A 57,671-nucleotide genomic window follows, 5' to 3' on the forward strand; every position below is an offset into this window, starting at 1 on the left:
CGTGACCGGCTGTTTCGGAACAGGCGGAAAATCGGTCACGTTGTTAGCGAAATGAGCGGTCACGCGTTAGCGAAATGGTCGGTCACGATGTACCGAAACGGGCGGTCACGATAGGCCGAAATACGCAGTGGAACATGCAATCTTGAGCATCGAGCCAAATACGTCGCCGGCTGTCCTGGACGTTCTTTTCGACGATGCCTTTCTCCCAGCCCGAGGCCACGTTGCAGAAATCCGGATCAAACAAATAGTGCGCGCACATCACGGCAAATCGAGCATTGACCGTGCGGCCCTTACCCTTGTTGACCTTGTCGACAGCGGTCTTCATGTTGTCGTAGATGCCGCGACGAGGCACCCCACCTAACGCTCCAAACGAGCGGGTATGGGCATCGAACAACATCTCGTGGCCTTGGCTGGGATACGCAACCAACCAAAATGCGCGACTGGCGCACAGCTTCATGTGGGAGACCTGGATGCGTCGAAACAGGCCGCCGATCAGCAGGCCTTCTTCGCTCCAGTCGAACTGAAAGGCCTCGCCGAGTGCGAACGTCAACGGTACAAAGGCCCGTAAGGATTTGCCTTGCTCACCGCGCCACGAACGTATGAAGGCGGTGAGTTGGCTGTAGCCGCCGTCGTAACCCTCGGCCTTGATCTGCTCGAAGAGCGCTTTGGCGCTCCTGCGATTGTGCTTTGCCCGAAACGAATCGGCCTTGAGCGCTTGCTCCAGCGTCTGGTGAAACGGACTGAGTTTGTTGGAGGCTGCGCACCGCAGGTACGCCGGTTGAGTGGCTTCGGGTGCTCTGACCCATTTTCGGATGGTGTTTCTCGACAGCCCGGTACGCTTGGCTATCTGATGCAGCGACAGCTTGTCGCGAAAATACATGCGCCGAATTTTGCCCATCATTTCCATGCTGATCACCCTGTGTTCTCCTGCTCAAAAATTGAGCAGAAGCAGTTGAACACCTGGGTCAGTTTTCAGTCGGCAGAACAGCCTTTACTGGGTCAGTTTTCGGTCAGCGGCAACACCATGCGAACAAAGATTGTTTTTTTTACAATTGTTGCGCCTTTTCAAGAGCTTATTGTAGGGGGCATTTTATTAAGCTTCAAAAAGAGGAGTAATTATTCGAGCGTCCTTTTGGGCTGCCCAGATTTCCTTACGACCTACTATCAATAAGACCATTTTTTCGTGGCCGCCAATAAGATGCCGCTGCCATGAGCCTAAATCTGTAGATGAAGGAGAGGGGGAGTCCTCCGGGTGGGTATGCCATTCTCCAAGATATTGAAGCATCCCTGACGAGCTGATGAAGGCTTCATCTACAGCAATCTGATGATGCGGCCCTCTTCTGTCCACAAAGCATCGGCGCCTGATATCACCAGGTCCAGGCTCAGATATCTCATGCACCACCATGTGCGGTCCTCGACGCTCTCCGATGAGTACACCGGCAGCTTCGGTGCTAAAACAACCTAATTGGCGGTAGGCCAGCATTTTCTTTAGAGGAGTGGGCATGATCACAAGCAACCCACCATCTTTATCTGTAAATGTAAGCTCAGTGTCAATCATGGCAAATGGGACAGTTGCGTTGTCGGGGTAAGAGTCGAGCTTGCTTGGAACGACTGCCGTCCAGCATGTGCTCGCTGTAGGTCCAACTAAGGTTTGGCTCCAAAATTGAAAGTACAGCTTCCTGCATCATCGCCGCAGAGATAACGCTGACCGCCGCGTCATAGGGTGTGAAGGTATTCCCGCAACTGACGAAGCGTTCCTTGTCCGCATTGATTTTGCTGAACCGCAGGTCCAAGCCATTTTTGTAAAAGGCTGGATCGGTAACCATGCACCCATAGCAGCAACTACCATCGTCAATCATCACTTTCGATGAGCGACCGTTGCCGTCGTTGAATCCGTGAACAATCTTGGGGCGCTTGTCGTTCGGTATTGTGCGAACTACGTGAGCCAAGCGTTTAGCGACTGGAGGCCGGCCAGTCGCATCAATGACGATGTCGTACTGTTTCAGCAACTCAGGGGTAATTGAAAAGTGAGAGGGTTTTCCCTCTACCTTACAATTCAAATGCGTAGAGGATTTGAGCGTTGCAGCTAAAGCTTTTGCTTTGTTCTGCCCAAAATCCACGGTTGAGAGTGGATGGCGTCCAAAGTTTTGAGGGCCGAATGAGTCGTCGTCGTAGAGATCAAATCGAGCGTTTCCGCAACCTGCGCCAGAGCGAAGCAGCAACCCACATAGATACCCACCTATAGTTCCACAGCCTAGGAGCGCAATGCGTTTAGTACTCAAGTCGCCGGTCGCTGATCGACGGCGGTTGCGGCCCAAAATCGTCTTTCTGTCTGCTCTGGTTACCCCAAGTCGAGAGAATTTATGAACTGAGCGCTTGGCGGAAAGACATGTGATCAGCGTCTTCGATTTGACTACACGCCCTGTGTTCTTCTTCCGGTTGTTTTTCTGGGGATAGGTATTCAATCCCGTAGCAGCGATATCGAGTTCAACAAAGAGCCCTACTAAGTCCTGGTGACGAACATCGAAAAGAAGCACATGGCGTTTCACCGGATTATTCACAAAGTGATCCAGCAGGCGGCTACGAGCACTCAGATCTACCTCGGTAAGCCACTGCAGGAGTTCCCGGAGATTTTCTGGCGGCCATTCCACACCAGCTAGGCGGGAAGGGTTGATTTTGAAATAGCTGGTGAGAATCGTCCTTCCGTCTTGCTTCGTAAGGCGTCTCTGCCGTAGCCACTCATTGAATTCGCTTTCGTCCTCTTTCTCATAGGCAACCCACTCCTCACCTGAGGCCTTTCCTGGGTTTGCTAATCCGCTCTCATTGAGAGTCACATAACATTGCATTTCTAATTTTTCTGATGCATCTGAGAGAAGATATAGCTTCTTCTTGGGCAGCCAATAGGATGAGAACTCGCCCTCCATTTCCCGGTCATCGGGTGAACCTTGATCCGCTGAGGTGACTGCGGCATCTAGCGTTGTTTGGATTTGGCAATCGACCTGCAGATAGAGCTCCTGCAGATTATTCGCATCCCAGTCAGCTTCCATCTCTCGGGCATAGCACAGGTACCACCCAAGATTGACATGTGGCAGCAATCGACTCTTGTACTGGTCAGGCTTTTTGAGAATGTACGCATTAGGTAAAGTGATATAGGGATCTATAGGGAGGCTCAAAGCAATGCTGAATTCGCCCCCCATAGTTCCATAAGATTTGACGTAAAAGCCCTTGGCGGGGTTGAGGAGACGCAGAGGCGTGCCTTCAGGGATGTGCTGGGCCTTGGTGTATTGATACCCGCATCCCAGCAATACCTGATGAAGTTCACTAAGCATCTAGTGTTAGCCGCTCGCCATGGTGGTGCTGATGGTCGTAGCTTGGGCGCCACGTGTAGGCTCATTGGCAAACGCAGGGGCAGACTTTTCACTTACGATAAGGTCGCTTTGGAGTACCCGCTGGCCAAACGCACGATTGATGGATTCGAGAGCGAGCTCTTTAGATGAGCACTGCTGAGCATCAATCAAAATACCGTATAGCTCAGAGAGTCTCGCCATGATTTCCAACTCACGCTCCCCGTGTTCGATTCGCGGCGGAAAGAGCGGTTTTTCGTCAGTGTGGTCTGGGCTTTCCACTCCATTTGAGAACTCGTCAGGGAGGTACTTTGCGAGCATTCGCATCGTTGCCCCAAGATCATTTTTATCGTGTGCAATACGATCGAGAATACTGACGGTAGCGGCCATTAGTGAAATGGACGAAGGACCACCACCCTTTTCCCATTGAACATCTCGCCACGCCTTCATAAAGCGGCAAATACTGCGCAGGTGAGGACCAATACGCCGACAGCTTTCGTTGAACCAGTCTTCAACAATTTTGGGATCGCTCTTCATCCACTTTTGATCACCTTCGCGCAGCGCCAGGTTCACGCAGTCCTCATCAAGCTCATAGTCGGCACTCTCTAATGAAAGCGATCCATTTATCGAGTCAAAGACTGTACTACGACTTTTCGCCAGGGCTGCTTCCTTGAGCAAAAATTGGTCTTTTGGAATTGCATACATAGGGACATCAATGTGTGTGTGCTCTGCGGGAATTTTGATTCGAGCACAGGTTCGCTTGGCCTCAAATTGCCAGCCTTCGTTTTCATGCACCAACGACTTCAGGGATGAGTCCACAAGGAGCAGGAGGAGTTGGTGCCCAATGATGGGGCGATCTTCAAAGATGGCCATTGGGAGATACGTGCCATCATCTATGTCCATTTCCTGAGGCGGAGTGGCGTACGGGTAGTTTAGTGTATCGTACTGAAAACTCCCCTGCGTCCAGAAGCGCGGTGTAAGAGCCAGGAAGGCTTTCCGTGCTTCATCATCCATGTCTCTGAGAAGCTTTGCCGCCTCAGCCTGAGCTTGCGGGCTAAGATATTTCAGCCGAGTGTTCGCAACTCGAGCTGTAATACTTTCAAGAGAGATGTCCGTGCTGAATGTTTTAACGACCTCTTTCGCTTCGTTGAAAACATCTTTTGTGCGGTTTCGGACTAGGTCACGCAACCCTTTAAGCTTCGCGACACGAGGCTCTGCTAATCTCAACTTACCAATGAGCCCGTCAGTGCTGTCGTTGTAGTAGCGGTGGAAATTCCAGCTCATAGCTTTTGCTCCTGCTGAACGGGGCCAGATACAGTAAAGGGCGCTGCCTGTTGTTTGAAGAAAGCTTGCAATAAAGGGTTTTTGGTGAACTCGTTCGTAGCCAGCTGTTTTCCCCGGCTAGCTAGGTTACGCAAGCTACTTTCACTGGCGTTATCCAGAGTGATGTCGGATGCTGCCTCGTTAGGAACGATATCGTCCAGGTAGACGTAATTTTCTGATGCGTTATGGGTTCTGAGCTCCCGCTCCAACATTGCTTTGTGAAGCTGCTGATTCGCGGTCATGGTAGTCAGCACCAACCGCTCACCAATGCCCCACAACCCGAGATAGCCGTTGTTGCGTTTTGACTCCAGCGCGGCTGGACTGACCGTATACTCCTCACCTAGAGTGCCGATATTCAATATCTTGACATCGGCAACTGTGGCATCCGGAAAGTCGCTGGTCATGTCCCGGAAAACTTCATGTAGTCCGATGAAGCTTGGATTGTTTGCAACCAAGCCTCCATCGGCGAAGTACGCATCCAAGTCCACGCAATGATGAGGCGCAAAATAGGTAGGTGCAGCCGATGTAGCCATTGCTGCATCTATCAGCTTGAGGCGACCGTCACGATTGAACGCCGGATTATGAGGAGTTTTGAAAAACTGGGGTTTGCCGGTGGAGAGGTTCACAGCGGGAATCATGACACGACGTGTCAAGTCACCAAATGTGGCTTCGGCTCCAATCATGCTTACGACGGCTTCATAGAGTGGTTCGCTGCTGTATCGTGCACTAAAAGCAGCCTTCAATTTTTTCCGCCAAGAGCTTATGCGCGGAAAGATTAAGGGGGCCTGGACACGGAAGACCGCCTCTAGCTCCCTTGCACTTTTTCCGGATGCGAGCCCTAACGCCAGAATTCCACCAATTGAGGTGCCAGTAATCAGGTCGAAGTACTCTCCTGCTTTTACGTTCGACTGTCCGGTCTGTTGTTCAATGATTCGCTCAATCTCAGCGAGCACATTGATGGTAAACAGACCTCTAGCCCCCCCACCATTTAGGCTGAGAATTTTGATGCTACCGCTATGTGCCGCCATGGAGCGCTCCATCGTAGTGGCCTTATGATGCTGAAATGACGTCGTTTCTGTAGATTTCAAGAGGCCAGCATAAATTTAATTTTTTAAGGTGGCGCTACGAGGCGGCTGGGCAGTGTCTTCTCTCGGTTTGAACAGCTCCCGGTCTCAGTTCCGGGAAGGTGTCAATCTAGTAACGATTTTTTTGCGGCGTTAAGGTCGATCCAGCGCGCATTCCCTGTCAAACCAGTCGCTGCTCGTGTCGGAAAGTGTCAATCCTCCCCCCGAAGTTTGACTGTCACGTGCTGTCAAAGGATTGTTCTCGATAGCCCTTGGTTTCGGGGGAGGAGGACGTGTCAAACCTCATGACGTCAAGGTACTGCTAAGCACTACTGGCCCGACGACCCCTTGGTGGCCGAAGCGACGGCGCGGATCAAACCGCGCAAGTGAAAGTGCGGGGTGTGCCTCTGTGGGAGCAACTGTCTTACCCCTACCACTCGTCACGGCCACTCAGTGCCGCCATCGCGAGCAGGCTCGCTCCCACAGAGGAGAAATGAAAATCCCACCCACACCACAGTTCAACTGTGGGGGCAGGCCTTGCCCGCGATGCGGCCGGCCCAGGCGCTGGACTTGTAGCGACTGGAATGCCGCCCGGCCCGCTCCCACAGGGTGGGAGCACAGTTTTTTTGACTAGAGCGCCGGCAACAAAAACCGCGCAATCACCGGCAAGTGGTCGGAAATGCGCAAGGTATCGTCCTGCCGCACCCGGGCGGCGATGCGTTTGAGGCGGGGGCTGTGGAACAGGTAGTCCACCGTGCGGTCCGGGCCATTGAGGCCGGGGTCGTTGGGGTAGTGGGTCAGCCAACGGGCGCGGTCGATGCCGCTGGCCTGGGCGTTGCCGGGGATCATCGGGTACTTGTCCCACAGCAGGTGCAGGGCGCTGTCGGCGGAGTAGGGCGTGCGCTGTTCGGCGCTCAGGCGCTGGTACTGGCCCAGTGGTAGCAGGTTGAAATCACCGCCCATCAGCCATGGCGTGCCGCGGCTCTCGAACTTATCCACCACTTTGCCGATGGCGCCGACCTGGGCCTGCAATGTCTGCTGCTCGTCAGTGGCGCGTTCCAGGTGGGTGTTGAGCACCGCCAGTTGGCCGCCGTCGCTCAGCGGCAGGTAACTGACCAACAAGGCATTTTTCGGCTGGAACTGACGGCTGATGAGATTGCCCGGCGCTTGCGGCAATTGCAGGCGCTCGGCGTGGGCGATGCGGTAGCGGCTCAGGGTGGCCAGTTGCCGGCCGACGCTGCCGAAAACCTGCGGCAAGGGGATGAACTCAGCCTTCCAGTCGAAGGCACTGGTGCTGCACGGGTAGAGGTCGGCGACCCGTTCTTGCAGCAACTTGAGTTGGCGCTGATAGCCGCTGGCCTTGGCGCCGTCGTCCAGCTCCTGAAGCAGCACTACGTCCGGTTGCTCGTCGCGGATCACCCGCGCCACTTCGTCAAGGCTGAAGGCCATGTCTTCGGCGGTGGGTTGCTCGTCGTCGCCCCGGGCCTGGTCGTTCCAGAACACATAGCGTTTGCCGGCCAGGTACTGCACGTTCCAGGTCATGACCTTGAGCGCCTGCCCCGAGGTGAGCACCGGCGCCTCGGCGCTGCACGCCACGGACAGGGTTTCGCGGGGTTCGGGGCGCCAGGTCAGGCTGTAGACCATGAGCGAGAACAGGCCGGCAATCAGCAGCAGGCCCAACACGGCGTAACGCAGTAGACGGATCATCGGCTCGGCTTATGGCGTGGCGGGACGGAGCCCGAGCATACCCGAGAGCGGCGCCCGCGCCCAAGGCCGGCGCTCAGGCGCCGGGGCTGGTTTTTTCCGGCGATTGGCTGATAAGCATGAACAGGCGGAACAGCACCACGCTGGTGAACAACTGCAAGAAGCTGTGCACGCTGTCGATCAACAACGCCAACGCCGGGTTCTGCGGCTCGGGGTACACCGACACGCTGGCGCCCTTGAGCAACCACAACGGCCCCATCACACACAGAATGCACAGCAGGATGCGCAGGAAATTGCCACGGCTTAAACGGAAACTTTCCTTGATTGCCGCCAGCGGTTGCATACCGCGCAGCACCAGCAGGTACTCGGCGAAAGCCAGGGTCACCATCAGCCACAGGCCCGGCAGGAAATACAGCGACAGGCCAATCAGGATCAGCAGGGTATTGAGCGCCGTCAGCAGGGCGAAGCGCGGCCACAGGGTCACCGACATCGCCAGCAGATCCCGGGTGCGGGGCGATTCGCCACGGCTGCGGGCGTCGAGAAACAGAATCAGCGCGCCGGTGTACAGCGGGTACACCAGCAACCCGACGATCACGCTGTAGCCGGGAAAGCTGCCGGGCCCTTGGGCGCGGTCCACCAGTTGCTGCAACAAGGCTTCGAACACCACCAGTGGCAGGCACAGCAGGGCGATCTGGGCCAGGTTGCCCTTGAAGAAGTACAAAGAGTCGCGGAGCACGTTCAACGGATTCATAGGGGGCGGTATCGCTGGTCAGAACAAGGCGCCACTTTAACCGAAGGGAGCCTGCCCTGAGCAAACCGAACGTTCAGGGTGTGGTGGTGGTGATTATTCCTACGTGTGGTTCGCCATTCGTCCGAGGTGCCGCGGCACCGGCGGCTGATTATTCGCGGAAATTTCCTTCTGGCTGGCATACTGGGCGACTTTTCGGGCCGCGTGCCCAGCCTTGCTTGCGCCATGAGGATCCACGGTGAAGAAAATCGCAGTGTTCGCCGATGTGCAAAACCTCTACTACACCGTGCGCCAGGCCTATGGCTGCCACTTCAACTACGCGGCGCTATGGGCCGACATCAGCCAGCGCGGGCAGATTGTCGAGGCCTACGCCTATGCCATCGACCGGGGCGACAGCAAACAGCAGCAGTTCCAGCAGATCCTGCGCAACCTGGGCTTTACCGTGAAGCTCAAGCCCTACATCCAGCGCGCCGACGGCTCGGCCAAGGGCGATTGGGACGTGGGCATCACCATCGACATCATGGACGCGGCGGATCATGTCGATGAAGTGGTGCTGGCCTCCGGCGACGGTGATTTCGACATGCTGCTCGAACGCATCATCAGTAAGCACCAGGTCGAGGCCGTGGCCTACGGCGTGCCGGGCCTGACCGCAAACTCCCTGATCCGCGCCGCCAGCCGTTATGTGCCGATCGAGGGCGGGTTGTTGCTGAAAAACTGAAGTGGGCGAAACCTGTGTGCGAGCCTGCTCGCGATGGCGGTGCATCTGGAGTATCGCCATCGCGAGCAGGCTCATACCCACAAGGGCATCCGCCATTGTTTGAACATTTATTCAGAGAGTGAACACAGGTTTGGAACGCATCGCAGTCATCGACTTTGAAACCACAGGCATCAGCCCCGGCGCCGGTTGCCGGGCCACGGAAATCGCCGTGGTCATGCTTGAGCAGGGGCGCATCGTCGACCGTTACCAGAGCCTGATGAATGCCGGTGTGCGCGTGCCCGGGTTTATCGAGCAACTGACCGGCATCAGCAACGCCATGCTGCGCACCGCGCCGTCGGCCGAGCAGGTGATGAACGAGGTCAACGAATTCGTCGGCACCACGCCGCTGCTAGCCCACAACGCGGCGTTCGACCAGAAGTTCTGGGACTACGAACTGGGCCGTATCAAGCGCACCCGCTTGCAGAACTTCGCCTGTTCCCTGTTGCTGGCCCGGCGCCTGATGCCCGCGGCGCCCAACCACAAGCTCGGCACCCTCACCACCTTCGCCCAACTGCCCCACACCGGCCAGGCTCACCGGGCCATGGCCGACGCCGAAATGGCCGCCAACCTCACCGCCCACCTGGCCGAAGAACTGCGGCGCAAGCATGGTTTGCGCGAGCTGTCCCATGACTTGCTCTGCGGCTTGCAGAAAGTGCCGGCGGCGAAAATCAACGAGCACCTCAAGCGTTATCGCGGGTTTTGACGGCCTCGAACCCAGCCTGTTGTTTTCTGTAGGCGTGGGAGCAACGGCCTTACCGCTACCCTTCGTCACCGCCACTCAGTACCGCCATTGCGAGCAGGCTCGCTCCCACAGAGGCACACCACAGTTCAACTGTGGGAGCGGGCCTTGCCCGCGATGGCGGTGGGCCAGGCAGTAGCGATGTGGGTGTACCGGCCCCATCGCGGGCGGGCCCGCTCCCACACAGGGGCGCGGCTTTAAATGCAGGTCCAGTTAAACCTTGCGGGCCGTTTGCCAGTCGTAGTTTTTATCCCCGGGTGATTCTTCGCCTACTGTTCCTCATGGGCGCCAGCTTCCGGGCGTTCCGTTGTCATCAGGAGAAGTGTGCAATGACGCGCCCCCGCAAGTTTGTCCTCTGGAGCCTTTCCACCCTGCTACTGCTGCTGGCGGTGCTGGTGCTGGTTATCGCGTTTTTTGACTGGAACCGCATCAAGCCGCCCCTCAACGCCAAGGTGTCCGAAGAGTTGCACCGGGCGTTCGCCATCAACGGCAACCTGGCGGTGGTGTGGCAGCGCGAGCCCGACGAAGGCGGCTGGCGCGCCTGGGTGCCGTGGCCCCACGTGATCGCCGAAGACCTGACCCTGGGCAACCCGGATTGGTCAAAAAACGCACAGATGGTCAGCCTCAAACGGGTGGAGTTGCGCCTCTCACCCCTGGCATTGCTGGCGCAACGGGTGAACATCCCGCGTATCGACCTCACCGAGCCCAACGCCGCCCTCGAACGCCTGGCCGATGGCCGCGCCAACTGGACCTTCACCTTCGACCCGAAAACCCCCGACGCCGAACCCTCCAGCTGGGTGGTGGACATCGGCGCCATCGGGTTCGACAAAGGCCACGTCACCCTCAACGACCAGAGCCTGAACACCCGCCTCGACCTGCTGATCGACCCATTGGGCAAGCCCATCGCCTTCAGCGAGATCGTCGGCGACAAAACCGCGAAAAAGGCCAGCGCCCAGGGCGCCACACCCCAGGATTACGCCTTCGCCTTGAAGGTCAAGGGCACCTACCGCAACCAGCCCTTGAGCGGTGCGGGCAAGGTCGGCGGCCTGCTGGCGCTGCAAGACGCGGCGCGCCCGTTCCCCTTGCAGGCCCAGGTCAAGGTGGCTGACACCCGCATCGAGCTGGCCGGCACCCTGACCGACCCGCTAAACCTGGGGGCGCTGGATTTGCGCCTGAAACTGGCCGGCAACAGCCTGGCCACCCTCTACCCGTTGACCGGCGTGACCCTGCCGGATTCGCCGCCCTACGCCACCGACGGCCACCTCAGCGCCAAGCTGCGCGAGCCGGGCGGTGCGGTGTTCTGCTACCAGGGCTTCAACGGCAAGATCGGCAACAGCGATATCCATGGCGACCTGGCCTACGTCGCCAGCACGCCACGGCCCAAGCTCAGCGGCGCGCTGGTGTCCAACCAGCTGTTGATGGACGACCTCGCGCCGCTGATCGGCGCCGACTCCAACGCCGAACAAAAGGCCCGCGGGGCGGCGAGCAAGCCACCGCCGACCAAGGTGCTGCCGGTGGAAGAATTTCGCACCGAGCGCTGGGCGGTGATGGACGCCGATGTGGAGTTCACCGGCAAACGCATCGTCCACAGCGCCGAGTTGCCCTTTACCGACCTCTATACCCACCTGATCCTCGACGCCGGGCAACTGCGCCTCGAACCCCTGCGCTTTGGCGTGGCGGGCGGCAAGCTCGACGCGCAGATCCGCCTCGACGGCCGCGCCACGCCGCTGCAAGGGCGGGCCAGGCTGACGGCGCGCAATTTCAAACTCAAACAGTTGTTCCCCACCTTCGAGCCGATGAAAACCAGCTTCGGCGAACTCAACGGCGACGCCGATATCGCCGGCACCGGCAACTCGGTCGCGGCCCTGCTGGGCAGCGCCAACGGCGACCTGAAGATGCTTATCAACGATGGCGCCATCAGCCGCGAACTGATGGAACTGGCCGGGCTTAACGTGGGCAACTACGTGGTGGGGAAAATCTTTGGCGACAAGGAGGTGAAGATCAATTGCGCGGCGGCGGATGTCGGCATCAAGACGGGCCTGGCGACCACGCGCCTGTTCGTCTTCGACACCGAGAACGCGATTATCTACATCGACGGCACAGCGAACATGGCCAGCGAGCAACTGGACCTGACCATCAGCCCGGAGTCCAAGGGCCTGCGCCTGTTTTCCCTGCGCTCGCCGCTGTACGTGCGTGGCCCGTTCATCAAGCCTGCGGCGGGGGTCAAGGCTGTGCCGTTGATGCTGCGTGGCGCGGGGATGGTGGCGTTGGGCGTGATCGCCGGCCCGGCCGCGGGCCTGCTGGCCCTGGTCGCCCCCAGCGGCGGCGAACCCAACCAATGCGCGCCGTTGCTGGAACAGATGAAAGCGGGCAAGGCGCCGAAGACGGTGAAAGGCTAATCAAGCCAAGGGGAGCTGGCGCCAAATGTGGGAGCTACTGTCTTACGGTTACCCTTCGTCACCGCCACTCAGTGCTGTCATCGCGAGCAGCCTGCTCGCGATGACAGCACTCCAAGTGCCAGAAGTGCGTCGCCTGTCCCGGCCTCATCGCGGGCAAGGCCCGCTCCCACAGGGGAACTGCGCCCAATTGAGGGTTGAGGGTTTGCCCTCAACGCTCAGGATCTCTCGCGGGGAGAGGGGCATCAGAGGTCTTTGAGGATGTCCGCCATGTCGTCGGCGTGTTCTTCTTCCTGGGCGAGGATGTCTTCCAGGATGCGGCGGGTGGTGGAGTCTTGGTCGCCGATGAACTGGATCATTTCCCGGTAGCTGTCGATGGCGATGCGTTCGGCCACCAGGTCTTCGTAGACCATTTCCTTGAGGGTGTTGCCGGCCACGTACTGGGCGTGGGAGTGCTTGGACAGCAGGTCCGGGTTGAACTCCGGCTCGCCCCCCAGTTGCACGATGCGTTCGGCCAGTGTGTCGGCGTGTTGGGCTTCCTGGGTCGCGTGTTCGAGGAACTCGTCGGCGGCGACGCTGGCCTTCAGGCCGCTGGCCATGAAGTAGTGGCGCTTGTAGCGCAGTACACACACCAGCTCTGTGGCCAGGGCCTCGTTGAGCAGGCGCAGCACTTCTTCGCGGTCGGCGGTGTAGCTGTGCGTCACCGCACCCTCTTCGACATGCTGGCGCGCACGCTGGCGCAGGGTGGCGACGTCGGTTAACTGATGCACATTGCTCATCTCAATCTCCTGGAGGCTAATCCGTGCGCCACGTTCTAGGGCCGTGATCGCAAAAGGGGTTACCTAGGTTGTGAGTCATGGGCGGGGCGAAAAGTTTTATCGGATATGGGCCAAGATCCTGAGCCTGCGTGGGATTTGTCATATACAAACGTGATCCTTGCCCTTGGCCCGGCCCTTGCGTCTAGGATGGGCACTTTGCGTGAACCCAAGGAGGCCGCCCATGCCCAGCCCACTCGCTCCCCGTTATCCGCTGGTCCTGGTCCCCGGGATGCTCGGGTTTGTCCGCTTGCTGCTGTACCCCTACTGGTACGGCATCCTCGGCGCGCTGCGCCGGGGCGGGGCGACGGTGTTTGCGGTGCAGGTGTCGCCGCTCAACAGCAGCGAGGTGCGCGGCGAGCAATTGCTGGCGCAGGTCGAGCGGATCTTGCAGCAAACCGGCGCCGCCAAGGTCAACCTCATCGGCCACAGCCAAGGCGCGCTCACAGCCCGCTATGCGGCGGCCAAGCGCCCGGATTGGGTGGCCTCGGTGACCTCGGTGGCCGGCCCCAACCACGGCTCGGAGCTGGCCGACTACCTGCAACGCCACTACCCGGCCGACAGCGTCAAGGGGCGCTTGCTCAGTGCGCTGCTGCGCGGCATTGGTGCGTTGATGAGCCTGCTGGAAACCGGCTACCGCGGGCCGAAACTGCCGGTGGACGTCCACGCCTCGCACCAATCCTTGACCTGCGAAGGGGTGGCGCTGTTCAACCGCCAGTACCCCCAAGGCCTGCCCGACACCTGGGGCGGGCAGGGCGCCGAGGAGGTCAACGGCGTGCGCTATTACTCCTGGTCCGGCACTCTGCAACCGGGCAAAACCGACCGCGGGCGCAACCTGTTCGACGGCACCAACCGCTCCTGCCGGCTATTTGCCAAGACCTTCGTGCGCGAGGCCGGGCATTGCGACGGCATGGTCGGGCGCTACAGCTCCCACCTGGGCACGGTGATTGGCGACGACTACCCGTTGGATCACTTCGACATCGTCAACCAATCCCTGGGCCTGGTGGGCAAGGGCGCCGAGCCGATCCGCCTGTTCGTCGAGCATGCCCAACGCCTGCACCTGGCCGGCCTTTAGGCCAGGGCGCGGCGCACCCGCAGCTCGGTGGTCCAGCGCTCGGAGACGATCACCCCGCCCAGGGTCAGCAAACCGCCCACCAGGTGGAACAGCGCCAATTGCTCATGCAGCACCACGGCGGCAATCAGCGCGGTAATCAGCGGCAGCAGGTTGAAAAACAGCGTGGTGCGGCTCGGGCCCAGGCGGATCACCGCTTGCATCCAGGCCAGCGGCGCCAGCATCGAGGCCAGCAGGCAGGCGTACAGCACCAGGGGGATATTGCCGGCGTTGAGCCCGGTTTTGTCCCCGGCCCAATACAGCGGGAACAGCACCACCACTGCCACCAGAATCTGCAAATACAGCAGCACCAGCGGTGGCAGGCGCAATTGCCATTTTTTCAGCAGGGTGCTGTAGACCGCGTAGGCCAGGGTGGCCACCAGCATCATCGCGTCGCCCAGGTTGATGCCCTGTTGCAGCAGCACATCGACGCTGCCGCTCGACACCACCACCAACACCCCGGCGAACGACAACAGCGCCCCCGCCAGGGCACCGGCCGTGAGGCGCTGGCCAAGGCTGGCAATGGCCATCGCCAGGGACATCAGCGGCATCAGCGACAAAATGATGCCCATGTTGGTGGCCGTGGTCAGGGCCGCGGCGAAGTACGCCAGGCTCTGGTACACCGCCATGCCCAGCACGCCCAGTACGGCGATCTTGGCCAAGTTGGGGCGGATCGTCGGCCAATGGGCGAAAACCTGCTTGAGCATGAACGGCGTGAACAGCAGGGCGGCGAGCAACCAGCGGTAGAAACCGATCTCGGCGGGAAAAATCGCCCCCACGGCGAGTTTGTTGATGACCGTGTTCCCGGCCCAGATAAAAATTGCCAATAACGGAAAAGCGTATTGCATCGGGTCAACCATAAGCGTGATGAGGGGCGATTATCCGCCTGTCCGGTTGCGCGCCTATACTCGCAACCGGACAACCCGCCCCTGGAACCGGACAGCATGCGTAAAAAGCCCATTGATGTACTCCACCTGCGCGGCCTGCCGTCGCCGGTGTACTTTCGCTACGCCGACTTCGCTGCCCACAGCCATGCCCTGGCGCACCGCCACCCCTGGGGCACCCTGGAATATTCGGCCCACGGCGTGATGCACATGCAGATCGGCGGCCAGCGCTTCATGTCGCCGCCGCACTACGCCTTGTGGGTGCCGCCGCACACCGAACACAGCTTCCACAGCAGCCAGCCCATTGCCTACCGCGCCGTATGCCTGGCCCCGGCGCTGTGCCAGGACCTGCCGGCGCAGGCCTGCACCCTGGCCATCAGCGACATCCTCAAGGCGATCCTCAAAGACTTCGCCGCCCGCGACGTGCAAATCCCCGAACGCCCCGCCGACGTGCGTTTGGCCCAGGTGCTGGTGGACCAATTGCAGCAAGCCCCGGTGCACACCGCTTACCTGCCCTACGCCAGCGGCCCGCTGCTAAGCCAGGTGCTGCGCGCCTTGCTCGCGGACCCGGCGGACAACCGGCCGCTGGCCGAGTGGGCCGCCGGGGTGCACGTCAGCGAACGCACCCTGGCGCGCCAGTGCGTGCGCGAGTTGGGCATGAGCTTTGGCGAGTGGCGCTTGCGGGCACGGTTTCTGGCGGCCCTGGAGGCGCTGGACAGTGCCCGCAGCATCCAGGAAGTGGCGTTCGACATGGGCTACAGCAGCGCTTCGGCGTTTATCGCGATGTTCCAGCGCCAGGCCGGGTGCACGCCCCAGCAGTACCGGTTGCAGAGCCGGTGAAGGTGTAACGGCGTTTGTCTACACTGCCAGGGAGGCCGCGCTCCTTGCTGCGGCGACCAGGAGAAAACGCCATGAAGATGCTGCATGTCCCTTTGTTGATGATGGGTTTGCTGCTGTGCTCCCAGGGGTTTGCCGCCACCGCGCAGCAAAACAAAATGACCACGTGCAACGCCGAGGCCAGCGCCAAGACCCTCAAGGGCGACGAGCGCAAAGCCTTCATGAGCACCTGCCTCAAAGCCGCCCCCGCCGCGGCCGCCACACCTCAGGAACGGATGAAAACCTGCAATGCCACCGCCACCACCCAGGCCCTCAAGGGCGATGCGCGCAAAGCCTTCATGAGCGAGTGCCTGAAGAAAAAATAACCCTAAGGGCAGCCTTGCCCCGGCCTGCATGAACCCTGTGTTTTCTGTGGGAGTGGGCCGGGCAAGCCCACTCCCACAGGGGCGCTGTTTTCCCTCCGTATGGCCACTTCCTCCTCCCTCTCTGGCGCTCAGTAATGGCACGCCATGATGGCACTCGTATTGGCAACTGCCGTTCGTCACCTTTTTGCAACCATTTGTAAATGTAGGAATCTTTACCACTTAAGATGCCCGCCGATTCAGTCGGGCGATTTGCATTTGCATTGCCCCGATACTCACGCCGGCATTCGCCGCAGTTAGCCATTCAAGGGAATGAAGGCATGTCACGTTTTGGCATTACGCACGTATTGGCTTGTTGTGCGGTGTTTACCTCCCTGGCCCAGGCCGCTCCGTTCCAGACGCCCGGTGACCGCGACCTGATTCGCGACCGCCAGCAGCAATTGCTGCAAGAGCAACAAAAGCGCCTCGACGAGCTCCAGCAGTTGCCCGGCAAGACTTTGCCCACCCCCGTGCCGGAAAAAACCGACGACGAGCGCTGCTTCCAGATCAATGCCATCGAGCTGGACGGTGCCCAGCACCTCGACGCCAACGCCCGTGCGCAACTGCTCAAGCCCTACCAGGACCAATGCCTGTCGGTGGGGCAGATCAACGCCTTGCTCAAAGCCGTGACCCACCACTACCTGGAACGGGGTTTTGTCACCACCCGCGCCTACCTGCCGCAGCAAGACCTGGCCGGTGGTGTGCTGAAAATAGTGGTAGTCGAAGGGCGCCTCGAAGGCCTCGACAGTTCCGCCCTGGCCAGCCCCCGCGAGTTGGCCATGACCTTCCCCGGCAAGACCGGCGAACTGCTCAACCTGCGTGAACTGGAACAACTGGTGGACCAGCTCAGCCGCTTGCCCTCGCGCCAGGCGCAGCTAGAGCTGGCCCCGGGCGAGCAGGTCGGTGGCAGCCGCATTGGCCTCAAGGGTGAGCGCAGCAAGCCCTGGCATGCCTCGGCCACGCGCCACAACGACGGCGACCGCAGCACCGGCCAGCAGCAGATGGGCGTGGGGCTGGACTGGGACAGCCCCCTGGGCCTGGCCGACCAATTGAGCCTGCGCGCCGGGCAGGACGCGGTCAGCGACCACTGGCGCCATTCCGATAACCAGAGCCTCTACTACAGCGTTCCCTACGGCTGGTGGACCTTCAATTACGCCTACAGCCAGAGCTACTACCGCACCCGCAGCGAACTGCAGGGCATGGATTTCGGCTTCGACGGCACCAGCAAGAACCACGCCCTGCGCGCCGAACGGGTGCTGCACCGCGATGACGTCAGCAAAACCGCCATGACCTTGGGCCTGAGCAACCTGCGCACGCGCAATTACTTTGAAGATGACTTGATCGGCATCTCCAGCACGCGCATCACCGAAACCCAGCTCAGCTTCAACCACGGCCGGCGTATCGGTACCGCGTTCGTCAACCTCGATGCCGGTTGGCAGCAGGGCATCGGTGCGCTGGACGCCCAGCGCGACAGCAGCCACCACGAACCACAGTCGCGCTACAACAAATACAGCCTGACCCTGAGCTACTTGCAGCCGTTCCAGCTATGGGGCGAGAACTTCAGCTTCGACAGCCTGGCCACCGGCCAGCGCAGTGAAGATGAACTGTTCAGTGCCCAGCGCATCAGCCTGGGCGGGGTCAGCTCGGTGCGCGGCTTCCAGGACCAGACCCTGTCGGGCGACAGCGGCGGCTACTGGCGCAACCAGTTGCGCTGGCGCCGGGCCGTGACCTGGCAGCCGCTGCTGCCGCTGGTCAACGAATACGGCGTGGCGTTTGCCTACGACGTTGGTGTGATCGAGGGGCGCAACCTGTCCCCCGAGGCGCGCGAAGTACATGGCCGCATGAGCGGCAACGCCCTGGAGTTCAACGCCCGGGGCAAGTACCTGGCCACTTCCGTGAGCTTCGCCCGCTCGCTGGAACGGCCCGGCATTATCGAAAAACGTGAGCGTCCGGTGTATTTCCGGGTCGACCTGTTTTTCTGACACCTGAAAGGAAGACCCGCACATGGAAGTCCGCAACCCGCTGTCTCAATGCATTGCCCTGACCCTGGCCTCGGTTGTGTTCCTCAACCCGTTAGTGGTCGTGGCCGCCGGCCTCACCGTGGACGCGGCAGCGGGCGGCAATACCAGCATTGGCCAGGCGGGCAACGGCGTGCCGGTCATCAACATCAACGGCGCCAACGGCAGCGGCTTGTCCCACAACAAGTTCACCGACTACAACGTCGGCGCCAACGGCGTGATCCTCAACAACGCCACCGGCAAGTTGCAGAACACCCAACTGGGCGGAATCATCCTGGGCAACGGCAACCTCAAGGGCCAGGCCGCCAAAGTCATCCTCAACGAAGTCACCGGCGGCGGGCGCAGCCAATTGGGCGGCTACACCGAAGTGGCCGGGCAGGCGGCCCGCGTCATTGTCGCCAACCCCCACGGCATCACGTGCAGCGGTTGCGGCTTTATCAACACCCCGCGCGCCACCCTGACCACCGGTAAACCGGTGATCGAAGGGCAACGCCTGGACCGCTTTGAAGTGGACGACGGCGACATCAGCATCGAAGGCGCCGGCCTGGACGCCAGCGACCTCGACCAGTTCGACCTGATTACCCGCAGCGCCAAGCTCAACGCCAATATCTACGCCAAAAACCTCAACGTGGTCACCGGGCGCAACGACGTCAAGGCCGACGACCTGAGCACCAGCGCCCGCGCCGACGACGCCAGCGCCAAGCCGGAACTGGCCATCGACAGCTCCGCCCTGGGCGGCATGTACGCCGGGGCGATTCGCCTGGTGGGCACGGAAAAAGGCGTGGGCGTGCGCCTGGCCGGGGACATGGCCGCCAGCACCGGCGACATCCAGATCGACGCCAGCGGCAAGGTCAGCATGGCCGGCGCCAGCGCCAACCAGGCCATTGCCGTCAACGCCCAAGGGCTGGACATGCAGGGCAAGGTCTACGCCGGCAGCGAAGTGCGCATCACCAGCCGCGGTGATGTGACGGTGAACAAAAGCCTCGCCGCCCGCGACAAGATCAGCGTGGCCAGCACCGGCCAAGTCACCAACAAAGGCATCGTCGAAGCCGGCGTGAATGCGGACAACAGCCGCAACCTGCTGGGCGACGTCACCCTCGACGCCAAGCACGTGGCCAACAGCGGCCAACTGATCGCCAACCGCACCCTGCAAGTGCAGGCCAGCGAGCTGCTGGACAACCAGAACGGCATCGTCCAGGGCGTCAACGTGGGCCTGACCACGGCACGCCTGGTCAACCAGGGCGCGGACGCCCGGGTGCTCGGCACCTCGACCCTGCTCCTGCTGACCCCGGCCATCGTCAACCTGGGCGGCTTGATCCGCTTCGCCGACGGCCAGGCCACCACCCTCAACCTCGACAGCCTGGACAACAGCGGTGGGCGCCTGGAACTGGCCGGGGCGGACCTGGAGCTCAACGCCAAGCAACTGAACAACCAACGCGGCTCGGTGATTGCCGACCAACTGCACATCACCGCCCAGCGCCTCGACAACCAGGGCGGTTTGATCGCCTCCAGCGTCGGCCAGAACAGCCTCAAGGTCAGCGGCCAACTCAACAACAATGGCGGCGTGCTGCAAGCCCAGAGCCTGGTGGACGCCAACACCGGGGAGCTGCTTAACGTCGGCGGCAAAGTGGTGGCCGACCAGTTGAAACTCACCGCGCAACGCCTGGACAACCGCCAGAACGGCCTGCTCAGTGCGGAGAAAGGCAGCCTGACGCTGACCCTCGCCCACGACCTGAACAACCAGGCCGGGCGCATCCAGGCCAGTGAAAACCTGACCCTGGACGCGGCCAGCATCGCCAACAATGGCGGCACCCTGGTTGGCCGACAACTGACCGTCACCAGCCAAGGCGCGCTGAACAACCAGGGCGGCAAGATCGGCGCCGAGCAATTGGTGCTCAAGGCCCAAGACCTGGACAACCGCCAAGGCGTGCTGCAAGGCACCACCAGCGCCAGCCTCACCGCGCGCGACCTGAACAACCTGCAAGGCAACATCAACGCCGGCACCCTCACCGCCCACCTCGACAGCCTCAGCCAGAACGCCGAGGGTGTGCTCAGTGCCGAAACCGGCACCCTGACGCTGGTGGTGCAAAACGACCTGAACAACGCCAGCGGCCACCTGCAAGCCAAGGCCGGCGACGTGGACCTGCGCAGCGCCGGCCTGAACAACCAGCAAGGCGTGGTGGTGGGCAAGCAACTGCTGCTGACCCACGGCGGCCTGCTGGATAACCGCGGCGGGCGCGTGGTGGGCGATCAACTGAGCCTCGGCGCCGGGCGCATCGACAACAGCGCCAACGGCCAACTGCTGGCCGGCGCGGGCGGCGCCCTGGTCAACACCGGGCAGTTACTCAACAACCTGGGCCGGGTGCAAAGCGACGGCCATTTGCAAGTCAACAACGGCGCCATCGACAACCATGGCGGCGTGCTGCTGGGCAACAGCCTGGGCCTGAACGTCGCCAGCCTGGACAACAGCGCCCAAGGCTCGCTGATCGCCACGGGCGGCGCGATTGAACTGGCGGTGGCCGGGGTGCTCAACAACGCCCTGGGCCTCATCGACGCCGGCGACCACGCCTTGCGCGTCAGCCAAGTCACCTCGCTGGACAACCAGGGCGGCACCCTCGCCGGCAAACGCCTGCAAGTGCAGGGCACGGTTGTGGATAACCGCAAAGGCCAACTGCTCTCGGGCATCGATGGCTTGAACCTCACCGCCAGCGCTGTGGATAACCGCGAAGGCCTGGTGCTGGCCCAGGGCGGCGCGGCCGCGTTGGTGCTCAGCCAGGGCAGCCTCGACAACCGGGGCGGCGCGGTGCAGGGCGACAGCGTCGAGGTGCTCGCCGCCTCGCTGGACAACAGCGCCCTCGCGGGCAAGGCCGGGTTGCTCAACGCCCAGGCCGGGGCCTTGAAACTGGTGGTCGATACGCTCACCAACCAGGCCGGGCGCCTTTACGCCAAAGGCCTGCTCAGCGTCAGCGGGCAACTGCTGGACAACCGCGCCGGCGGCGAAGTCAGCGCCAACAGCCTGAACCTCAACGCCCTCACCACCTACAACCAGAACGGCTTGATCGAATCGGCCGGCAACCTGCTGCTCACCGGCACCCGCCTGGACAACAGCGGCGGGCGCATGCGCGCTTTGGGCGGCGACCTGAGCCAGATCCTGCTCACCGATACCCTGAACAACCAGGGCGGCTCCATCGGCGTTATCAGCCAGGGCCTGACCCTCAAGGCCGGGGCCATGAACAACGTCGCCGGCAGTGTCGAGCACGCCGGCAGCGGCCTGCTCAAGGCCGAACTGGCCAGCCTCGCCGGCACCGGGGGCCGCCTCACGGGCCTGGGCAGCGGTGATTTCGACATCGGCGCCATCGACGGCGCCGGGCAACTGCAAGTCAACGGCGCGCTGGACGTGGCCGTGGGCGGCAACCTCAACCTGCTGGCCGGCGATCGCATCGCCAGCGCCAGCAACCTGACCCTGGGCGCCACCACCCTGAACAACGGCGGCGAAGTGCTCAGCGACGGCGACCTGAACCTGGCCCTGGGCGGCGACCTGAACAACAGCGGCCTGATTTCGGCGGCCAAAGCCGTGAGCATCGCGGCGGGCAACCTGGTGCAGAACGGCGGGCGCATCGCCAGCACCGGCGCCACCACCCTCAACCTGCGCGGCAGCCTGGACAACCTCGGGCGTCTGGTCGCCGGGCAGAACCTGCTGGTGCACGCCACCCAGGTCAACAACCGCGGCACCCTCGGCGCCATGGGCCAACTGGACATCTTCGCCGGCAACGGCATCAGCACCGGCGCCGACACCCTGATCTACAGCGGCGCCGACATGAACCTGCGCGGCGCCAGCCTGAGCAACTTCTACGGCGACATCTACAGCAAGGGCAACCTGAGCTTCGCCGGCCTCGACGGCGGCCAGGCGCAAAGCCTGAGCAACCGTTCGGCGAACATCGAAAGCGAAGGCGACATGACCCTCAACGTCGCCAGCCTGGAAAACCGCAAAGACGTGTTCGAGATGGGCGAATCCCTGGTCAGCCGGCGCATCGACATCAACTGCACCGACTGCTCCGGCAAGCACCACACCGCGACTTTCATCGTCAACAGCACCTACCAGGGCAAAGTCATCAAGGACTCGGCGGGCGCGCGCCTGATCGCCGGGCGTGACCTGTTCATCACCGCCGGTACCGTGGAAAACAAACAAAGCCTGCTGGCCGCCAACCGCGATGCCTTCGTCAAAGCGGCGAATTTCTACAACCGTGGCGCCACCCTCGACCAGCGTGTGGAAAGCACCACCTACTTCCTTCATGGCGTGAAACAGGGCGACTTCCGCTGGGCCGAATCCCAGACCCACCTGTGGAACAGCCGCAACGCCGCCAGCGCCCCCGACCAGCAGGAAGCGCTGCCGGTTGCCGTAACCCAGTACCCGCAGATCGGCCAGAGCAGCGTGGTGCACCCGGGCACGCAAACCGCCTACACCTCCACCCTGCAATCGGGCCGCGTGCTTAACCTGGATGTGAGCGGCAACCTGGAAAACGGCACCCTCAGCACCCAGGCCTTCGCCCAACTCACCGGCCAGGCCCTGACCGACACCGTCGGCCTGGTGGGCGGCCAGACCCTCACCGTCAATGCCCTGGGCAGCGGCGGCGCCAACCAAGTGGCGGCGGATGTACGCCGCGTCGAGCGGGTCAATGCCGACGGCAGCACCGTGGTCAGCTTCGTGCCCGTGGACTTTGCCGGCGTACCCTTTGTCGCTGTAGACCCCACCGCCCTGGCCAACTATCGCCTGCCCCAAGGCGAATACGGCCTCTTCGTACGCAACCAGGACCCGGCCAGCCGCTACCTGATCGAAACCAACCCGAGCCTGACCAACCTGTCCAAGTTCATCAGCTCCGACTACCTGTTCGGCTTGATGGGCTACAACGACGACCGCGCCTGGCGCCGCCTCGGCGATGGCCTCTACGAAACCCGCCTGATCCGCGAAGCGGTGCTGGCACAGACCGGGCAACGCTTCCTCGCGGCCGGCCTGACCAGCGATTTGGAGCAGTACCAATACCTGATGGACAACGCCATCGCCTCCAAGGACCCACTGCAACTGAGCCTGGGCGTGGCCCTGAGTGCCCAGCAGGTCGCGGCGCTGACCCACGACATCGTGTGGATGGAAAACCGCCAGGTGCAGGGCCAGAACGTGTTGGTGCCGGTGCTCTACCTGGCCCAGGCCGAATCGCGCAACCTGCGCGGTGGCAGCCTGATCCAGGCCCGCGACATCAACCTGATGGCCGGCAACGACCTGACCAACGTCGGCACCCTGCGCGCCAGCAACGACCTCACCGCGCAAGCGGGGCGCAACCTCTACCAGGGCGGTTTGGCCCAGGCCGGCGAGCGCGTCAGCCTGTTGGCCCAGGACAGCATCCGCAACGCCTTGGGCGGTGAAGTGCGCGGCAACCGCGTTGACGTCGCCACGGTCAAGGGCGATGTGGTCAACGAACGTGCGGCCATGCAAGTGCTGTACGGTTCCGGCTCGCGCACTAACTTGGACCAGGGCGGCCTTATCAGCGCCCGCGAGCAACTCAACGTCAGCGCCGGGCGCGACCTGAGCAATAGCGCCCAACTGCACAGCGACGGCAACGCCAGCCTCAATGCCGGGCGCGACGTGGAGCTGTTGGCGGTGCAAGACCACACCTTCACCCAGAGCGCCATCCGCCGTGGCCTGATTACCAACGACACGGTGAAAACCCTCGGTTCCAGCGTCACCACCGGGGGCGACCTAGCGGTCAACGCCGGGCGCGACATGGCCATCGTCGCCAGCCAGGTGAAGGCGGGCCACGACATGGCTCTCAACGCCGGCAACGACATCGCCATCGTCTCGGGCCAGGACGAACAAAGCTCGACCTTCTACCAGAAGAAAAAAGGCTCCTGGGGCAAGAGCAAAACCACCCAGAGCGCCGACTCGTCCACCACCAACGTCGCTTCGCAGATCGAGGCCGGGCATGACCTGACGGTCAACGTCACGCAAGACAAGGAAGGGCGCATCAGCCTCAACGGCGGGCGCGATGTCACCGTCGCCGGCAGCCAGCTCAAGGCTGGCAATGACTTGCTGGTGGGCGGCGTGCGCGACGTCAGCCTGGTGTCGGCGCAAGAACAGGCCGACAGCAGCTACAGCATGAAGAAAAAGGGCAGTTTCGGCCTGAGCAAAAGCGGCAACAGCTCAAGCGCCAGCAGCGTTACCCAGGTGGGTAGCGAGCTGAGCGCTGGCAACGATGCGGTGCTGGTGGCCGGCGGTAACGTCAACCTGTCTGCCAGCCGGGTGAGCGCCAAGCGTGACGCCGAACTGCGCGCCGGGATGATCGACAAGAACGGCGACATCAACCTGATGGACGCGGCCAACGAGTCCACTAGCCACAGCGAAAAATACAAAAGCAAAGTGGGTTTCAGCACCTCCGGCAACTTCATCTCCATCGCCTCGGCGAAGAAATCCGGCCAGGAAAACCTGCAAAGCCAAAGCGTTGGCAGCCAGGTCAGCGGGGGGCGCGACACCACCCTGCAAAGTGCCCGCGATGTGAACATGATCGGCAGCACGGCCCAGGCCGGGCGCGACTTGCAGGTCAATGGCGGGCGCGACGTCAACGTGCTGGCCGGCAGCAACAGCCAGGACCAGAGCCACTGGAGTTCCAAGAAACAGACTGGGCTGTCCCTGGAAAGCGACCGCAACGGCTTCACCGCGTTTGCCGGGCGTGAAGCGCTCAAAGAGAAATCCCGCGACGCCCAACAAACGGTCGCGCCGAGCCAACTGCTGGCCGGCCAGGACGTTAATGTGCGCGGCGGCCGCGACGTCACCCTGGAAGGTGCCAACGTGGATGCCGGGCGCGATATCAACCTGCACGCCGCCCGCGATATCCATGTGGATTCGGCCGACGAAACCTTCATCCAGGAACGCAGCAAAACCCGCGACCGCAATGGCCTGACCGTCAACGTCAGCCACAACTACGGCAACACCATGGACGCCATCAAAGGCACCGGCAAAGGCGAGGACAACGTCAGCAAGGCCTCCAGCGTGCTGAGCACCGTGGACGCCATCAACCAGTTCACCTCCGGCCCCACCAGCGCCACGCACTTTGGCTCGGCCAGCCAGGGCACCCGCTCGCGCCAGGAAATCCGCGACAACGTGCCGTCGACATTGGGCGCAGGGCGTGACATCAACGCCGTCGCCGGCAACGACCTGAGCGTGCGCGGCAGCCAGTTCGAGGCCGGGCGCGACATCACCCTGGTGGGCAAGAACGTCACCCTCGACGTGGCCCGTGGCACCGTCAACGAAGAAAGCCAGACCACCCGCAGCCAGGGCGGCATCAACGGCCAAAGCGGCGGCGGCAGTGCCCGCGCGGGTATCGGCGGCAGCAACGGCGTGGCCAGCGAAGAAAGCAGCCAAGGCACCTCCAACCCCACCGTGCTGCTCTCGGGGCGCGACACCAACCTTGAAGCGCTGGACGACCTGACCCTGGTCGGCACCCAAGTCATCGCCGGGCGCGACATCGACCTGCGCGCCGGCAAAGACCTGACCATCCGCGCCGCGCAGAACGATTCGAGCAGCGAATCGACCCGCCGCAGCGGCGGTGGTGAAGTGGGCCTGGCCCTGGGCGGCAAGGACTTCATCGCCGTCTACGCCAGCGTCGACATGGGCAAGGGCAAACTGGAACGCGAAACCGAGAAACAGCAGACCGCCTACCTCTACGCCGGTGACCAGTTGCGTTTTACCAGCGGCAAGGACACCACCATCGCTGGCGCTAACCTGCGCGGCAACGAAGTGCTCGGTCGGGTCGGCGGCGACCTGCTGGTATCGTCGGTGCCCGACACCGGCAAAGTCAGCGGCAAGCAACTGGACGTCAGCGTCACCGTCAGCATCGGCCTGGCCGGTGGCGGCGGGGTCAGCGGTTCGGTGGGCGCGGGCAAGACCACCGGCAAGACCAACTGGGTCGAGCAGCAAACCAGCATCACCGGCAAGAACGGCGTAGACATCCGCACCGAAAACCACACCCAACTCGACGGCGCGCTGATCGCGGCCGACAACGGCAAGCTCAAGCTCGACACCAACACCCTGGGCGTGCGCGACATCAACGGCAGCGACAAAGAGCACAGCTACTACGTCAATGTCGGCGGCGCCTTTGGCTGGGGCGCGGGCGGCGGCGAAGGTGGCGCCCAGGCGACCACCGGCAAGCAAGTGGCCTTCACCAGCGACAAGACCCTCAGCGGCGCGCCGAAGGAAGGCTTCAACGGCTGGAGCGTCAGCGGCTACAACTACCGCAAAGACCGCGAGCAAGATGTGCGCGCCACCGTCGGCGCCGGCAACCTCATCGTGCGCAACGACGCCAAGACCGGCCAGGACTCCACCGTGGGCCTGAACCGCGACGTGACCAAGGCCTACGAAATCACCCGCGACAAGGAAAAACGCACCGAACTGTACGTCAGCGAATCGTCCCTGCAGGCCGTGGCCAACCCCAAGGCCACCCTGGGCAAGTGGAAGCAGGGCCTGCAGGACTACGGCAAGAACAGCTCGGACCTGTTCAAACACTACGGCGACCTGACCAAGGCTGCCGAGCAAGCCCTGGAAGAAAACCCGGCTATCGCACCCTTGGCGTGGATCCCCGGCGTGATGCAAGGGGCCATGGACAAAACCTCCTACGCCACCCTCGGGCTGATGCCCGGTGTGGTCAGCCATGGCGGCGTGGTGACCCAGTTGCCGGTGTTGCTCAGCGGCGACATGAGCTTCTACCGCACCCAGTTGTTCTACCAAATGGACGACAAGGGCCAGGTCAAGGTCGACGCCGACGGCAAGCCGATGCTGGACATGAACAAGACCACCTACGACATGATCCTGCGCCCCGAAGGCTCGGGGCCTATCGCCACCAACGGCATCCAGAACGCCTTTGAGGCGGCGCTGGTCAACGGCGGCATGCAGACCGGCCACGACCAGTTCACCCAGGCCTACAACCCGGAACACGGCATGCTCGGCGACCTGCTGGAGTCGGCATGGGACGTGACCCTGGGCGGCGTCAAGCGCTCGGGCAACGCCCAGCAATTGCACGAGTTCTACCAGGCCGGTATCGACCAGGGCTTCAAGCTCGACCTGGTGGGCCACAGCCAGGGAGCGCTGCTGACCTACCGTGGCATCAGTGGCCTGGACTTCGGCAACAGCGCCGGGGCCATCCAGCTCTCCGGCGCGCCGGTGTACGCCAACAGCTTCTACGACGCGGCCGAGCAAGCGGGCTTCAACATCAACGACAACAACGCGGTGTTCCAGGTCAACCGGCCGGATTCCAAGGTGTTCTTCGGCATGCTGCCGATGACCGACACCGTGTCCGACCTGCTGGGCGGCAACGCCCTCAACTCCAACGACCCGATCAGCCGCTTCCTCGGCGCATTGGTCACCACCTCCAGCCTGCTGGGCAAGGACAGCCCGCACTCCAACTACCTGTGCCAGGTGCGCTCGATGTGCCAGAACGGCGCCAGCCAGTTGCAGCAGGACTTCAAGAACAGCACCACCACCAACAAGGACGGCACCACCAAGAAAACCTACATCGTGCCGACCTTTATCGACCGCAACGGCAACTCCGGCGCCGCCCTTTGAGGCAACGCCTTTGGGCGCTGACGTTGCTGCCCGTGGCCCTGTGGGGCTGCGGGCAACCGCCGCTGGTGCGCGAGAACGACCGCCACCTGAGCCGCATGCTCTGTGAGGTGGGCGAGCAACGGGTGACCCTCAGCCCGCGCTTGGCCTACGACTTGCCCGGGCCCTTGCGCCACACGGCCTGCGGCACGCTCAAAAGCGGCTTCAACTACGACAAGCGCCGGGATGTGCTGTCGGTGAGCACGGCGGCCAGTTTTTCCGAGGGCAGCGCGGACGTGCTCGCGGCGTCGCTGTTTTTGGTGGTGGAAAGCCTGATGGACGGCCAGGAACCGGCGGCGCTGTACCCGCCCGAGGCGTTCTTGCAGGCCAAGTTGGCGGCCATGGACCTGACCCCCAGCAAGGCCCGGCCCGAGGCCATCGAGTGGCGCACGGTAGAAGGGCTGCAATGCCTGCGGTTCTTCGACCAGTGGCACAGCCCCGGCGGCGTTCGCGAGGAAGAACTGCGCTACTGGTGCTGGGAAAACCAAAGCGGCCTCAAACAACCCTTCCTCGTGCGCGCCGGCCAGCGCGTGGCCGAAGGTAAACCGGGGTTGAACCTGGACCGGGACATGCTCCAACCCTGGTTCCACAGCCTCACCCTCAACCGCCTCGCACCCCCGGCCCTGGCCCAGGCCAACGCCAAACTGCGCGTGGCTTGCGCCCAAGCCAAAAGCCGCTACGACCAAGGCCTGCCCTGGGGCGACGACTTTCCCGACAAACGCCTGGCCCGCATGCGTTTGCAGTACTGCGGGTATTGAGTGGGGCGCCTCACTCCAGCGCCGGCCCAGCACTGAGACAACCTGTCACGCGACAAAAGACCACGCCAGTGGCGGGCGCAAATGGGACTACTCTTTCCACGTTAATTGATCCAGATCAATTTCATTGCGAAATGGGTCTGGCGGCCCGCGAGCCGGAATCCCTGCGTTGCGATGCTTTTAATAGAACGAATCCGAATTCGCCGCACTCCATAACCGTGGGGGCAGTGGTTGCAGGCCCCTGGCCAGCAGCCGGTATTACCTGACAGAGGAAAGCTTATGTTCGGTTTGGAGGCGCTTGATCTCGCCCGAATCCAATTCGCGTTCACCATCTCGTTCCACATCCTGTTCCCGGCCATCACCATTGGCCTGGCGAGTTACCTGGCGGTGCTCGAAGGGTTGTGGCTCAAGACCGGCAACAACACCTACCGCGACCTCTACCATTTCTGGTCGAAGATCTTTGCCGTCAACTTCGGCATGGGTGTGGTGTCCGGGTTGGTCATGGCTTACCAGTTCGGCACCAACTGGAGCCGTTTCTCGGATTTTGCCGGCTCCATCACCGGGCCGCTGTTGACCTATGAAGTGCTCACGGCGTTCTTCCTGGAGGCGGGTTTCCTGGGGGTGATGCTGTTTGGCTGGAACAAGGTGGGACGCAAGCTGCACTTTTTTGCCACGGTCATGGTTGCCATCGGCACGCTGATTTCCACCTTCTGGATTCTGGCCTCCAACAGTTGGATGCAGACGCCCCAGGGCTACGAAATCGTCAACGGCCAAGTGATCCCGGTGGATTGGCTGGCGGTGATTTTCAACCCGTCCTTCCCCTATCGCTTGATGCACATGGCCACGGCGGCGTTCGTCGCCACCGCGTTCTTCGTCGGCTCCTCGGCGGCCTGGCATTTGCTGCGCGGGCGCGACACGCCGGCGATCCGCACCATGCTGTCGATGGCCATGTGGATGGCCCTGCTGGTGGCGCCCATCCAAGCGGTGATCGGCGACTTTCACGGCCTCAACACCCTCAAGCACCAACCGGCGAAAATCGCCGCCATCGAGGGCCACTGGGAAAACCACGGCGACGAGCCGACGCCGCTGATCCTGTTCGGCTGGCCCGACATGAAGGCCGAAGAAACCAAGTACGCGGTGAAAATCCCCTACCTGGGCAGCCTGATCCTGACCCACTCGCTGGACAAGCAAGTGCCGGCGCTCAAGGACTTCCCACCCGAGGACCGGGCGAACTCGACCATTGTGTTCTGGTCGTTTCGCATCATGGTCGGCCTGGGCATGCTGATGATTTTCACCGGGTTGTGGAGCCTGTGGCTGCGCAAGCGTGACCGCCTCTATTCTTCGCGGCCGTTCTTGTACCTGACGTTGTGGATGGGCCCGTCCGGGTTGATCGCGATTCTGGCCGGGTGGTTCACCACCGAAATCGGCCGCCAGCCGTGGGTCATTTACGGGGTGATGCTCACCGCTGATGCGTCGTCCGGCCATAGCGTGATGCAGATGAGCATCACCCTGGTGCTGTTTGTGATGGTGTATTTCGCGCTGTTCGGTGCAGGCCTGGGCTACATGATGCGCCTGGTGCGCAAAGGCCCGCTCATCGATGAAGGCGCCGAGCCGGCCCATGGTGGCCCCGGCCAGCAACGCACACCTGCCCGTCCACTGTCCGCCGCCGATGATGGCGAAGACGCCGACAGCTTGAACAAGGGGAATTGAGTCATGGGTATTGATCTTGCGCTGATCTGGGCCGTGATTATCATCTTCGGCATCATGATGTACGTGGTCATGGACGGTTTCGACCTGGGCATTGGCATCCTCTTTCCGTTCATCAAGGGCAAGAGCGACCGCGACGTGATGATGAACACCGTGGCGCCGGTCTGGGACGGCAACGAAACCTGGCTGGTACTCGGCGGCGCGGCGTTGTTCGGGGCCTTTCCGTTGGCCTACTCGGTGGTGCTGGAGGCTTTGTACCTGCCGTTGATCCTGATGCTGGTGGGGCTGATCTTCCGTGGCGTGGCCTTCGAGTTCCGCTTCAAGGCCAAGGACGACAAGCGCCACCTATGGGACAAGGCGTTCATTGGTGGTTCGATCACCGCCACCTTCTTCCAGGGCGTGGCACTGGGGGCGTTCATCGATGGCATGCCGGTGGTCAACCGCCAGTTTGCCGGCGGTTCGCTGGATTGGTTCACGCCGTTCACCCTGTTCTGCGGCCTGGCTCTGGTGGCGGCCTATGCCTTGCTCGGCTGCACTTGGCTGATTATGAAAACCGAAGGCAAGTTGCAGGAGCAGATGCACGACCTGGCCCGGCCCTTGGCGTTCGTGGTGTTGGCGGTGATTGGCGTCGTCAGTATCTGGACGCCCCTGGCCCATCCGGAAATTGCTTCGCGCTGGTTCAGCCTGCCGAACCTGTTCTGGTTCCTGCCGGTGCCGATCCTGGTGCTGGTGACGATGTACGGGTTGGTGCGCGCCGTGGCCCGCAATGCCCACTACACGCCGTTCCTGCTGACCCTGGTGTTGATCTTCCTCGGCTACAGCGGCTTGGGTATCAGCCTGTGGCCCAACATCGTGCCGCCGTCCATCTCCATCTGGGACGCCGCCGCGCCGCCGCAAAGCCAGGGCTTCATGCTGGTGGGTACGCTGTTCATCATCCCGTTCATCCTGGGCTACACCTTCTGGAGCTACTACGTGTTCCGCGGCAAGGTCACCCACGAAGACGGCTATCACTAGAGGACTGGAACCATGGCTGACAAACCGGTTGCCCACAAACTCGCACACGAAGAACCCAAGCCGCTGTTGCAGCGCCTGGGCTGGCTGGCCCTGATCTGGACCGGCAGTGTGCTGGCCCTGTTCATCGTCGCCAGCCTGATGCGCCTGTTCATGAACGCGGCGGGCCTGTCCACCCACTGAGTGGCACGACTTCCCATCCCGTTGCCTTGCGGCACGGTTTTATAACCCTCCGTTGGAGGGTTTTTTTTGGGGCCTGGGGAGGGGGCTGTCGATACCGCGGCCCACCTCTTGGATTGACCGTGTGTGGCTGCTCTGTGGGAGCCTGGTTTGCACAGATGTGCCGGGCATACCGACCTCATTGCGGGCAAGCCCGCTCCCACAGTTGAACGGTGGTGCGGGTGGGATTTTCATTTTCCTTTGTGGGAGCGAGCCTGCTCGCGATGGCCGCACGCAGTGGCGGCGACGAAGGCTAGGAGTAAGACAGTTGCTACCACACAAGCCTGCTTACACAGGGGTATTGATCGCCAGAGGGCTTAGCGCCGCGCCTTGAGGATGACGAACTTAGGCGTGGCGGCCACTTGCTCCACGCCGCGGAACAGGCGCGCCAGTTTGCTGTGATAGCCCAGGTGGCGGTTGCCGACTATATAGAGGGCGCCGCCGGCCACCAGGGCTTCGCGGGCCTGTTGGAACATGCGCCAGGCAAGGAAGTCGCCCACCACTTGCTGCTGGTGGAAGGGTGGGTTGCACAGCACCACGTCCAGGGATTGGGGCGCCTGGCCAGCCAGCCCATCGCCGGGGTGGATGTTCACGTCGCGCTCGCCCAGGGCCGCGTGCCAGTTCTCGGTGGCCGATTGCACGGCCATGAACGACTCGTCCACCAGGGTGTAGTGGGCCTGCGGGTTGTTCAGGGCGCTGGCGATGGCCAGCACGCCGTTGCCGCAGCCCAGGTCGGCGACGCGGGCGGTGCCCAGGTTTTTGGGCAGGTGCGGCAAAAAAGCCCGGGTGCCGATATCCAGGCCCTCGCGGCAGAACACGTTGGCATGGTTGAGCAATTCGATGGCCGGTGCGTCGAGGCGGTAGCGGTTAGGGTAGGGCGAGGCGGCCACGGGTTTGGCTTGGTAGGTGGCCACCAGCAGGCGCGCCTTTTTCACCGCCAGCGAGGCCTGCACCGGGCCGATGTAGCGCTCCAGCAGGTCGCCGGCGGCGCGGGGCAGGTGCTTAATCATTGCCCCGGCAATCACCTCGGCGCCGGGGGCCAGTTGGCCTTGCAGGCGGATCAGTTGTTCTTCCAGCAGGGCCAGGGTCTTGGGCACGCGCACCAGCACGCGGTCGAACGGGCCTTGTACCGTGGCGCTGGCCGGCACCTGGGGCACGGCGTCGAAGGCCAAGCCATTGCGCACGAGGTTTTTTTCCAGGGCCTGTGCGGCGAGGAACGAGTCACCGCTGCTGCTGACCTGCACCCGCCCGGCCAGGCTGGCCGCGATTGCGCCGAAACTGTCGTTGAGCACCAGCACCCGAGTGCCCGCGCCGGGCTGTTGCTGGGCCAGGTGATTGAGCAGGTACTCATCGGCCGCATCGAACGCTTGTAGAGGTTCGTTGGGTTGCTCGGGCTGGCGGATCAGGTCGAGTTGGGCGAAGGGCGTTTCAAGCAGGGGCATGGCGCGGGGACTCTGGGTAATCAACGGGTAGCGGGCCATACAGGCTCTGCGGGACCGCCTGAGTGCACTTCGACGCGGCCGGCGGGCGGCGCGGCATCACTCAGAGGGGCGGCAAATGGTACGTTTTTTTTACTTGGATTACTCACTGGTTTATCGGTTGCCAAGGCCTGCGCGGGTGGGGCGTCTGGGCGATGGGTCAGAAGATGCCTTCCTTGACGGCCTTGACCACCGCCGACATTTTGTTGCTGGCCCCCATTTTTTTCACGGCGCTGCACATATGGAAATTCACCGTGCGCTCGGAAAGGCTCAGGATCGTCGCGATATCCGCTGCGGTTTTGCCGGCGGCGGCCCACTTCAGCACTTCGGCTTCCCGTAGGGAAAGTTTGCTCTCGGGGCGAAATCGACCTTCCATCACCAACTTCTGTGCAATGACTGAGTGCAGGGCATGGCACAGCCAGATCAGTTGGCCGGCCTTTTCATAGAGCTCGCCGGGGGTGATGGGTTGTTGGCTGCGCGCCAGGCTGAGCATGCTGAAAAAACCGCGGAAGTCATGCAGCGATTGCGACCAGCCATGGCACAGGCCAAAGCTCTGGGCTTCGCGCCACAAATGCGGTGAGTCGATGAAGGCCTGGTCGGTCCAGACAATCGGCAACACGGAATGGCTGCAATGCCGGACGATTGGATCGCTGTTTTGATAGTTGCTGGTTTCGTACTTTTTATTCCATTCGTTGGGGTAGTTATTAATCCTCAGGTTGTGTTGGTGATGCTCGGGGGAATGGGGGCTTATCGCAAATGCACAGTATTCGAATCCCATCTCTTGGGTCAGGTTGAGGGCGATATCGAATGTGGTCTGTATGTCGTTGCCTTGAGTCAGTCGGCGTAGTTGAGCTTCCTTCCAGATGACCATTGGTAACTCTCCATGCTTGGATACTCCGTGATGCGCGCCATGGAATCAGAGACGGCAGAAACGAGTGTAGGACAGCTGATATTTGGCTGTAGGAAATTTTTCGGTCTGGAAATTGTTACAGCCTGTCCGGTTTGATTCTTAGTGCATTCGCACTGATTCATCAGTGCAACAGTTGGATTACATGCTGTTCGACATTCAGTGGGGCATGTTTGGGTTTTATATCGGTTTGTGTGGTTAATCGTTTTTGCAGCGCTGGCTAAGTTAGGTAAAACGCGATAGCGGCATGTAGAAACAATCTATGGCGCCAGGGCGTGCTCGCCTTGGGAAGTGGCCCTATACCATTACGGTTTATCGGTGTTCTTGCACCGGGCTTTGCGGGACACTAGGCGCTCCTGCCCAGTGGAGTGCCCCATGACCGCCAGTGCCGAGAAGTTCACCCGCCAGACCCTGCTCGATGTCCAGCCCCTGACCGCCAACCTGTTTACCCTGCGTGCGAGCCGCGATGCGGGGTTTCGCTTTCGCGCCGGGCAGTTTGCGCGCCTGGGGGTGACCAAAGCCGATGGCACGACGGTGTGGCGCGCCTACTCCATGGCGTCCTCGCCCCACGATGAGTTCCTGGAGTTCTTTTCCATCGTAGTGCCGGGCGGTGAGTTCACCAGCGAGCTGAGCCGCTTGCAGGCCGGCGACACCCTGCTGGTAGAGCGCCAGGCCTTCGGTTTCTTGACCCTGGACCGCTTCGCCGATGGCCGCGACCTGTGGCTGCTGGCGACCGGCACCGGGATCGCGCCGTTTATGTCGGTGTTGCAGGACTTCGAGGCTTGGGAGCGCTTCGAGCGCATCATCCTCGTCTACAGCGTGCGCGAGGCGCGGGAGCTGGCGTATCAGGAACTGATCGCGGGGCTGGCCCAGCGCGACTACCTGGCCGAGTACGGCCACAAGTTGCAGTTCATCCCCATCGTCACCCGCGAACAGCACCCCGGCGCCCTCAATGGCCGCATCACCGACCTGATCGCCAACGGCGAGCTGGAGCGCGCGGCGGGTGTGACGCTGACGCCGGAGCATTCGCGGGTGATGTTGTGCGGTAACCCGCAAATGATCGAAGACACCCGCCACCTGCTCAAGCAGCGTGACATGCAACTGAGCCTGAGCCGTCGGCCAGGGCAGGTGGCGGTGGAGAACTATTGGTAGGGCACGTTGTGCTTGTGCGGGAGCGGGCGGGCCCGCTCCCACAATTGAACTGAAGCGTGGGTGGGGTTTTGATTTTTCCTCTGTGGGAGCGAGCCTGCTCGCGAGGGCGGCACTGAGTGGCGGTCGCGAATGGCAGGGGTAAGGCAGTTGCTCCCACAAGGTCGCCTTGAGCCGATGGGCTCAAGGCCGGTTTTGCTGGGCCTTGAGCAAGTCGCGGATTTCACTCAGCAACTCTTCTTCCTTGGTCGGCACCGGGGGCAGGCTCGGTGCCACGGCTTCTTCGCGCTTGAGGCGGTTGATGGCCTTGACGCCCATAAAGATGGCGAACGCCACGATGACGAAATCGATCACGCTCTGGATGAACTTGCCATAGGCCAGCACGACCGCCGGGATATCGCCCTGTGCTGCCTTGAGCGTGATCGCCAGGTCAGCGAAATCCACGCCACCGATCAGCAGGCCAATGGGTGGCATCACCACATCGCCGACAAAGGATGAAACGATTTTGCCGAAGGCGGCGCCGATGATAATACCCACGGCCATGTCCACCACATTGCCCTTGACCGCGAAGGCCTTGAACTCACTTATCACGCCCATAGGTTATTCCTTGATACAGATTGAATTGGTGAGCGCAGTGTAAGTCAGCAAAACGACTCCTGCATGAAACCGCTTTTTACAAAACGCCATATAACGGACACATCGATTTGCAGAAAGTTTGCAAGGTGCCGTCAATCACCCGTGGGTAGCCCTTGTGAGCCGGGGCCTCCAGGCATTTTTTTCAATCGCCGGGCCTGGCAATTTCTATTTAGAAAACCCCCGCTGGCTCACTAGCCTCTGATGAGCGCACCTGGTTGCGCTCCATAAATACAGAGGAGTTCCACATGAAAAAGCTGATGAGCTACGGGGCCTTCCCCCCGTATCGCCATGCTTTGGGGATGCTCACCCTTAGTCTGCTTGGGGTCTGTGCCCAAGCCGCCAACCTGACCCGCGACAACGGCGCGTTGGTGGGTGATAACCAGAACTCGCAGACCGCCGGCGCCCATGGCCCGACCTTGCTGCAAGACGTGCAGTTGATCCAGAAGCTGCAACGCTTCGACCGCGAGCGCATCCCTGAGCGCGTGGTGCATGCCCGTGGCACCGGCGCCCACGGGGTGTTCACCGTCACCGACAGCCTCAGTGACCTGAGCAAGGCCCAGGTGTTCGCCGCCGGGCAACGCACGCCGGTGTTCGTGCGCTTCTCTTCGGTGGTGCACGGTAATCATTCGCCGGAAACCCTGCGCGACCCTCGCGGTTTCGCCACCAAGTTCTACACCGCCGATGGCAATTGGGACCTGGTAGGCAACAACTTGCCTACCTTCTTTATTCGCGACGCCATCAAGTTTCCCGACATGGTCCATGCCTTTAAACCCGACCCGCGCACTAACTTGGATAACGATGCCCGGCGGTTTGATTTTTTCTCCCATGTTCCCGAAGCCACCCGCACCCTGACCGAGCTGTATGCCAACTCCGGAACACCGGTCAGTTACCGGGAGATGGATGGCAATAGTGTGCATGCCTACAAACTGATTAATGCGGAGGGCGAAGTGAGCTACGTAAAATTTCAATGGAAAAGCGTGCAGGGAGTTAAAAATTTGAGGCCAGACGACGTGAATAAAATACAAAGTAATGAATACAGCCACATGACCAAAGATCTGGTGGCCAATATCGAGAAAGGCAACTTCCCCAAGTGGGACTTGTACGTGCAAGTCATAAAGCCGCAAGACCTGTACAAGTTTGAGTTTGATCCGTTGGATGCCACCAAGATCTGGCCTGGCGTACCGCAACGCAAAGTCGGGCAAATGGTGCTTAACCGCAACCCGGGCAATGTCTTCCAGGAAACCGAACAAGTGGCCATGGCGCCGTCCAACCTGGTGCCGGGTATCGAGGCGTCGGAAGATCGCCTGCTGCAGGGGCGCCTGTTCTCTTACGCCGACACGCAGATGTACCGCGTTGGGGCCAACGCCCTGCAACTGCCGATCAACGCCCCGAAAGTGGTGGTCAACAATGGCAACCAGGACGGCGTGATGAACTTCGGCCAAAGCCGTGGCGGCGTGAACTACCAGCCCAGCCGCCTGGCCCCCCGCGACGAGACCCCGGCGGCGCGCTCCAGCCAATTGGCGCTGTCGGGCACCACCCAGCAGGCGCAGATCAGCCGCGAGCAGAACTTCAAGCAGGCCGGGGATTTGTACCGCTCCTACAGCAAACAGGAGCGCAAGGACCTGATCGCCAGTTTCGGTGCGTCCCTGGCCGCGGCCGATGATGAAAGCAAGCACATCATCCTCTCGTTCCTTTATAAGGCCGACCCGCAGTACGGCGCTGGCGTGGCCCAAGTGGCCGGCGGCGACCTGGCGCGGGTCAAGGCCTTGGCGGCCAAGCTCAGCGATTGATTCATCGGGCGCTGCGGGCGGGCGTCAATTCCCCGGCCCGCAGCATGCTGCGCCTGAGCTATCATCGCGGTTTTTCCCCGGAGTTCAGATGGCCAAGGCAAAGCGCATGTACGGCTGCACCGAGTGCGGCGCCACCTTCCCCAAGTGGGCCGGCCAGTGCGGCGAGTGCGGGGCCTGGAATACCCTGACCGAAACCATGGTCGAAAGCGGCGGCGCCGCGCCCCCCAGCGGGCGTACCGGGTGGACCGGGCAACAGGCCCAGATCAAGACCCTGGCCGAAGTCAGCGTCGAAGAAATCCCGCGTTTCTCCACCGCCTCCGGCGAGTTGGACCGCGTCCTGGGCGGTGGCCTGGTGGACGGCTCGGTGGTGTTGATCGGCGGCGATCCGGGCATCGGCAAATCCACCATCCTCCTGCAAACCCTATGTGCCCTGGCGGCGAAAATGCCCGCCCTGTACGTCACCGGCGAAGAGTCCCAGCAGCAAGTGGCCATGCGCGCCCGGCGCCTGGGCCTGCCCCAGGACAAGCTGCGGGTGATGACCGAAACCTGCATCGAAACCATCATCGCCACCGCCCGCCAGGAAAAGCCCAAGGTGATGGTGATCGACTCCATCCAGACGATTTTCACCGAACAACTGCAATCGGCCCCCGGCGGCGTCTCCCAGGTACGTGAAAGCGCCGCGCTGCTGGTGCGTTACGCCAAGCAGAGCGGCACGGCGATTTTTCTCGTCGGCCACGTCACCAAGGAAGGCGCGCTGGCCGGGCCGCGGGTGCTGGAGCACATGGTCGATACGGTGCTGTATTTCGAGGGTGAGTCCGATGGCCGCTTGCGCTTGTTGCGGGCGGTAAAGAACCGCTTCGGCGCGGTCAACGAACTGGGCGTGTTCGGCATGACCGACAAAGGCCTGAAAGAAGTCTCAAACCCTTCAGCGATTTTTCTCACCCGCGCCCAGGAAGAAGTCCCAGGTAGCGTGGTGATGGCCACCTGGGAAGGCACCCGCCCGATGCTGGTGGAAGTCCAGGCGTTGGTGGACGACAGCCATTTGGCCAACCCGCGCCGCGTCACCTTGGGCCTGGACCAGAATCGCCTGGCCATGCTCCTGGCGGTGCTGCATCGCCATGGTGGCATTCCCACCCACGACCAAGACGTGTTCCTCAACGTGGTGGGCGGGGTCAAGGTGCTGGAAACCGCGTCCGACCTGGCGCTGATGGCGGCGGTGATGTCGAGCCTGCGCAACCGGCCGTTGCCCCACGATTTGCTGGTGTTCGGCGAGGTCGGCCTGTCTGGCGAGGTGCGCCCGGTGCCCAGCGGCCAGGAGCGCCTGAAGGAAGCGGCCAAGCACGGCTTCAAGCGCGCCATCGTGCCCAAGGGCAATGCGCCCAAAGAAGCGCCGCCGGGGTTGCAGATCATCGCCGTGACGCGCCTGGAACAAGCCCTGGACGCCTTGTTCGAGTAACGCCTCAAGGGCTGGCGAGCAAGCCTGCGGCGCGCAATGCCTGGAGCACCTCAGCCACCGCCGTAAACTCGCGGGCCACGGCCGGCAGCGGCGGGCGGCGCAAAATCAGCACCGGCACCCCGCGCTCGCGGGCCACTTGCAGCTTGGGCTCAGTGGCGCCGCTGCCGCTGTTCTTGCTCACCAATACATCGATGTTGCGGCGCGCGAACAGCGCCCGCTCGTCCTCCAGCAGAAACGGCCCACGGGCACCGATCACTTCGCAGCGCTCATTGCCGGGGCAGGTGTCCAGGGCGCGCAGGGTCCAGAACTGTGCGGCGGGGATTTCGTCCAGGTGCTGCAAGGGCTCGCGGCCCAGGGTGAACAGCGGCCGCCGGAACGGTGCCAGCGCGGCGATCAACTCGGCCCAGTCGGCCACCTCACGCCAGTCATCCCCGGCGCCGGCCTGCCACGCGGGGCGGCGCAAGGCCCAGCAGGCGATGCCCGTGGACTGCGCCGCGTGGGCGGCGTTGGCGCTGATCTGCGCGGCGTAGGGGTGGGTGGCGTCCAGCAACAGGTCGATGCCCTGCTCGCCGATAAACCGCGCCAACCCCTCGGCGCCGCCGTAGCCGCCGACCCGCACCGGGCACTGCAAATCTGTCGGCACGCGACCGATTCCGGCCAGGCTATAGAGGTGCGCCGGGCCGAGGTGGCGGGCGATGGCCAGGGCTTCGCTGACGCCGCCCAGCAGCAACACGCGCTTCATGCCCAGCCCCCGGCGTGGCCGACCACCGCACCCTGGCGGTCGATGGCGAACACTTCCACCTGCACCTGGGCCGGCACCACGCTGCGGGCGAAAGCCAGGGCGTGCTGGCACACCGCGTCGCCCAGCGCCACCCCCGCCGCACTGGCCATTGCCAGGGCCTGCTGGCTGGTGTTAGCCGCGCGTATGGCGTGCTGCAAGGCTTCGTCGGCGCCGACGGCGGCGGCCCAACCGGCCAGTTGCGCCAGGTCGATGCTGGAATGGCGGCTGTGCAGGTCCATGTGCCCGGCGGCGAGTTTGCTGATTTTGCCGAACCCACCGCACAGGCTGAGCTTGGCCACCGGCACTTTGCGCAGGTGCTTGAGCACGGCGCCGACGAAATCGCCCATCTCGATCAGGGCGATTTCCGGCAGGCCATAGACGCGGCGCATGCAGTCTTCGCTGGCGTTGCCGGTGCACGCGGCGATGTGCTGGTAGCCGTTGCTTTTGGCGACATCGATGCCCTGGTGGATCGAGGCGATGTACGCGGCGCAGGAAAACGGCCGCACGATGCCGCTGGTGCCCAGGATCGACAAGCCGCCGAGGATCCCCAGGCGCGGGTTCATGGTCTTGAGAGCCAGGGCCTCGCCGTCCTGCACATTCACTGTCACCTCGAAGCCGCCGCCATAGCCGTGTTCGCGGGCCAGTTGCGCCAGGTGTTCGCTCATCATGCGGCGCGGCACCGGGTTGATCGCCGGCTCGCCCACCTCCAGCACCAGCCCCGGGCGGGTGACGGTGCCGACGCCGCGCCCGGCGTTGAAGCGAACCCCCGGCGTGGCTTGCAGGCGCACCTGGGTATAGAGCAGCGCGCCGTGGGTCACATCCGGATCGTCGCCGGCGTCCTTGATCGTGCCCGCCTCGGCGCCGTGGGTGGTGAGGCGGCAGAACTCCAGGCGCATCTGCACCTGCTTGCCCTTGGGCAGCGTGATGTGCACCGCGTCATCCACCGCGCCGCCCAGCAACAGGCGCGCCGCCGCCAGGCTGGTGGCCGTGGCGCAACTGCCGGTGGTCAGGCCGCTGCGCAGGGGCGCCGGTTTTTCGGCGGTTTCGTCACGCATCATGGCCCTTGGCGACCTCCAGCACGGTGATCGGCAGTGCTTGGCGCCAGGTGTCGAAATCCCCCAGGGGCTGGGCCTGGGCGATATGGATACGGGTCAGTTCGCCGCCATGGCGCTCGCGAAAAGCCATCAGGGCGATTTCACTTTGCAGGGTCACCGCGTTGGCCACCAGCCGCCCGCCAGGCTTGAGGCTGGCCCAGCACCGATCGAGCACGCCGTCGCGGGTGACGCCGCCGCCGATGAAGATCGCGTCCGGCGCTTCCAGCCCCTCCAACGCTTGCGGCGCTTGGCCGCGAACCAGTTGCAGGCCGGGCACGCCGAGGGTGTCGCGGTTGTGCTCGATCAGGGCTTGGCGGCCTTCATCGGCCTCGATGGCCAGGGCCCGGCACGCGGGGTGGCTGCGCATCCATTCGATGCCGATGGAGCCGCTGCCGGCGCCCACATCCCACAGCAGTTCACCGGGCAGGGGCGCGAGGCGGGCGAGGGTGATGGCGCGCACGTCGCGTTTGGTCAATTGGCCATCGTGGCGAAACGCGCTGTCGGGTAGCCCCGCCAGGCGCGACAGGCGCGGGGTGCCGGGCTCGGCGAGGCACTCGATGGCGATCAGGTTGAGGTCCGCGATGGGCGGGTCGGCCCAGTCGCGGGCCAGGCCTTCGACGCGCCGTTCGGCTGCGCCCGCCAAGTGTTCCAGCACGGTGACGCGGCTGGGGCCGAAACCCCGCTCGCGCAGCAGCCGGGCCACGGCGGCGGGGCTTTGCCGGTCGTTGCTCAGCACCAGCAGGCGCGCGCCGCTGTGCAGGTGCGCGCTGATGGCCGCGACCGGGCGTGCCACCACCGAAAGGGTGACCAGTTCCTGCAACGGCCAACCGAGGCGGGCGGCGGCCAGGGAATAAGAGGAGGGCGCGGGCAGCACCTGCATCTGCGTGCTGTCCAGGTGCCGGGCCAGGCTGGCGCCAACGCCGAACAGCATGGGGTCGCCGCTGGCCAGCACGCATACCGCCTCACCGCGCAGGGCCAGCAGCGGTTCCAGGGAAAACGGCCGGGGCCATTCGTGGCGCTCGCCACGGATGCAGTGGGGCAGCAGCGCCAGTTGCCGGGGGCTGCCGACAATCCGCCCAGCGCCCAACAGCGCGCGCCGGGCCTGCTTGCCCAGGCCACTGAAGCCGTCTTCACCGATTCCCACTACCGTCAGCCAGGGCGCCATTGCGGTTCCTTAAAAATGCAGCGTCCGACGAGGCTTTTCATGCCGCCGGACAAAGCAGGCATAATACCGCGCCTTCGCCAGCGAAGTGCCTCTACTCTCCAACCGGTCATGCCCGTGAACTCACCTCAGATCCCCGTTGCTGTGCGCCCCTCCGGTTGTCCGGGGCTGTTGCGTATCGTCCAGGCGTTGGACGGTGGTATTTGCCGGATCAAACTGGCCGGCGGTGCCATCAGCACGGCCCAGGCGCGGGCGGTGGCCGACGGCGCCGAGCGCTTTGCCGCTGGGGTGATCGAGGCGACCAACCGCGCCAACCTGCAAATCCGCGGCATCGGCGCCGATCACCCAGGCCTGATCGACAGCCTGCTGGCGGCGGGCCTGGGCCCGACCACGGTGGCGGGCGACGATGTGCGCAACTTGATGCTCAGCCCCACGGCGGGCATCGACCGCCAGCGGTTGGTCGACACGCGGCCACTGGCGCAGCAGATCCTCGCGACCCTGCAAAGCCACCCGCGGTTTGCCCAGTTGTCGGCCAAGTTCGCCGTGCAACTCGATGGCGGCGAAGCCCTGGCCATGCTCGACCACCACCACGACCTCTGGCTCTCGGCCTGCACCTTGGCCGGGCAACCGGCGCTGGCCTTCGGCGTGGCCGGGTGCCTGCGGGATCGACCTCTGGCGGCGGTGCCCCTGGCCCAGGGCCATGACCTGGTGGTGGCGGTGCTGGAGTGCTTCCTCGACCACGCCCGCCCCGAGCACAACCGCATGCGCCAACTGCTGGTCGAAACCCCTGTGGATAAGTTGCTGGCAGACCTGGCCACACGCCTGCCGCTGCTGGCCATCGCCGATTGGCAACGGGCCGCGCCTACCGCGGGTCTGCACCTGGGCACTTATCCACAGGGCGACAGCGGCTACGTCTACGTCGGCGCTGCTGCGCCCTTGGGGCGGCTCGACCCGGCCAAGCTGCGCGGTGCCGCTCACTTGGCGCAGGCGTTCGGCGATGGCAGCCTGCGCCTGACCCCGTGGCAAAGCCTGCTACTGCCCAACATCCGCGCCGAGGACGGCCCGCAGGTGCTTGCGGCGCTTGAGCAACTGGGCCTGCTCGGCTCGGCGGACCAGGCCCTGGCCCATGTGATTGCCTGCACCGGCTCGCCCGGGTGCGCCAAGGCCCAGGCCGACACCAAGGCCGACGCCGTGCGCCTGGCAGCCCTGTTGCAGGGCACCGAGCGCTGCACCGAGGTGCACCTGTCGGGCTGCCCGCGCTCCTGCGCCGCCGCCCACCCGGCGGCCGTCACCCTGCTGGCCGTCGCCCCGGGCCATTACGACCTGTATTTCTCCGCTGCGGGGCTGCCGGGTTTCGGCGCCCCGCATGCGCGCAACCTTACTATTGAAGCGGCGGGCGCCTTACTCGGCGCCCGCCCACGGAGCCACCCTTGATGCTTGATTACATCCGCGACGGTCAGGAGATCTATCGCCATTCGTTCGCGATCATCCGCGCCGAAGCCAACCTGCAACGGATCCCCGCCGACCTGGAAAAACTCGCGGTACGGGTGATCCACGCCTGCGGCATGGTCGAAGCCATCGATGGCTTGCAGTTTTCCGAGGGCGCCGGCCAGGCCGGGCGCGATGCCCTGGCCGCCGGTGCGCCGATCCTGTGCGATGCGCGCATGGTGTCCGAAGGCGTGACCCGCACGCGGCTGGCGGCCAACAACGAGGTGATCTGCACCCTGCGCGACGAGCGCGTGCCCGAACTGGCCCGGGAGCTGGGCAACACCCGCTCCGCCGCCGCCTTGGAACTGTGGCGCCCGCACCTGGCGGGCAGTGTGGTGGTGATCGGCAACGCACCCACCGCGCTCTTCTACTTGCTGGAAATGCTCGACGCCGGCGCGCCGAAACCGGCGCTGATCCTCGGCTTCCCGGTGGGCTTTGTCGGCGCCGCCGAGTCCAAGGCAGCGTTGGCCGCCGACAGCCGTGGCGTGCCGTTCGTGATAATGCAAGGTCGCCTGGGCGGCAGCGCCATGGCCGCCGCCGCCGTCAACGCCTTGGCCACGGAGATCGAATGATGGCCCAGCCTGGACGCTTGATCGGCCTGGGCGTAGGCCCCGGTGACCCGGAACTCATTACCCTCAAGGCCCTGCGCCTGCTGCGCGAATCGCCGGTGGTGGCGTACTTCGTGGCCAAGGGCAAAAAGGGCAACGCCTTCGGCATCATCGAAGGCCACCTGCAAGCGGCCCAGACCCTGATGCCGCTGGTTTACCCGGTGACCACCGAGGCGCTGCCGGCGCCCTTGTCCTATGAACAGGTCATCAGCGACTTCTATGACGTGGCCGCGCAAGACGTGGCCGCGCACCTGGACGCCGGCCGCGATGTGGCGGTGATCTGCGAAGGCGACCCGTTCTTCTACGGCTCTTATATGTACCTGCACGACCGCCTCGCCGAGCGCTACCCGGCCGAAGTGGTGCCGGGCGTGTGCTCCATGCTCGGCGGCGCCTCGGTGCTGGGCGCGCCGCTGGTCTATCGCAACCAGAGCCTGTCGGTGCTCTCCGGTGTGTTGCCCCACGACGAACTCAAGCGGCGCCTGGGCGACGCCGACGCGGCGGTCATCATGAAGCTGGGGCGCAACTTCCCCAAGGTGCGCCAGGTGTTGCAAGAGCTGGGCCTGGCCGAGCGGGCGCTGTACGTTGAGCGCGCGACCATGGCCAACCAGAAAATCGTCGCCCTGGACCAGGTCGAGCCGATGTCGTCGCCCTACTTCTCGCTGATTATCGTCCCGGGTGAGAGGTGGCAAGGCTGATGAGCGCTCCCACTCTCGCCATTGTCATCCTCGGTAGCGGCAGCCTGGCCACGGCGCGGCGCATCCAGCAAGGTTATCCACAGGCGCTGATTTATGGCCTGGCCGGGCGGGTCGAAGGCGCCGACCGGGTGTATCAGGAATTCGGCGCCACCCTGCGTCAGCTCTACCAGCAAGACACGCCGATCATCGCCCTGTGCGCCGCAGGTATCGTCATCCGCACCCTGGCCCCGTTGCTGCTGGAAAAAGGCGCGGAGCCGGCCGTGCTGGCGGTGGCCGAGGACGGCAGCGCGGTGGTGCCGCTGTTGGGCGGCCTCAGTGGCGTGAACGACCTGGCGCGGGGCATCGCCGCCGCCCTGGAGGTGGCGCCCGCCATCACCACCAGCGGCGAACTGCGCTTCGGCACCTGCCTGCTCAACCCGCCCGGCGGCTACACCCTGGGTGACGTGGAACTGGGCAAGCGCTTTGTCTCGGACCTGCTGGCCGGCGAAGCGGTGCGCATCGAAGGCGCGGCGCCATGGCTCGACGCGGCGCCGCTGCTGCGCGACGAACAGGCGCGGTTGGCGATCCATGTCGGCCACGCCGAGCGCTCGCCCACCGCAGACGAACTGCTGATCTACCCACGCAATGTGCTGGTGGCGCTCACGGCAGCCGGCGAAGGCTTGGCGGCGTCGGTCCGCGTGGGCCTGCATGAAGCGGGGATTGCCGCGCAGTCACTGGCTTGCCTGGTGGCGGCGGATCATCTGATGGCCAGTTCGTTGCTGCGTGACGCGGCGCGCGAACTGGGCGTGCCGCTGCGTTTCATGACCCACGCCGGTTCGGCGCTGGAATTGGCCCAAGGGGCGGTGGCCGCGCAGGCGCTGCACAGCGCAGGCGACCTGGCCATCGCGGTCGCCGCCCGGCCCCTGGAACCGGCCCATATCGGCCGCCCCCGTGGGCGCTTGGCGGTGATCGGCCTGGGCCCCGGCGCCGCCGAACTCATGGTGCCAGCGGTCAAGGCCGAACTGGCGCGGGCCAACGACGTGCTCGGCTATGAAACCTACGTGCGTATGGCCGGGCCGTTTCGCGACGACCAGGTGCTGCACTGCACCGACAACCGCGAAGAAATGCAGCGCGCCCGTCACGCCTTTGAACTGGCGGCCCAGGGACGTTCGGTGGTGGTGGTCTCCTCTGGCGACCCCGGTGTGTTCGCCATGGCGGCGGCGGTGCTCGAAGCCCTGCACGAATCCACCGACCCGTTGTGGCACAGCGTCGATCTGGACATCCTGCCCGGGGTTTCCGCCTCGCTGGCCACCGCCGCCCAGGCCGGCGCGCCCTTGGGCCATGACTTTTGCGTGTTGTCGCTGTCCGACAACCTCAAGCCCTGGGCCATCATCGAAAAACGCCTGGACCTTGCCGCCGAGGCCGACCTGGCGCTGGCTTTCTATAACCCGATCTCGCGCTCGCGCCCCTGGCAACTGGGGCGTGCCCTGGAAATCGTCCGCACCCACCGCACTGGCGCGACGCCCGTGGTGCTGGGCCGCGACATCGGCCGCCCGGGCCAGACCCTGCGGGTCACCACCCTGGGCGACTTGACCCCGGAGCAGGTGGATATGCGCACTATGGTGTTGATCGGCTCCTCCACTACCTGCACGTTCCCTCGCGCCGAGGGGGGCGAGTGGGTGTATACGCCGCGTTGGTACGGTGTAAAACACTGAACCTGAGTTGGCTACCCGCCGGGTAGCCAAGCTAACGATGGGAGAAAGTGGGGGCGGCCTCTGAATTGAGCCAAGGTTATTGCCTATTCAAAGCAAATCGCGGCAAGGTGATTTCGCGAATTTTTTTATCCAGTAGTTGCCGGCGATCTTCCAGCTTAGTTCTATTCAATGTGAAGACAGCGCGCTGTTGTACAAGTATTGTCAGGTTGTCCTCCCATTCCCAGAATAAGAAGCCGGTGCGCTCTATTTGTACGGTAAGTTCAAGATGGAAGACTGCAATGCTCAGATTGTTCTGCGCGCCATAACTGGCGGGGATTATCTGGAAACGCCGCCCATGGAGACTTTCCCTATCTAGGCTTAAGGTCGCGGGTTGGTTGGGCTTTAACGCGTCGAGTGTATCGATCATGGCATTTCCTTGTTGCCGGTTTTGCATGCTTTGCGCGCTTTTTACCAAGTAGTCGGCCACCGTTCCTGATACATCAGTACGGGTCCGGGTAGTGATGGCGCCCTCATGCAGGGACCAGCCTAAAAAGTCCAGAGTGTTTGCATATTCCTCGAACCACAGCTGCGAATTGGTGAAACGGTTATGGCCCATGTCCGCAGACGCTGTTGCGATACGGGTGCAATCGGTCAAATCATCAAGGTCCTGAAGTGATAAGTCTTGGCGGTTGCAGGAACTGAGTGCAACACAGTTATTGAATTGAAGTGGGCGCATCGTGCCGCATAACCACGGCCATTTGCATCACCTCACCCATCATTTCGATCGGACATTTGAAATCGAAGCGTTTACGGGGGCGCATATTCAGTTGCAAGGCAATGGCATCCAACTGTTCTTGGCTGTGTCCCGACAAGTCCGTCCCTTTGGGCAGGTACTGACGGATCAGGCCGTTAATGTTTTCGTTACTGCCTCGCTGCCAGGGGCTGTGCGGGTCGCAGAAGTAAATGGCCACCCCGGTCTGCTGGGTGATTTCAGCATGCCGCGCCATCTCCCGGCCCTGGTCGTAGGTCATGCTCTTGCGCATCGCCAGCGGCATGCCATTGAGCGCCGCACTGAAGCCCTCCATCGCCGAGGTTGCCGTCGCATCATTCATTTTCACCAACATCAAATAACCACTGGTACGCTCCACCAGCGTGCCTACAGACGAGGCGTTGGCCTTCCCCTTGATCAGGTCGCCTTCCCAATGCCCAGGCATCAGACGGTCTTCGATCTCCGGCGGGCGCACATGAATGCTGACCATCTCGGGGATCTGGCCGCGCCGATCCACGCCGCCAGAGCGCGGTCTGCGCGTGGTCTTGCTTTGGCGCAGGCAGATGATCAGCTCCTTACGCAACTCGCCGACCGGCAAGGCATAGATCGCGTTATAGATCGTCTCGCGACAGACGTAGGCATCTCTGAGATTGGGTATGTTCATACTGCGCAGCTTGCCGGCAATCTGCTCGGGAGACAAACGCTCACGCAGCATGTGGGTCACCAATTCGAAGCGCTCGCTACCCGGCAACAACTTTCGCACCGGTCGACAAACCTGGCGGCGGGCCTGCATCTGCTGCTGGGCCACGCGGGCCGAGTAGCCGCCGCAGGCCTCTCGATTGCGGCGCAACTCCCGGCTGATGGTCGAAGGCGATCGGGTGATCAAGCAGGCAATCCTGCGCAGGCTCAAGCCTTGGGCATGACCGATTTGAATGGTGGCGCGTTCTTCAACGCTGAGTTCGGAATAAGACATAGGGGCAGCACCGTACCGGAAAGGTCAGGTGTTGCACTCAGTTTTCGCGGCCGCCCTTCGATAAACGACATCAGGTTGTGGCCGGTGACCATGCCGGCTGGAGTTTGACTGTTCATGATGAGATCTCGGTGGGGTTATTGAAATAGAAGTTTTTATCGAGCGGTGTTTATTGGGTGAAAAAACGTGAAGGTTGAGTGTCATTATTAAGTATGAATTTGTCATGGGGGAGGCTGTAACGGAATATTTAATTATTGTTATGTTTTGGTTTTTACATGGTTTGAAATTATTGTTTTTTTAGGTTTTTCGGGTGTTGTCTAAGCTCGTTGTAGCCCCCAGTGGGGTTTGATGTTTAATTACAAAGGAATGTGAGTTATGGAAAATTTTGAGAGTCGGTACGATGAAGACGAGTGCGTGGCGCGAATAGAGGCTCGCGCAAGCAAGTATTTGACAAAGGCCAGTTTTATTTCCCGCCCGCGCCGGTCCGTACTGTCACCCCCTTCCTTCCCAACTAAGGACTTCGATGCGGTGGTGCTGAGTAATTCTTTGGTGGGTTATGGCGATGATATTTCGCTGGATAACATGCTTATTATCGAGAACCTCATCAAGTTCGCAAAACTGGAGGCCAATGCTGAGGTTCCCGACGTAAGCGACGCCGAGGGATGGTATTTGGCTTTCTTGAAGTGTATGGAAGAAGCGGGCTGTCTTGTGGCCGATGCGGGTTACAACGCATACGACAAAAGTTCTCTCCAACTGACAATGGACAATATCGTTACGGATATCATCCTCGCCGGAGTTAACGCGGCTAAAGCAGCGATTCCCGCAGTTGGGGTACTTGGGGCTATCGCTGACTCAACGCTGTCGGCCCTGAAGAAGGAACCCGAGGCCATTACCCTGTTCAATCGCGAGGTTGTGAAAGCCCGTGGTGGAAGGCTGGCGGTGATGCCCTGTAATCAGTTGAAGAACGGCGCGATCATCACCTCGTTATGGTCCATCCGCGCGACCACTGTTAGCAATGACAGCGGGGTGTTGTTCTTCGACTGGAAAAGTTCTGGGCGCGGTATTTTCTACGGGAACGCCTACATCACGTTTAACCCGCAGCGCTATGCCGGAATCCGAGACAAGATCGAGAGTGTGGTCAACGGTTACTTCAGCGCGGCATTAAGCCGACGGTTTGCCCGGTACAAGGGCTAGTTGGCACGGGTGGGTAAGGGCCGAAGGCTTATAACTTCGGCCTCAATATTCAAGGCACCAGATACCCTCTGATCCCGGTGAAGATGATCTGTGCCGCCAGGGCACATACGAACAGCCCCATCAAGCGGCTGACGATCTGTAGGCCCTGGTCTCCGAGGATGCGTTCGATACGGTGCGAGAGGTAGAGCACCACGCCCACGGTGAAACTGGCCAGTGCGATGCTGAGGATCGCGGCGAGCTTGTCATCCCAGTGTGGCTGGCTGACGCCCATCACCAACAGGGCGCCGATAGTGCCGGGGCCGACGGTGAGGGGAATGGTCAACGGCACGATAGTCACGTCCTGCTGGACGTTGTCGGTTTGCACGGCGGACTTGCCCTGGGCCATGCCCAGCGCCGAAATGAACAACACACTTCCCGCGCCGATGCGAAAGGCGTCCACGGTAATGCCGAAGACACTGAAAATCACCCGCCCGAACAGGTACAGCAGAATGCTGGACACCAGTGTCGCGAGGGCGACTTTCCAAGCCAGACGCCGGCGTTCCTTGCTGGAATAACCGCGCGTGAGGCTGATAAAGCACGACAGGACGAAGAACGGGCTGTAAAGCACCAGCATCTTCAGATAAACGCTGAACAGCACATGCAGCATGGTGGGAGCTCGCAGCGAGGGAGGGCCCGCAGAGTCTATCAGGGGTTAGGCAGCCTGTCGGCTCACAAGGTGGGTGCGGTGGCTTGGCTATGGGCGTCGCGCTGGGCGACCCAGTGCTCGATCAGTTCGCGCAGCTGCGACAATTCCACTGGTTTGGCCATGTGCCCATCCATGCCGGCCAGGCGTGCACGTTCTTTGTGCTCGGTCAGGATGTGGGCGGTGAGGGCGACGATGGGGGTGCGCTGGCGCTGGTTGCCAACTTCCCAGGCCCGCAGTTGTTGGGTGGCGGAGAAACCGTCGAGGATCGGCATTTCACAGTCCATAAGCACCAGGTCGTAGCGCGTGGCTTTCATGGCGCGCAGCGCTTCTTCGCCGTTGCTGGCGGTGTCGGGCTGCAGGTTGAGTTTGCCCAGCATGCCGCGGATGACCTTGGTGGAGATGCTGTTGTCCTCGGCCACCAGGATGCGGAAATCGCCGGGTACCTGGACATTGTGCAGGTTGGCCTGTGGGGCTTGGTAAGGCTTGGTCTGGCCTTTGCTGCGTTGGGTCAGCTCGTCTGCCAGGGTGGTCTTGAGGGTGTAGCCGGCCACGGGTTTGGCGAGGATGCGCTTGATTCCGCAGTTGCGCGCAATGATCTTGCTCGGCGCATTGCTGATGCCAGTGAGCATTATCAGCAGGATGTCGTGGTTCAGGCTCGGGTCTTCCTTGATCTTGGCCGCCAGTTGCATGCCGGTCATGCCGGGCATGTTCTGGTCGAGTAGGACCACGTCGAAGTAGTCGCGCAAATGGGCCTTGGTGCGCAGCAGCGCCAGGGCCTCCTTGCCCGACGGCACGGCGCTGACGTTCAGGCCCCAGGCGCTGCACTGCTGCACCAGGACTTTGCGACACGTGTCGTTGTCGTCCACTACCAGTACCCGCGCGCCCTGGAGCGGGCTATCGAGGTCGCTGGTGGGGTGTTCTAGGCGCTCCGGATCCAGGGGCAACGTCAGCCACAGGGTGCTGCCACGGGGGCTGCCTTTCTTGATGCCGAACTCGCCATTCATCAACAGGATCAGTTGCCGGGCGATCACCAGCCCCAGGTTGGCGCCCAGGCGTGTGGTGGAGAGGAAGTTCTTGCTGTGCAGCTCGGCGTTGAGCAGGGCGTCGCGCTCGTCGCTTTCCATGGGCTCGCCGCTGTCTTTGACGGCGATGCGCAGTTGCGGCTTGGCGCTACGGTCGTCCAGGGCGACGACAATCAGGATTTCGCCTTCATCGGTTTTCTTCAGGGCGTTTTCCAGCAGGCTCAACAGGGCCTGGCGCAGGCGCGTGGGGTCGCCGCTGATGACCCGGGGCACTTGCGGCTGGATGAAACTGATGAGTTCCACGTTCTGCTGTTCAGCCTTGGCGCGGAAGATGTTCAGGCAATCCTCGATCAGGGCGTTGAGGTCGAACTGCACGTCATCGAGTTCGATCTGCCCGGATTCGAGGCGGGAAATGTCGAGAATCTCGTTAATCAGGGTCAGCAGTTCGTTGCCGGCGCTGTGGATGGTTTGCACGTAGTCGCGCTGTTTGACCGACAGCGGTGTGCCCAGCAGCAACTCGGTCATGCCCAGCACGCCGTTCATCGGGGTGCGGATTTCGTGGCTGATCTTGGCCAGGAACTGGGCTTTGGCGTTGATCTCGGCATTGCTGGCGGCCAGGTCGCGGCTGGCGCTGAAACGGTCTTCGGCAATGCTGCGCTGGCGCTCGCCCAGGGCCACGCTCATCAGCAGGCCGCTGATGCAGATGAACACGAGCAGGGTCATTATCAGGTTCTGCGGCGACACCAGGGTCAGGCCCAACAGTGCCGGGAGAATGATGAGGCTGCCGACGTTGAATATCACCATCGCCACCACATACAGGCGCGCCGGGCGGTAGCCCTTGTGCCAGTGATACGCGCCCACCAACAGCATGCTCAGGCCGGCCAGCGACACCAGGCAGTAGGTCATGATGTTCAGTGGCAGGGTGGAGACGAACAGCAACAGCAGGCTACCCAGGGAAATCACCACCAAGTCGCCGATCAACAGTTTGTTCAGCGGATGCGGGCCCAGGGGCTCGAAAAACCGGTAGGCGAACATCAGCCCACAGGGCGCAGTCAGCAGTAACGCGATATAGGCGCCCGGGGTCTGCAGCGAGTGCCAGCCCGGAAACCAGGGCGAGGCCAGGTTCAGCAGCAGGAGCAGGCTGAGCAGCAGCAAGGCTTCGCACGCGGCCAGCCATAGGCTGCTGCGCGAACGGGTGTAGGAATAGCGTGTGAGGTTATGCAGGATGAGCATGGCCAGGCAGCCGAACAGCAGGCCGTAGATCAGTGTCTGGCCCTGATCCGCCGCGGCCTTTACCGCCGGTTGCAGGCTGACGTGAGGGCGTAACTGGTATTCGGAGACCAGGCGCACATACACATCGAGGGTATTGGGGCTTTGCGGCAAGGCCAGCATGAAATCGCTGCTGGGCAGTGGCCGCTCGGTACGCGGCGGTTCGCTGCCGGTGTTGACCTGCTCGATCAGTTTGTCGCCATCGAGCACATAGAGATTGAGGTGGGCCAGGTCGGGGGCGAAGACCCGCAGCAGTTGTTCATGCTTGCCTGGTTGCAGCTTGAAGCGCAGCCACAGTGCGCCATCGGGTTCGGCAGCCTTGAGCTGGTTGAGTTCGATGGGGCTGAATTGGTTGGTGTAGCGCGAGGAGCGGATGTCGCTCAGTTGCAGGTCGGCCTGTTCGTCGAGCAATACCGCCCAGCCACTGCCTTGCGCGGCCTGGGCCGGGAGCAAACAGAACAGGGTCAGCAGGCTGACGGTGAAACCTATGGCGATCCTGAGCCAGCGCACGGCGAAATCCCTTCGTAGATAGAGGCCGGATAGTAACTATGCGCGGCGCTGCAATAGCGCGGCAAGGGCCGGGGGCCCCTGCCTGTCCGAACGGATAGCTTAGTCCTGATTTTCGCCACGCTCGCGGGCAATGGCGCGGTAGCCGATGTCCTTGCGATAGAAGCAGCCCTGCCAGTCAACCTTGGCGGCCAAGGCGTAGGCTTGTTGCTGGGCGGCATCGACGCTTTGGCCCAGGGCGGTGGCGCACAGTACGCGGCCGCCAGCGGTAACGACCTGACCGTCCTTGAGCGCGGTGCCTGCGTGGAAGATCTTGCCTTGCAGTGCCGCCGCCGCGTCCAGGCCTTCGATGGCCACGCCTTTGGCGTAGTCACCGGGGTAGCCGCCCGCCGCCAACACGACGCCGACGCTCGGGCGCGGGTCCCATTGCGCTTCGACCTTGTCCAGGGCTTGCGCCAGGGCGGCTTCGACCAGCAGCACCAGGCTCGATTGCAGGCGCAGCATCACCGGTTGGGTTTCCGGGTCGCCGAAGCGGCAGTTGAACTCGATGACTTTCGGGTTGCCGGCCTTGTCGATCATCAGGCCCGCGTACAGGAAACCGGTGTAGACGTTGCCTTCCTCGGCCATGCCGCGCACGGTCGGCCAGATCACCAGGTCCATGACCCGCTGATGGACTTGGGCTGTGACCACCGGGGCCGGGGAGTAGGCACCCATGCCACCGGTGTTGGGGCCGGTGTCGCCGTCGCCGACGCGCTTGTGGTCCTGGCTGGTGGCCATGGGCAGCACGTTCTTGCCATCGACCATGACGATGAAGCTGGCTTCTTCGCCATCGAGGAATTCTTCGATAACTACCCGCGAACCTGCCTCGCCAAAGGCGTTGCCGGCGAGCATGTCGCGCACGGCGTCCTCGGCTTCAGCCAAAGTCATGGCGACGATCACGCCTTTGCCGGCCGCCAGGCCATCGGCCTTGATGACGATGGGCGCACCTTTTTCACGCAGGTAAGCCAGGGCCGGCTCGATTTCGGTGAAATTCTGGTAGTCGGCGGTGGGGATCTTGTGGCGTGCCAGGAAGTCCTTGGTGAACGCCTTCGAGCCTTCGAGCTGGGCGGCGCCAGCGGTCGGGCCGAAGCAATCCAGGCCACGGCTGCGGAACAGGTCAACCACGCCGGCCACCAGCGGTACTTCCGGGCCAACGATGGTCAGGGAAACGTTCTTCTGCGCGAAATCCGCCAGTTGTTCCAGGGCCAACACGTCGATGGCGACGTTCTCGCACTTGGCTTCAATGGCCGTGCCGGCGTTGCCGGGGGCGACGAATACTTTCTGGACGCGAGGGTCCTGGGCGACTTTCCACGCCAGGGCGTGTTCACGGCCACCGCTGCCAATAATAAGGACGTTCAAGTCAGACTCCTTTGGAGGACATTGCGAGATGCAAGCTGCAAGTCAAAAGCTGCAAGTTTAAAAGCGCTGAGTCAGCGTGCAATTTTCTAAGTTTTAGGGCTGCAAGCGGCAAGTTAAGGGCGACGCGGGTCTGCTCAAACTTGCCGCTTGTGGCTAAAAACCGGCCACTGCCTTAATGGCGGAAGTGGCGCATACCGGTGAAGACCATGGCAATGCCCGCTTCGTCAGCGGCAGCGATCACTTCTGCATCACGCATCGAGCCACCTGGCTGGATCACGGCGGTGATGCCGGCCTTGGCCGCGTTGTCGATGCCATCGCGGAACGGGAAGAACGCGTCCGACGCCATCACTGCGCCCTGCACTTGCAGGCCGGCGTGTTCGGCCTTGATCGCGGCGATGCGCGCGGAGTTCACGCGGCTCATCTGGCCCGCGCCGACGCCGATGGTCTGGCGGTTCTTGGCGTAGACGATGGCGTTGGACTTGACGTACTTGGCCACTTTCCAGGCGAAGATCAGGTCATGGATTTCCTGTTCGGTCGGCGCGCGCTGGGTGACCACTTTCAGGTCTTCGCTGCCGATCATGCCGATGTCGCGGCTCTGGACCAGCAGGCCACCGTTGACGCGCTTGAAGTCCCAGGCTGCGGCACGTTCAGCCGCCCACTGGCCGCACGCCAGCAGGCGCACGTTGGCCTTGGCGGCGACGATGGCGCGGGCTTCGGCGCTGACGCTCGGGGCAATGATAACTTCGACGAACTGACGCTCGACGATGGCCTTGGCCGTTTCGGCGTCCAGTTCACGGTTGAAGGCGATGATGCCGCCGAACGCCGACTCGGTGTCGGTGGCGTAGGCCAGTTCGTAGGCCTGGCGGATGCCGCCCTCGTCGTCCGGGCTCACCGCAACACCGCACGGGTTGGCGTGCTTGACGATGACGCAGGCAGGTTTGACGAAGCTCTTGACGCATTCCAGCGCGGCGTCGGTGTCGGCCACGTTGTTGAACGACAGTTCCTTGCCTTGCAGTTGGGTCGCGGTGGCGATGCCCACTTCGGCAGGCTTGGCTTCCACGTAGAACGCCGCGCTCTGGTGCGGGTTCTCGCCGTAGCGCATTTCCTGGGCCTTGATGAACTGGCTGTTGAAGGTGCGCGGGAACTGGCTGCGGCCTTCGGTGGACAGGGTCTGCGCCGCCTGGTCCACGGTGCCCATGTAGTTGGCGATCATGCCGTCGTAGGCGGCGGTGTGCTCGAAGGCCTTGAGCATCAGGTCGAAACGCTGGGCGTAGGTCAGGCCACCGGCCTTGAGGCTTTGCAGCACCTGAGCGTAGTCGCTGGCGTTGACCACGATGGCCACGTCTTTATGGTTCTTGGCCGCCGAGCGGACCATGGTCGGGCCGCCGATGTCGATGTTCTCGATGGCGGTCGGCAGGTCGCAGCCGGGCTTGTTGATGGTGGCTTCGAACGGATAGAGGTTGACCGCCACCAGGTCGATTGGCTTGATGCCGTGCTCGCTCATGATGGCGTCGTCGATACCGCGACGGCCGAGGATGCCGCCGTGGATTTTCGGGTGCAGGGTCTTGACGCGACCGTCCATCATTTCTGCAAACCCGGTGTAATCCGCGACTTCCACTGCGGCCACGCCGTTGTCCCGCAGCAGCTTGAATGTCCCGCCGGTGGAGAGGATCTCGACGCCCAGGGCTTCCAGCTCACGGGCGAATTCGAGGATCCCGGTCTTGTCGGAAACGCTTATCAAGGCGCGGCGGATCGGCAGGCGGGTAGTCTGGTCGGTCATCTCAATTTCCATCAAAAGCAAAGGAGTCAGCAAAAAAGGCGACCGGTTTGACCCGTTCGCCTTTCTGGTTTGATTGAATGCTTACAACAAATCGTACTGCTTGAGTTTCTTGCGCAAGGTGCCTCGGTTGAGCCCCAGCAGTTCGCTGGCCTTGGTCTGGTTGCCCTTGACGTAGTTCATCACGCTTTCGAGCAGCGGCGCCTCGACTTCGGAGAGCACCAGGTTGTACACATCCGTGACGGCCGCGCCCTCAAGGTGGGCGAAATAATTGTGCAGCGCCTTCTCGACACTCCCGCGCAGGGTCTGGCCCTCTTCGCTGGGTGTGTTGAGGTGCTGTTTCAAATTCACGTTGTCGCTCACGGGTGTTGTTCCACTCACTAAAGTCTCGGTCATCATCGTCATGCGGCCACCCCTTCTCCGTCCCCTGTCGCCAGGCTCTTGTAACGCTCGGCGAAGAACGCCTGAACGTTGGCGCATTGTGCTTCCGTATCATCCAAACGATTGAAGTGGGCGCGAAACTCCCTGGCGCCCGGCAGGGTTGCGAGATACCAGCCGACATGCTTGCGCGCAATGCGTACACCCATGACATCCCCGTAAAAGGCATGCAGTGCGGCCAGATGCTCAAGCAGAATACGTTCCACCTCGAACAGCTGCGGTGCCGGCAGGATTTGCCCGGTACGCAGATAGTGTTCGATTTCACGAAAAATCCATGGCCGCCCCTGGGCGGCCCGGCCGATCAACAGACCGTCGGCACCGGTGGCATCCAGAACCTGGCGCGCCTTGTGGGCCGAGTCGATGTCGCCATTGGCAAAGACCGGGATCGACACGGCCTGCTTGATCGCGGCGATGGTGTCGTACTCGGCTTCACCGGTATACAGGTCGGCGCGGGTGCGGCCATGCACCGCCAGTGCCGTGATGCCTGCCTGTTCGGCGATCTTCGCCACCGTCAGGCCATTCTTGTTCGCCCGGTCCCAGCCCGTGCGGATCTTCAACGTCACTGGCACATCGACCGCCGCCACCACGGCGTGCAGGATCTCGGTGACCAGCGCTTCATCCTTCAACAACGCGGAGCCGGCGGCCTTGTTGCAGACCTTCTTCGCCGGGCAACCCATGTTGATGTCAATAATCTGGGCCCCCAACTCGACGTTGGCCCGGGCCGCGTCCGCGAGCATCTGTGCATCGCCGCCGGCGATCTGCACCGAGCGGGGCTCGGGATCGCCTTCGTGGATCATGCGCAGACGGGATTTGCGGGTGTTCCACAAACTCATGTCGCTGGTGACCATTTCCGAGACTACAAGACCGGCGCCCAAACGCTTGCACAGCTGACGAAAGGGCTGGTCGGTGACGCCCGCCATGGGGGCGAGGATCAAGCCGTTGTGCAATGTGTATGGGCCGATGCGTACCGCCGACATAGGACTTCCCTGTTGTGGGGCCGGATCATGAGACTACGAAAAAGGGTTGGCATGATACCCGCTCTCGATGACTGGTTAAAGGCGCAATTGGATAAAATCTGAGCAGTTATTGCGTTATCGCCAGCGGTTTGGTTGGCGGATCAGCCAGTCAGAAAACCGCCGTCAATGGGCGGTCGGGCTTGTGGGCTGAACCGTTTTATTCGGGCGAATGAAAGCTGAGGCTGTAATTGACGGCCTTGGTACCGGGGTCAAGGATGTCCAGGGCGATGTGG

43 protein-coding genes and 2 pseudogenes (1 of these 45 running past the window's edge) are annotated in these 57,671 nt (G+C 62.5%); 21 read left to right on the forward strand and 24 right to left on the reverse strand.

What is annotated here, in order from left to right; genetic code table 11:
* Nucleotides 1–127: 127 nt before the first annotated feature.
* The 5 genes and pseudogenes from istA to AC19YR_RS15875 form a co-directional block, all read right to left on the reverse strand.
* Nucleotides 128–907: pseudogene (gene istA, locus AC19YR_RS15855) on the reverse strand (IS21 family transposase); the annotation flags it as partial.
* 186 nt (nucleotides 908–1,093) lie between these two features.
* A complete protein-coding gene (gene cap3 / locus AC19YR_RS15860) occupies nucleotides 1,094–1,558 on the reverse strand; it encodes a CBASS system CD-NTase/cGAS isopeptidase Cap3 (protein WP_500599186.1) in 465 nt (154 codons plus the stop codon).
* Nucleotides 1,551–3,329: an E2/UBC family protein gene (locus tag AC19YR_RS15865; protein WP_500599187.1), complete on the reverse strand. Its 1,779-nt coding sequence runs from the start codon at nucleotides 3,327–3,329 to the stop codon at nucleotides 1,551–1,553. Before AC19YR_RS15865 ends, cap3 begins: the two co-directional genes overlap by 8 nt.
* Nucleotides 3,330–3,335: 6 nt before the next feature.
* Complete coding sequence (locus tag AC19YR_RS15870; protein WP_500599188.1) at nucleotides 3,336–4,628, reverse strand: CBASS cGAMP synthase; 1,293 nt, start codon at nucleotides 4,626–4,628, stop codon at nucleotides 3,336–3,338.
* Entirely contained in the window at nucleotides 4,625–5,695 is a 1,071-nt protein-coding gene (locus AC19YR_RS15875) for a CBASS cGAMP-activated phospholipase (protein ID WP_500599189.1), read from the reverse strand. The genes AC19YR_RS15870 and AC19YR_RS15875 overlap by 4 nt, the downstream gene beginning before the upstream one ends.
* Before the next feature lie 360 nt (nucleotides 5,696–6,055).
* On the opposite strand from AC19YR_RS15875, the pseudogene AC19YR_RS15880 reads away from it, so the two are divergent.
* Nucleotides 6,056–6,121: pseudogene (locus tag AC19YR_RS15880) on the forward strand (hypothetical protein); the annotation flags it as partial.
* A gap of 240 nt (nucleotides 6,122–6,361) precedes the next feature.
* Here the strand turns inward: AC19YR_RS15880 and AC19YR_RS15885 are convergent.
* A complete protein-coding gene (locus tag AC19YR_RS15885; protein ID WP_500599191.1) occupies nucleotides 6,362–7,438 on the reverse strand; it encodes an endonuclease/exonuclease/phosphatase family protein in 1,077 nt (358 codons plus the stop codon).
* Nucleotides 7,439–7,511: 73 nt separating this feature from the next.
* Complete coding sequence (locus AC19YR_RS15890; protein ID WP_095109577.1) at nucleotides 7,512–8,186, reverse strand: YciC family protein; 675 nt, start codon at nucleotides 8,184–8,186, stop codon at nucleotides 7,512–7,514.
* Between the two features lie 235 nt (nucleotides 8,187–8,421).
* On the opposite strand from AC19YR_RS15890, the gene AC19YR_RS15895 reads away from it, so the two are divergent.
* The 3 genes from AC19YR_RS15895 (at nucleotide 8,422) to AC19YR_RS15905 (ending at nucleotide 12,078) form a co-directional block, all read left to right on the forward strand.
* Nucleotides 8,422–8,901: a LabA-like NYN domain-containing protein gene (locus tag AC19YR_RS15895; protein WP_095109576.1), complete on the forward strand. Its 480-nt coding sequence runs from the start codon at nucleotides 8,422–8,424 to the stop codon at nucleotides 8,899–8,901.
* A gap of 130 nt (nucleotides 8,902–9,031) precedes the next feature.
* Entirely contained in the window at nucleotides 9,032–9,643 is a 612-nt protein-coding gene (locus AC19YR_RS15900) for a 3'-5' exonuclease (protein WP_095109575.1), read from the forward strand.
* A gap of 365 nt (nucleotides 9,644–10,008) precedes the next feature.
* Nucleotides 10,009–12,078, forward strand: a complete 2,070-nt coding sequence (locus tag AC19YR_RS15905) for an AsmA family protein (RefSeq protein ID WP_500599194.1) — start codon at nucleotides 10,009–10,011, stop codon at nucleotides 12,076–12,078.
* 242 nt (nucleotides 12,079–12,320) lie between these two features.
* Here AC19YR_RS15905 and AC19YR_RS15910 read toward each other — a convergent pair whose 3' ends face one another.
* Nucleotides 12,321–12,854 (reverse strand): ferritin-like domain-containing protein, encoded by a 534-nt coding sequence (locus AC19YR_RS15910; RefSeq protein WP_095109573.1) that lies wholly within the window; start codon nucleotides 12,852–12,854, stop codon nucleotides 12,321–12,323.
* Between the two features lie 220 nt (nucleotides 12,855–13,074).
* Here AC19YR_RS15910 and AC19YR_RS15915 point away from each other — a divergent pair, with 220 nt between their 5' ends.
* Entirely contained in the window at nucleotides 13,075–13,965 is an 891-nt protein-coding gene (locus AC19YR_RS15915) for an esterase/lipase family protein (protein WP_095109572.1), read from the forward strand.
* On the opposite strand, the gene AC19YR_RS15920 is transcribed toward AC19YR_RS15915, so the two are convergent.
* Nucleotides 13,962–14,849: a DMT family transporter gene (locus tag AC19YR_RS15920; RefSeq protein ID WP_500599197.1), complete on the reverse strand. Its 888-nt coding sequence runs from the start codon at nucleotides 14,847–14,849 to the stop codon at nucleotides 13,962–13,964. The two genes, AC19YR_RS15915 and AC19YR_RS15920, sit on opposite strands and share 4 nt — an antisense overlap.
* A 96-nt stretch (nucleotides 14,850–14,945) precedes the next feature.
* Here AC19YR_RS15920 and AC19YR_RS15925 point away from each other — a divergent pair, with 96 nt between their 5' ends.
* The 8 genes from AC19YR_RS15925 (at nucleotide 14,946) to AC19YR_RS15960 (ending at nucleotide 31,440) form a co-directional block, all read left to right on the forward strand.
* On the forward strand, nucleotides 14,946–15,725 hold the full coding sequence (locus AC19YR_RS15925) for an AraC family transcriptional regulator (RefSeq protein ID WP_095109571.1): 780 nt from the start codon (nucleotides 14,946–14,948) through the stop codon (nucleotides 15,723–15,725).
* Between the two features lie 71 nt (nucleotides 15,726–15,796).
* Nucleotides 15,797–16,087 carry a PsiF family protein gene (locus AC19YR_RS15930; RefSeq protein ID WP_095109570.1) on the forward strand — a complete coding sequence of 97 codons (291 nt, stop codon included), beginning with the start codon at nucleotides 15,797–15,799 and terminating at the stop codon, nucleotides 16,085–16,087.
* 317 nt (nucleotides 16,088–16,404) lie between these two features.
* Nucleotides 16,405–18,105 carry a ShlB/FhaC/HecB family hemolysin secretion/activation protein gene (locus AC19YR_RS15935; protein WP_095109569.1) on the forward strand — a complete coding sequence of 567 codons (1,701 nt, stop codon included), beginning with the start codon at nucleotides 16,405–16,407 and terminating at the stop codon, nucleotides 18,103–18,105.
* 22 nt (nucleotides 18,106–18,127) lie between these two features.
* Nucleotides 18,128–27,748 (forward strand): hemagglutinin repeat-containing protein, encoded by a 9,621-nt coding sequence (locus AC19YR_RS15940; RefSeq protein WP_500599198.1) that lies wholly within the window; start codon nucleotides 18,128–18,130, stop codon nucleotides 27,746–27,748.
* Nucleotides 27,745–28,542: a hypothetical protein gene (locus AC19YR_RS15945; protein ID WP_500599200.1), complete on the forward strand. Its 798-nt coding sequence runs from the start codon at nucleotides 27,745–27,747 to the stop codon at nucleotides 28,540–28,542. Before AC19YR_RS15940 ends, AC19YR_RS15945 begins: the two co-directional genes overlap by 4 nt.
* A gap of 276 nt (nucleotides 28,543–28,818) precedes the next feature.
* Nucleotides 28,819–30,249 (forward strand): cytochrome ubiquinol oxidase subunit I, encoded by a 1,431-nt coding sequence (locus AC19YR_RS15950; RefSeq protein ID WP_500599202.1) that lies wholly within the window; start codon nucleotides 28,819–28,821, stop codon nucleotides 30,247–30,249.
* Between the two features lie 3 nt (nucleotides 30,250–30,252).
* A complete protein-coding gene (gene cydB, locus AC19YR_RS15955) occupies nucleotides 30,253–31,260 on the forward strand; it encodes a cytochrome d ubiquinol oxidase subunit II (protein WP_500599204.1) in 1,008 nt (335 codons plus the stop codon).
* Nucleotides 31,261–31,272: 12 nt separating this feature from the next.
* Nucleotides 31,273–31,440, forward strand: coding sequence for a DUF2474 domain-containing protein (locus tag AC19YR_RS15960; protein WP_095109564.1), 168 nt, complete (start codon nucleotides 31,273–31,275; stop codon nucleotides 31,438–31,440).
* Between the two features lie 353 nt (nucleotides 31,441–31,793).
* Here the strand turns inward: AC19YR_RS15960 and AC19YR_RS15965 are convergent, their stop codons facing one another.
* The gene (locus AC19YR_RS15965; protein WP_500599205.1) at nucleotides 31,794–32,918 is read right to left on the reverse strand and encodes a methyltransferase; all 1,125 of its coding nucleotides are present in this window, start codon (nucleotides 32,916–32,918) and stop codon (nucleotides 31,794–31,796) included.
* 196 nt (nucleotides 32,919–33,114) lie between these two features.
* On the reverse strand, nucleotides 33,115–33,825 hold the full coding sequence (locus AC19YR_RS15970) for a LuxR family transcriptional regulator (RefSeq protein ID WP_095109563.1): 711 nt from the start codon (nucleotides 33,823–33,825) through the stop codon (nucleotides 33,115–33,117).
* 411 nt (nucleotides 33,826–34,236) lie between these two features.
* Between AC19YR_RS15970 and AC19YR_RS15975 the strand changes: the two genes are divergently transcribed.
* Nucleotides 34,237–35,013, forward strand: coding sequence for a ferredoxin--NADP reductase (locus tag AC19YR_RS15975; protein WP_095109562.1), 777 nt, complete (start codon nucleotides 34,237–34,239; stop codon nucleotides 35,011–35,013).
* Between the two features lie 180 nt (nucleotides 35,014–35,193).
* On the opposite strand, the gene mscL is transcribed toward AC19YR_RS15975, so the two are convergent.
* Entirely contained in the window at nucleotides 35,194–35,607 is a 414-nt protein-coding gene (gene mscL, locus AC19YR_RS15980; protein ID WP_095109561.1) for a large-conductance mechanosensitive channel protein MscL, read from the reverse strand.
* Between the two features lie 338 nt (nucleotides 35,608–35,945).
* Here mscL and AC19YR_RS15985 point away from each other — a divergent pair, with 338 nt between their 5' ends.
* Together AC19YR_RS15985 and radA are read left to right on the forward strand one after the other, a co-directional pair.
* Nucleotides 35,946–37,436, forward strand: a complete 1,491-nt coding sequence (locus AC19YR_RS15985) for a catalase (protein ID WP_500599235.1) — start codon at nucleotides 35,946–35,948, stop codon at nucleotides 37,434–37,436.
* 88 nt (nucleotides 37,437–37,524) lie between these two features.
* On the forward strand, nucleotides 37,525–38,892 hold the full coding sequence (gene radA / locus AC19YR_RS15990) for a DNA repair protein RadA (RefSeq protein ID WP_095109559.1): 1,368 nt from the start codon (nucleotides 37,525–37,527) through the stop codon (nucleotides 38,890–38,892).
* Between the two features lie 4 nt (nucleotides 38,893–38,896).
* On the opposite strand, the gene AC19YR_RS15995 is transcribed toward radA, so the two are convergent.
* From AC19YR_RS15995 to cbiE, 3 genes are read right to left on the reverse strand one after another with little or no spacing between them, the layout of a single operon-like run.
* On the reverse strand, nucleotides 38,897–39,634 hold the full coding sequence (locus AC19YR_RS15995) for a cobalt-precorrin-6A reductase (protein ID WP_500599206.1): 738 nt from the start codon (nucleotides 39,632–39,634) through the stop codon (nucleotides 38,897–38,899).
* Entirely contained in the window at nucleotides 39,631–40,728 is a 1,098-nt protein-coding gene (locus tag AC19YR_RS16000) for a cobalt-precorrin-5B (C(1))-methyltransferase (RefSeq protein ID WP_500599236.1), read from the reverse strand. Before AC19YR_RS16000 ends, AC19YR_RS15995 begins: the two co-directional genes overlap by 4 nt.
* On the reverse strand, nucleotides 40,721–41,932 hold the full coding sequence (cbiE, locus tag AC19YR_RS16005; protein ID WP_500599208.1) for a precorrin-6y C5,15-methyltransferase (decarboxylating) subunit CbiE: 1,212 nt from the start codon (nucleotides 41,930–41,932) through the stop codon (nucleotides 40,721–40,723). The genes AC19YR_RS16000 and cbiE overlap by 8 nt, the downstream gene beginning before the upstream one ends.
* A gap of 129 nt (nucleotides 41,933–42,061) precedes the next feature.
* On the opposite strand from cbiE, the gene cobG reads away from it, so the two are divergent.
* From cobG to cobJ, 4 genes are read left to right on the forward strand one after another with little or no spacing between them, the layout of a single operon-like run.
* A complete protein-coding gene (gene cobG / locus AC19YR_RS16010; protein WP_500599237.1) occupies nucleotides 42,062–43,363 on the forward strand; it encodes a precorrin-3B synthase in 1,302 nt (433 codons plus the stop codon).
* Nucleotides 43,363–43,989, forward strand: a complete 627-nt coding sequence (locus tag AC19YR_RS16015; protein WP_095109555.1) for a precorrin-8X methylmutase — start codon at nucleotides 43,363–43,365, stop codon at nucleotides 43,987–43,989. Before cobG ends, AC19YR_RS16015 begins: the two co-directional genes overlap by 1 nt.
* On the forward strand, nucleotides 43,986–44,720 hold the full coding sequence (locus AC19YR_RS16020) for a precorrin-2 C(20)-methyltransferase (RefSeq protein ID WP_371856236.1): 735 nt from the start codon (nucleotides 43,986–43,988) through the stop codon (nucleotides 44,718–44,720). Before AC19YR_RS16015 ends, AC19YR_RS16020 begins: the two co-directional genes overlap by 4 nt.
* A complete protein-coding gene (gene cobJ / locus AC19YR_RS16025) occupies nucleotides 44,720–46,414 on the forward strand; it encodes a precorrin-3B C(17)-methyltransferase (RefSeq protein WP_500599210.1) in 1,695 nt (564 codons plus the stop codon). Before AC19YR_RS16020 ends, cobJ begins: the two co-directional genes overlap by 1 nt.
* 76 nt (nucleotides 46,415–46,490) lie before the next feature.
* Here cobJ and AC19YR_RS16030 read toward each other — a convergent pair whose 3' ends face one another.
* Both AC19YR_RS16030 and AC19YR_RS16035 read right to left on the reverse strand, forming a co-directional pair.
* A complete protein-coding gene (locus AC19YR_RS16030; protein ID WP_500599212.1) occupies nucleotides 46,491–47,048 on the reverse strand; it encodes a hypothetical protein in 558 nt (185 codons plus the stop codon).
* A 58-nt stretch (nucleotides 47,049–47,106) separates the two neighbouring features.
* Nucleotides 47,107–48,135: an IS30 family transposase gene (locus AC19YR_RS16035; RefSeq protein WP_197879309.1), complete on the reverse strand. Its 1,029-nt coding sequence runs from the start codon at nucleotides 48,133–48,135 to the stop codon at nucleotides 47,107–47,109.
* Nucleotides 48,136–48,507: 372 nt separating this feature from the next.
* Here AC19YR_RS16035 and AC19YR_RS16040 point away from each other — a divergent pair, with 372 nt between their 5' ends.
* Entirely contained in the window at nucleotides 48,508–49,326 is an 819-nt protein-coding gene (locus AC19YR_RS16040) for a hypothetical protein (RefSeq protein WP_500599213.1), read from the forward strand.
* Nucleotides 49,327–49,375: 49 nt separating this feature from the next.
* Here AC19YR_RS16040 and AC19YR_RS16045 read toward each other — a convergent pair whose 3' ends face one another.
* From AC19YR_RS16045 to AC19YR_RS16075, 7 genes are all read right to left on the reverse strand, one after another.
* Nucleotides 49,376–49,972 carry a MarC family protein gene (locus AC19YR_RS16045; protein ID WP_095109552.1) on the reverse strand — a complete coding sequence of 199 codons (597 nt, stop codon included), beginning with the start codon at nucleotides 49,970–49,972 and terminating at the stop codon, nucleotides 49,376–49,378.
* Nucleotides 49,973–50,034: 62 nt separating this feature from the next.
* Nucleotides 50,035–52,812 (reverse strand): hybrid sensor histidine kinase/response regulator, encoded by a 2,778-nt coding sequence (locus tag AC19YR_RS16050; protein ID WP_500599215.1) that lies wholly within the window; start codon nucleotides 52,810–52,812, stop codon nucleotides 50,035–50,037.
* A 99-nt stretch (nucleotides 52,813–52,911) separates the two neighbouring features.
* Nucleotides 52,912–54,207, reverse strand: coding sequence for a phosphoribosylamine--glycine ligase (purD, locus tag AC19YR_RS16055; protein WP_500599217.1), 1,296 nt, complete (start codon nucleotides 54,205–54,207; stop codon nucleotides 52,912–52,914).
* Nucleotides 54,208–54,379: 172 nt separating this feature from the next.
* The gene (gene purH, locus AC19YR_RS16060; protein WP_095109549.1) at nucleotides 54,380–55,987 is read right to left on the reverse strand and encodes a bifunctional phosphoribosylaminoimidazolecarboxamide formyltransferase/IMP cyclohydrolase; all 1,608 of its coding nucleotides are present in this window, start codon (nucleotides 55,985–55,987) and stop codon (nucleotides 54,380–54,382) included.
* 81 nt (nucleotides 55,988–56,068) lie between these two features.
* Nucleotides 56,069–56,389, reverse strand: a complete 321-nt coding sequence (gene fis, locus AC19YR_RS16065) for a DNA-binding transcriptional regulator Fis (protein WP_003186237.1) — start codon at nucleotides 56,387–56,389, stop codon at nucleotides 56,069–56,071.
* The gene (gene dusB, locus AC19YR_RS16070) at nucleotides 56,386–57,399 is read right to left on the reverse strand and encodes a tRNA dihydrouridine synthase DusB (RefSeq protein ID WP_095109548.1); all 1,014 of its coding nucleotides are present in this window, start codon (nucleotides 57,397–57,399) and stop codon (nucleotides 56,386–56,388) included. Before dusB ends, fis begins: the two co-directional genes overlap by 4 nt.
* A 196-nt stretch (nucleotides 57,400–57,595) precedes the next feature.
* A protein-coding gene (locus tag AC19YR_RS16075) for a DUF3426 domain-containing protein (RefSeq protein ID WP_095109547.1) crosses the window boundary here: on the reverse strand, nucleotides 57,596–57,671 show its final stretch. It continues 1,145 nt past the right edge of the window; only the last 76 of its 1,221 coding nucleotides appear in the window; its start codon lies beyond the right edge, outside the window — the gene reads right to left on this strand; it ends in the stop codon at nucleotides 57,596–57,598.

Source organism: Pseudomonas sp. MF08817, assembly GCF_059862705.1.

What these genes read in the sequence shown, in the direction of transcription:
- radA (WP_095109559.1), top strand. Translation starts at nt 37,525, where the DNA reads ATGGCCAAGGCAAAGCGCATGTACGGCTGCACCGAGTGCGGCGCCACC.
- AC19YR_RS15965 (WP_500599205.1), bottom strand. Translation starts at nt 32,918, where the DNA reads ATGCCCCTGCTTGAAACGCCCTTCGCCCAACTCGACCTGATCCGCCAG.
- cobJ (WP_500599210.1), top strand. Translation starts at nt 44,720, where the DNA reads ATGAGCGCTCCCACTCTCGCCATTGTCATCCTCGGTAGCGGCAGCCTG.
- AC19YR_RS15915 (WP_095109572.1), top strand. Translation starts at nt 13,075, where the DNA reads ATGCCCAGCCCACTCGCTCCCCGTTATCCGCTGGTCCTGGTCCCCGGG.
- AC19YR_RS15940 (WP_500599198.1), top strand. Translation starts at nt 18,128, where the DNA reads ATGGAAGTCCGCAACCCGCTGTCTCAATGCATTGCCCTGACCCTGGCC.
- AC19YR_RS15995 (WP_500599206.1), bottom strand. Translation starts at nt 39,634, where the DNA reads ATGAAGCGCGTGTTGCTGCTGGGCGGCGTCAGCGAAGCCCTGGCCATC.
- AC19YR_RS15870 (WP_500599188.1), bottom strand. Translation starts at nt 4,628, where the DNA reads ATGAGCTGGAATTTCCACCGCTACTACAACGACAGCACTGACGGGCTC.
- AC19YR_RS15875 (WP_500599189.1), bottom strand. Translation starts at nt 5,695, where the DNA reads ATGGCGGCACATAGCGGTAGCATCAAAATTCTCAGCCTAAATGGTGGG.
- AC19YR_RS15930 (WP_095109570.1), top strand. Translation starts at nt 15,797, where the DNA reads ATGAAGATGCTGCATGTCCCTTTGTTGATGATGGGTTTGCTGCTGTGC.
- AC19YR_RS15910 (WP_095109573.1), bottom strand. Translation starts at nt 12,854, where the DNA reads ATGAGCAATGTGCATCAGTTAACCGACGTCGCCACCCTGCGCCAGCGT.
- AC19YR_RS15985 (WP_500599235.1), top strand. Translation starts at nt 35,946, where the DNA reads ATGCTCACCCTTAGTCTGCTTGGGGTCTGTGCCCAAGCCGCCAACCTG.
- AC19YR_RS15905 (WP_500599194.1), top strand. Translation starts at nt 10,009, where the DNA reads ATGACGCGCCCCCGCAAGTTTGTCCTCTGGAGCCTTTCCACCCTGCTA.
- AC19YR_RS16035 (WP_197879309.1), bottom strand. Translation starts at nt 48,135, where the DNA reads ATGTCTTATTCCGAACTCAGCGTTGAAGAACGCGCCACCATTCAAATC.
- cbiE (WP_500599208.1), bottom strand. Translation starts at nt 41,932, where the DNA reads ATGGCGCCCTGGCTGACGGTAGTGGGAATCGGTGAAGACGGCTTCAGT.
- AC19YR_RS15885 (WP_500599191.1), bottom strand. Translation starts at nt 7,438, where the DNA reads ATGATCCGTCTACTGCGTTACGCCGTGTTGGGCCTGCTGCTGATTGCC.
- dusB (WP_095109548.1), bottom strand. Translation starts at nt 57,399, where the DNA reads ATGTCGGCGGTACGCATCGGCCCATACACATTGCACAACGGCTTGATC.
- AC19YR_RS15950 (WP_500599202.1), top strand. Translation starts at nt 28,819, where the DNA reads ATGTTCGGTTTGGAGGCGCTTGATCTCGCCCGAATCCAATTCGCGTTC.
- AC19YR_RS16040 (WP_500599213.1), top strand. Translation starts at nt 48,508, where the DNA reads ATGGAAAATTTTGAGAGTCGGTACGATGAAGACGAGTGCGTGGCGCGA.
- cydB (WP_500599204.1), top strand. Translation starts at nt 30,253, where the DNA reads ATGGGTATTGATCTTGCGCTGATCTGGGCCGTGATTATCATCTTCGGC.
- AC19YR_RS15960 (WP_095109564.1), top strand. Translation starts at nt 31,273, where the DNA reads ATGGCTGACAAACCGGTTGCCCACAAACTCGCACACGAAGAACCCAAG.
- AC19YR_RS16045 (WP_095109552.1), bottom strand. Translation starts at nt 49,972, where the DNA reads ATGCTGCATGTGCTGTTCAGCGTTTATCTGAAGATGCTGGTGCTTTAC.
- AC19YR_RS16015 (WP_095109555.1), top strand. Translation starts at nt 43,363, where the DNA reads ATGCTTGATTACATCCGCGACGGTCAGGAGATCTATCGCCATTCGTTC.
- AC19YR_RS16020 (WP_371856236.1), top strand. Translation starts at nt 43,986, where the DNA reads ATGATGGCCCAGCCTGGACGCTTGATCGGCCTGGGCGTAGGCCCCGGT.
- AC19YR_RS15890 (WP_095109577.1), bottom strand. Translation starts at nt 8,186, where the DNA reads ATGAATCCGTTGAACGTGCTCCGCGACTCTTTGTACTTCTTCAAGGGC.
- cap3 (WP_500599186.1), bottom strand. Translation starts at nt 1,558, where the DNA reads ATGATTGACACTGAGCTTACATTTACAGATAAAGATGGTGGGTTGCTT.
- AC19YR_RS15925 (WP_095109571.1), top strand. Translation starts at nt 14,946, where the DNA reads ATGCGTAAAAAGCCCATTGATGTACTCCACCTGCGCGGCCTGCCGTCG.
- AC19YR_RS15865 (WP_500599187.1), bottom strand. Translation starts at nt 3,329, where the DNA reads ATGCTTAGTGAACTTCATCAGGTATTGCTGGGATGCGGGTATCAATAC.
- AC19YR_RS15920 (WP_500599197.1), bottom strand. Translation starts at nt 14,849, where the DNA reads ATGCAATACGCTTTTCCGTTATTGGCAATTTTTATCTGGGCCGGGAAC.
- purH (WP_095109549.1), bottom strand. Translation starts at nt 55,987, where the DNA reads ATGACCGACCAGACTACCCGCCTGCCGATCCGCCGCGCCTTGATAAGC.
- AC19YR_RS15970 (WP_095109563.1), bottom strand. Translation starts at nt 33,825, where the DNA reads ATGGTCATCTGGAAGGAAGCTCAACTACGCCGACTGACTCAAGGCAAC.
- AC19YR_RS15975 (WP_095109562.1), top strand. Translation starts at nt 34,237, where the DNA reads ATGACCGCCAGTGCCGAGAAGTTCACCCGCCAGACCCTGCTCGATGTC.
- AC19YR_RS15935 (WP_095109569.1), top strand. Translation starts at nt 16,405, where the DNA reads ATGTCACGTTTTGGCATTACGCACGTATTGGCTTGTTGTGCGGTGTTT.
- AC19YR_RS16000 (WP_500599236.1), bottom strand. Translation starts at nt 40,728, where the DNA reads ATGCGTGACGAAACCGCCGAAAAACCGGCGCCCCTGCGCAGCGGCCTG.
- fis (WP_003186237.1), bottom strand. Translation starts at nt 56,389, where the DNA reads ATGACGATGATGACCGAGACTTTAGTGAGTGGAACAACACCCGTGAGC.
- mscL (WP_095109561.1), bottom strand. Translation starts at nt 35,607, where the DNA reads ATGGGCGTGATAAGTGAGTTCAAGGCCTTCGCGGTCAAGGGCAATGTG.